This window comes from Streptomyces sp. NPDC054961 (genome assembly GCF_053609145.1).
The window spans coordinates 65,390-119,836 of sequence record NZ_JBSGWY010000001.1 but is presented as its reverse complement, the minus strand read 5'-3'; the positions used below and the strand labels follow the sequence as shown (position 1 = coordinate 119,836).

At 74.0% G+C, this 54,447-nt stretch carries 53 protein-coding genes and 2 pseudogenes (1 of these 55 running past the window's edge); 17 read left to right on the top strand and 38 right to left on the bottom strand.

All coding sequences use genetic code 11. The features are described from left to right. Positions 1 to 1,129: the 5' portion of an MFS transporter gene (locus ACWF9Z_RS00535; RefSeq protein ID WP_453595928.1), read on the bottom strand. 110 nt of this gene lie to the left of the window's left edge; only the first 1,129 of its 1,239 coding nucleotides appear in the window; it begins with the start codon at positions 1,127 to 1,129; the stop codon falls past the left edge of the window. 71 nt (positions 1,130 to 1,200) lie between these two features. Next, positions 1,201 to 2,007 carry an alpha/beta fold hydrolase gene (locus tag ACWF9Z_RS00530; protein WP_453595926.1) on the bottom strand — a complete coding sequence of 269 codons (807 nt, stop codon included), beginning with the start codon at positions 2,005 to 2,007 and terminating at the stop codon, positions 1,201 to 1,203. 140 nt (positions 2,008 to 2,147) lie between these two features. On the opposite strand from ACWF9Z_RS00530, the gene ACWF9Z_RS00525 reads away from it, so the two are divergent. Continuing rightward, the gene (locus tag ACWF9Z_RS00525) at positions 2,148 to 2,834 is read left to right on the top strand and encodes a GNAT family N-acetyltransferase (protein ID WP_453595924.1); all 687 of its coding nucleotides are present in this window, start codon (positions 2,148 to 2,150) and stop codon (positions 2,832 to 2,834) included. A 54-nt stretch (positions 2,835 to 2,888) separates the two neighbouring features. Here ACWF9Z_RS00525 and ACWF9Z_RS00520 read toward each other — a convergent pair whose 3' ends face one another. Genes ACWF9Z_RS00520 through ACWF9Z_RS00510 form a run of 3 tightly spaced genes read right to left on the bottom strand, consistent with a single transcriptional unit; the run spans position 2,889 to position 6,160 of the window. After that, complete coding sequence (locus ACWF9Z_RS00520) at positions 2,889 to 3,917, bottom strand: hypothetical protein (protein ID WP_453595922.1); 1,029 nt, start codon at positions 3,915 to 3,917, stop codon at positions 2,889 to 2,891. A 33-nt stretch (positions 3,918 to 3,950) separates the two neighbouring features. Then, positions 3,951 to 5,276, bottom strand: coding sequence for an MFS transporter (locus ACWF9Z_RS00515; protein WP_453595919.1), 1,326 nt, complete (start codon positions 5,274 to 5,276; stop codon positions 3,951 to 3,953). 2 nt (positions 5,277 to 5,278) lie between these two features. Beyond that, positions 5,279 to 6,160, bottom strand: a complete 882-nt coding sequence (locus ACWF9Z_RS00510; RefSeq protein ID WP_453595916.1) for an alkaline phosphatase family protein — start codon at positions 6,158 to 6,160, stop codon at positions 5,279 to 5,281. 263 nt (positions 6,161 to 6,423) lie between these two features. On the opposite strand from ACWF9Z_RS00510, the gene ACWF9Z_RS00505 reads away from it, so the two are divergent. Beyond that, on the top strand, positions 6,424 to 7,692 hold the full coding sequence (locus ACWF9Z_RS00505; protein ID WP_453595913.1) for an alpha/beta hydrolase-fold protein: 1,269 nt from the start codon (positions 6,424 to 6,426) through the stop codon (positions 7,690 to 7,692). 8 nt (positions 7,693 to 7,700) lie between these two features. Here ACWF9Z_RS00505 and ACWF9Z_RS00500 read toward each other — a convergent pair. Continuing rightward, a pseudogene (locus ACWF9Z_RS00500) lies at positions 7,701 to 8,786 on the bottom strand (carboxylesterase/lipase family protein); the annotation flags it as partial. 168 nt (positions 8,787 to 8,954) lie between these two features. Between ACWF9Z_RS00500 and ACWF9Z_RS00495 the strand changes: the two are divergent. Continuing rightward, positions 8,955 to 9,347 (top strand): hypothetical protein, encoded by a 393-nt coding sequence (locus ACWF9Z_RS00495; RefSeq protein WP_453595910.1) that lies wholly within the window; start codon positions 8,955 to 8,957, stop codon positions 9,345 to 9,347. Positions 9,348 to 9,448: 101 nt separating this feature from the next. Then, positions 9,449 to 9,733 carry a chaplin gene (locus tag ACWF9Z_RS00490; protein WP_453595907.1) on the top strand — a complete coding sequence of 95 codons (285 nt, stop codon included), beginning with the start codon at positions 9,449 to 9,451 and terminating at the stop codon, positions 9,731 to 9,733. A 110-nt stretch (positions 9,734 to 9,843) separates the two neighbouring features. Here the strand turns inward: ACWF9Z_RS00490 and ACWF9Z_RS00485 are convergent, their stop codons facing one another. From ACWF9Z_RS00485 to ACWF9Z_RS00465, 5 genes are all read right to left on the bottom strand, one after another. Further along, complete coding sequence (locus tag ACWF9Z_RS00485) at positions 9,844 to 10,707, bottom strand: tyrosinase family protein (protein WP_453595904.1); 864 nt, start codon at positions 10,705 to 10,707, stop codon at positions 9,844 to 9,846. A 5-nt stretch (positions 10,708 to 10,712) separates the two neighbouring features. Next, positions 10,713 to 11,102, bottom strand: coding sequence for a tyrosinase family oxidase copper chaperone (locus ACWF9Z_RS00480; protein ID WP_453595901.1), 390 nt, complete (start codon positions 11,100 to 11,102; stop codon positions 10,713 to 10,715). Positions 11,103 to 11,245: 143 nt separating this feature from the next. After that, on the bottom strand, positions 11,246 to 12,373 hold the full coding sequence (locus ACWF9Z_RS00475) for an acyl-CoA dehydrogenase family protein (RefSeq protein ID WP_453595898.1): 1,128 nt from the start codon (positions 12,371 to 12,373) through the stop codon (positions 11,246 to 11,248). Beyond that, a complete protein-coding gene (locus tag ACWF9Z_RS00470; protein WP_453595895.1) occupies positions 12,370 to 13,566 on the bottom strand; it encodes an acyl-CoA dehydrogenase family protein in 1,197 nt (398 codons plus the stop codon). Before ACWF9Z_RS00470 ends, ACWF9Z_RS00475 begins: the two co-directional genes overlap by 4 nt. Continuing rightward, positions 13,563 to 14,576 carry an NADPH:quinone oxidoreductase family protein gene (locus ACWF9Z_RS00465; RefSeq protein ID WP_453595892.1) on the bottom strand — a complete coding sequence of 338 codons (1,014 nt, stop codon included), beginning with the start codon at positions 14,574 to 14,576 and terminating at the stop codon, positions 13,563 to 13,565. Before ACWF9Z_RS00465 ends, ACWF9Z_RS00470 begins: the two co-directional genes overlap by 4 nt. 242 nt (positions 14,577 to 14,818) lie before the next feature. Here ACWF9Z_RS00465 and ACWF9Z_RS00460 point away from each other — a divergent pair, with 242 nt between their 5' ends. The 4 genes from ACWF9Z_RS00460 (at position 14,819) to ACWF9Z_RS00445 (ending at position 18,454) form a co-directional block, all read left to right on the top strand. After that, complete coding sequence (locus tag ACWF9Z_RS00460; protein ID WP_453595889.1) at positions 14,819 to 16,003, top strand: hypothetical protein; 1,185 nt, start codon at positions 14,819 to 14,821, stop codon at positions 16,001 to 16,003. A gap of 65 nt (positions 16,004 to 16,068) precedes the next feature. Then, the gene (locus tag ACWF9Z_RS00455) at positions 16,069 to 16,968 is read left to right on the top strand and encodes an SDR family oxidoreductase (RefSeq protein WP_453595886.1); all 900 of its coding nucleotides are present in this window, start codon (positions 16,069 to 16,071) and stop codon (positions 16,966 to 16,968) included. 40 nt (positions 16,969 to 17,008) lie between these two features. Beyond that, positions 17,009 to 17,614 carry a TetR/AcrR family transcriptional regulator gene (locus ACWF9Z_RS00450; RefSeq protein ID WP_453595883.1) on the top strand — a complete coding sequence of 202 codons (606 nt, stop codon included), beginning with the start codon at positions 17,009 to 17,011 and terminating at the stop codon, positions 17,612 to 17,614. Between the two features lie 39 nt (positions 17,615 to 17,653). Continuing rightward, positions 17,654 to 18,454, top strand: a complete 801-nt coding sequence (locus ACWF9Z_RS00445; protein WP_453595880.1) for a hypothetical protein — start codon at positions 17,654 to 17,656, stop codon at positions 18,452 to 18,454. On the opposite strand, the gene ACWF9Z_RS00440 is transcribed toward ACWF9Z_RS00445, so the two are convergent. From ACWF9Z_RS00440 to ACWF9Z_RS00420, 5 genes are all read right to left on the bottom strand, one after another. Further along, positions 18,441 to 19,274 carry an enoyl-CoA hydratase/isomerase family protein gene (locus ACWF9Z_RS00440; protein WP_453595877.1) on the bottom strand — a complete coding sequence of 278 codons (834 nt, stop codon included), beginning with the start codon at positions 19,272 to 19,274 and terminating at the stop codon, positions 18,441 to 18,443. The genes ACWF9Z_RS00445 and ACWF9Z_RS00440 overlap by 14 nt on opposite strands. A 23-nt stretch (positions 19,275 to 19,297) precedes the next feature. Beyond that, positions 19,298 to 20,068 carry a PIG-L deacetylase family protein gene (locus ACWF9Z_RS00435; RefSeq protein ID WP_453595874.1) on the bottom strand — a complete coding sequence of 257 codons (771 nt, stop codon included), beginning with the start codon at positions 20,066 to 20,068 and terminating at the stop codon, positions 19,298 to 19,300. A 132-nt stretch (positions 20,069 to 20,200) separates the two neighbouring features. Further along, on the bottom strand, positions 20,201 to 21,523 hold the full coding sequence (locus ACWF9Z_RS00430; RefSeq protein ID WP_453595871.1) for an alpha/beta fold hydrolase: 1,323 nt from the start codon (positions 21,521 to 21,523) through the stop codon (positions 20,201 to 20,203). A 208-nt stretch (positions 21,524 to 21,731) separates the two neighbouring features. Continuing rightward, on the bottom strand, positions 21,732 to 22,817 hold the full coding sequence (locus ACWF9Z_RS00425) for an S-(hydroxymethyl)mycothiol dehydrogenase (RefSeq protein ID WP_453595868.1): 1,086 nt from the start codon (positions 22,815 to 22,817) through the stop codon (positions 21,732 to 21,734). Between the two features lie 108 nt (positions 22,818 to 22,925). After that, positions 22,926 to 24,050 (bottom strand): LysR substrate-binding domain-containing protein, encoded by a 1,125-nt coding sequence (locus ACWF9Z_RS00420; protein ID WP_453595865.1) that lies wholly within the window; start codon positions 24,048 to 24,050, stop codon positions 22,926 to 22,928. Between the two features lie 70 nt (positions 24,051 to 24,120). On the opposite strand from ACWF9Z_RS00420, the gene ACWF9Z_RS00415 reads away from it, so the two are divergent. The 3 genes from ACWF9Z_RS00415 to ACWF9Z_RS00405 all read left to right on the top strand — a co-directional run bounded on the left by ACWF9Z_RS00415 (position 24,121) and on the right by ACWF9Z_RS00405 (position 27,379). Then, positions 24,121 to 25,017, top strand: a complete 897-nt coding sequence (locus ACWF9Z_RS00415; protein WP_453595863.1) for a dihydrodipicolinate synthase family protein — start codon at positions 24,121 to 24,123, stop codon at positions 25,015 to 25,017. Between the two features lie 168 nt (positions 25,018 to 25,185). Then, positions 25,186 to 26,214, top strand: a complete 1,029-nt coding sequence (locus ACWF9Z_RS00410; RefSeq protein ID WP_453595860.1) for a DUF5954 family protein — start codon at positions 25,186 to 25,188, stop codon at positions 26,212 to 26,214. A 358-nt stretch (positions 26,215 to 26,572) separates the two neighbouring features. After that, a complete protein-coding gene (locus ACWF9Z_RS00405; protein WP_453595857.1) occupies positions 26,573 to 27,379 on the top strand; it encodes a transglycosylase SLT domain-containing protein in 807 nt (268 codons plus the stop codon). Positions 27,380 to 27,397: 18 nt separating this feature from the next. Here the strand turns inward: ACWF9Z_RS00405 and ACWF9Z_RS00400 are convergent, their stop codons facing one another. The 10 genes from ACWF9Z_RS00400 to ACWF9Z_RS00355 form a co-directional block, all read right to left on the bottom strand. Beyond that, positions 27,398 to 27,766 carry a 5-carboxymethyl-2-hydroxymuconate Delta-isomerase gene (locus tag ACWF9Z_RS00400; RefSeq protein WP_453595854.1) on the bottom strand — a complete coding sequence of 123 codons (369 nt, stop codon included), beginning with the start codon at positions 27,764 to 27,766 and terminating at the stop codon, positions 27,398 to 27,400. Between the two features lie 113 nt (positions 27,767 to 27,879). Continuing rightward, positions 27,880 to 28,485 carry a response regulator gene (locus tag ACWF9Z_RS00395; protein WP_453595851.1) on the bottom strand — a complete coding sequence of 202 codons (606 nt, stop codon included), beginning with the start codon at positions 28,483 to 28,485 and terminating at the stop codon, positions 27,880 to 27,882. Further along, positions 28,482 to 29,789 carry a sensor histidine kinase gene (locus tag ACWF9Z_RS00390; RefSeq protein WP_453595848.1) on the bottom strand — a complete coding sequence of 436 codons (1,308 nt, stop codon included), beginning with the start codon at positions 29,787 to 29,789 and terminating at the stop codon, positions 28,482 to 28,484. The genes ACWF9Z_RS00395 and ACWF9Z_RS00390 overlap by 4 nt, the downstream gene beginning before the upstream one ends. A 117-nt stretch (positions 29,790 to 29,906) precedes the next feature. Then, positions 29,907 to 30,629, bottom strand: a complete 723-nt coding sequence (locus ACWF9Z_RS00385; RefSeq protein ID WP_453595845.1) for an ABC transporter permease — start codon at positions 30,627 to 30,629, stop codon at positions 29,907 to 29,909. Next, positions 30,626 to 31,516 carry an ABC transporter ATP-binding protein gene (locus ACWF9Z_RS00380; protein ID WP_453596519.1) on the bottom strand — a complete coding sequence of 297 codons (891 nt, stop codon included), beginning with the start codon at positions 31,514 to 31,516 and terminating at the stop codon, positions 30,626 to 30,628. The genes ACWF9Z_RS00385 and ACWF9Z_RS00380 overlap by 4 nt, the downstream gene beginning before the upstream one ends. A gap of 250 nt (positions 31,517 to 31,766) precedes the next feature. Further along, the gene (locus tag ACWF9Z_RS00375; protein ID WP_453595842.1) at positions 31,767 to 32,681 is read right to left on the bottom strand and encodes a phytoene/squalene synthase family protein; all 915 of its coding nucleotides are present in this window, start codon (positions 32,679 to 32,681) and stop codon (positions 31,767 to 31,769) included. Beyond that, positions 32,681 to 34,369, bottom strand: a complete 1,689-nt coding sequence (locus ACWF9Z_RS00370; protein ID WP_453595839.1) for a serine/threonine-protein kinase — start codon at positions 34,367 to 34,369, stop codon at positions 32,681 to 32,683. The genes ACWF9Z_RS00375 and ACWF9Z_RS00370 overlap by 1 nt, the downstream gene beginning before the upstream one ends. A 231-nt stretch (positions 34,370 to 34,600) precedes the next feature. Continuing rightward, complete coding sequence (locus ACWF9Z_RS00365) at positions 34,601 to 34,867, bottom strand: GlsB/YeaQ/YmgE family stress response membrane protein (protein ID WP_356650817.1); 267 nt, start codon at positions 34,865 to 34,867, stop codon at positions 34,601 to 34,603. A gap of 183 nt (positions 34,868 to 35,050) precedes the next feature. Next, positions 35,051 to 36,043 carry a hypothetical protein gene (locus ACWF9Z_RS00360; protein ID WP_453595836.1) on the bottom strand — a complete coding sequence of 331 codons (993 nt, stop codon included), beginning with the start codon at positions 36,041 to 36,043 and terminating at the stop codon, positions 35,051 to 35,053. Then, a complete protein-coding gene (locus ACWF9Z_RS00355) occupies positions 36,040 to 36,837 on the bottom strand; it encodes a phosphatase PAP2 family protein (protein ID WP_453595833.1) in 798 nt (265 codons plus the stop codon). The genes ACWF9Z_RS00360 and ACWF9Z_RS00355 overlap by 4 nt, the downstream gene beginning before the upstream one ends. A gap of 196 nt (positions 36,838 to 37,033) precedes the next feature. Here ACWF9Z_RS00355 and ACWF9Z_RS00350 point away from each other — a divergent pair, with 196 nt between their 5' ends. Further along, entirely contained in the window at positions 37,034 to 37,699 is a 666-nt protein-coding gene (locus tag ACWF9Z_RS00350; RefSeq protein ID WP_453595830.1) for a TetR/AcrR family transcriptional regulator, read from the top strand. A 269-nt stretch (positions 37,700 to 37,968) separates the two neighbouring features. On the opposite strand, the gene ACWF9Z_RS00345 is transcribed toward ACWF9Z_RS00350, so the two are convergent. Beyond that, positions 37,969 to 38,505 (bottom strand): TerD family protein, encoded by a 537-nt coding sequence (locus ACWF9Z_RS00345; protein WP_453595827.1) that lies wholly within the window; start codon positions 38,503 to 38,505, stop codon positions 37,969 to 37,971. A gap of 626 nt (positions 38,506 to 39,131) precedes the next feature. Between ACWF9Z_RS00345 and ACWF9Z_RS00340 the strand changes: the two genes are divergently transcribed. After that, positions 39,132 to 39,935 carry a glutamate ABC transporter substrate-binding protein gene (locus tag ACWF9Z_RS00340; protein WP_453595824.1) on the top strand — a complete coding sequence of 268 codons (804 nt, stop codon included), beginning with the start codon at positions 39,132 to 39,134 and terminating at the stop codon, positions 39,933 to 39,935. A gap of 400 nt (positions 39,936 to 40,335) precedes the next feature. On the opposite strand, the gene ACWF9Z_RS00335 is transcribed toward ACWF9Z_RS00340, so the two are convergent. Next, positions 40,336 to 41,913: a hypothetical protein gene (locus tag ACWF9Z_RS00335; RefSeq protein ID WP_453595821.1), complete on the bottom strand. Its 1,578-nt coding sequence runs from the start codon at positions 41,911 to 41,913 to the stop codon at positions 40,336 to 40,338. A 453-nt stretch (positions 41,914 to 42,366) separates the two neighbouring features. Here ACWF9Z_RS00335 and ACWF9Z_RS00330 point away from each other — a divergent pair, with 453 nt between their 5' ends. Then, on the top strand, positions 42,367 to 43,254 hold the full coding sequence (locus ACWF9Z_RS00330) for an endonuclease I family protein (protein ID WP_453595818.1): 888 nt from the start codon (positions 42,367 to 42,369) through the stop codon (positions 43,252 to 43,254). A 35-nt stretch (positions 43,255 to 43,289) separates the two neighbouring features. Here ACWF9Z_RS00330 and ACWF9Z_RS00325 read toward each other — a convergent pair whose 3' ends face one another. The 4 genes from ACWF9Z_RS00325 to ACWF9Z_RS00310 form a co-directional block, all read right to left on the bottom strand. Then, entirely contained in the window at positions 43,290 to 43,730 is a 441-nt protein-coding gene (locus ACWF9Z_RS00325; protein ID WP_453595815.1) for a GNAT family N-acetyltransferase, read from the bottom strand. Between the two features lie 65 nt (positions 43,731 to 43,795). Continuing rightward, complete coding sequence (locus ACWF9Z_RS00320) at positions 43,796 to 45,391, bottom strand: beta-N-acetylhexosaminidase (RefSeq protein WP_453595812.1); 1,596 nt, start codon at positions 45,389 to 45,391, stop codon at positions 43,796 to 43,798. Positions 45,392 to 45,579: 188 nt separating this feature from the next. Then, complete coding sequence (locus ACWF9Z_RS00315; protein ID WP_453595809.1) at positions 45,580 to 46,029, bottom strand: GlcG/HbpS family heme-binding protein; 450 nt, start codon at positions 46,027 to 46,029, stop codon at positions 45,580 to 45,582. Positions 46,030 to 46,082: 53 nt separating this feature from the next. Beyond that, a complete protein-coding gene (locus ACWF9Z_RS00310; protein ID WP_453595806.1) occupies positions 46,083 to 47,324 on the bottom strand; it encodes an MFS transporter in 1,242 nt (413 codons plus the stop codon). A 199-nt stretch (positions 47,325 to 47,523) separates the two neighbouring features. On the opposite strand from ACWF9Z_RS00310, the gene ACWF9Z_RS00305 reads away from it, so the two are divergent. Further along, positions 47,524 to 47,982, top strand: a complete 459-nt coding sequence (locus tag ACWF9Z_RS00305) for a MarR family winged helix-turn-helix transcriptional regulator (RefSeq protein WP_453595803.1) — start codon at positions 47,524 to 47,526, stop codon at positions 47,980 to 47,982. Positions 47,983 to 48,034: 52 nt separating this feature from the next. Here the strand turns inward: ACWF9Z_RS00305 and ACWF9Z_RS00300 are convergent, their stop codons facing one another. From ACWF9Z_RS00300 to pdxR, 4 genes are all read right to left on the bottom strand, one after another. Beyond that, complete coding sequence (locus ACWF9Z_RS00300; protein WP_453595800.1) at positions 48,035 to 48,553, bottom strand: hypothetical protein; 519 nt, start codon at positions 48,551 to 48,553, stop codon at positions 48,035 to 48,037. Then, entirely contained in the window at positions 48,550 to 49,260 is a 711-nt protein-coding gene (locus ACWF9Z_RS00295; RefSeq protein WP_453595798.1) for a SigE family RNA polymerase sigma factor, read from the bottom strand. The genes ACWF9Z_RS00300 and ACWF9Z_RS00295 overlap by 4 nt, the downstream gene beginning before the upstream one ends. A gap of 8 nt (positions 49,261 to 49,268) precedes the next feature. Next, the gene (locus ACWF9Z_RS00290; protein WP_453595796.1) at positions 49,269 to 49,706 is read right to left on the bottom strand and encodes an LAETG motif-containing sortase-dependent surface protein; all 438 of its coding nucleotides are present in this window, start codon (positions 49,704 to 49,706) and stop codon (positions 49,269 to 49,271) included. A gap of 201 nt (positions 49,707 to 49,907) precedes the next feature. After that, positions 49,908 to 51,413, bottom strand: coding sequence for a MocR-like pyridoxine biosynthesis transcription factor PdxR (gene pdxR, locus ACWF9Z_RS00285; RefSeq protein ID WP_453595793.1), 1,506 nt, complete (start codon positions 51,411 to 51,413; stop codon positions 49,908 to 49,910). A 29-nt stretch (positions 51,414 to 51,442) separates the two neighbouring features. On the opposite strand from pdxR, the gene ACWF9Z_RS00280 reads away from it, so the two are divergent. Both ACWF9Z_RS00280 and ACWF9Z_RS00275 read left to right on the top strand, forming a co-directional pair. Continuing rightward, entirely contained in the window at positions 51,443 to 52,576 is a 1,134-nt protein-coding gene (locus tag ACWF9Z_RS00280; protein ID WP_453595791.1) for a DMT family transporter, read from the top strand. A 32-nt stretch (positions 52,577 to 52,608) separates the two neighbouring features. Beyond that, positions 52,609 to 52,843, top strand: a pseudogene (locus tag ACWF9Z_RS00275) (AraC family transcriptional regulator); the annotation flags it as partial. A gap of 47 nt (positions 52,844 to 52,890) precedes the next feature. Here the strand turns inward: ACWF9Z_RS00275 and ACWF9Z_RS00270 are convergent. Then, entirely contained in the window at positions 52,891 to 53,265 is a 375-nt protein-coding gene (locus ACWF9Z_RS00270) for a YbjQ family protein (RefSeq protein ID WP_453595788.1), read from the bottom strand. Between the two features lie 47 nt (positions 53,266 to 53,312). Next, on the bottom strand, positions 53,313 to 54,044 hold the full coding sequence (locus ACWF9Z_RS00265; RefSeq protein WP_453595785.1) for a response regulator: 732 nt from the start codon (positions 54,042 to 54,044) through the stop codon (positions 53,313 to 53,315). Positions 54,045 to 54,447 lie beyond the last annotated feature (403 nt).

Sequence of the window (54,447 nt, the reverse complement as noted above, 5' to 3'; positions counted from 1 at the left end):
GCAGCCAGCCGGGGATCCCCCAGAGCAGGATCAGCGAGGTCAGCACGAGCGGCCCCAGGGTCCGGGCGACGGGCACCCCCGTGCCGAAGAAGCCCTGGTACTGGCCGATCCGCTCGGCGGGCGCCAGCGCGAAGCCGATCTGCCAGGAGCCGGCGGACTGCCGCATCTCGGCGTCCACCTGGAGCACGGCGCCCGCCAGGAGCAGCGCCGCCGCCGCCCATCCCGCCCGGGGCAGCGCGGAGAGGGCGAACACCCCGCACGAGGCGGCCACCACCAGCCCCGAGACCCGTACCGCCCGCCCCGCACTCTCCAGGTCGGTCACCGGCCGGGCCGTCCGTACCTGGAACAGCATCACGGCGACGGTGTTGAGCACGAAGAGCGCCGACACCAGCCAGCCGGGGGCGTGCGTGCGCTCCACGATCCACAGCGGGATCGCGAGGCTCAGCAGCGGCATCCGCAGCAGCAGGATCGCGTTGAGGAGCGTGACCAGCGCGTACGGCCGGTCGCGGAGCACGGCCAGGCGCGGCTCCCCCGCCGCCCGGTCCGCCACGGGCGCCACCTCGGGCAGCCGCAGCAGTACGGCGGCGCAGAGCAGGAACGCCACCGCGTCGAGCGCGAAGACGGCCAGGTAGGCGCGTTCGGTGCCGACGCCGAGCGCGAGCCCGCCGAGGGCCGCGCCGACCGCGAGGCCCGCGTTGAGCACCGCCTGCAGGTGGGCCAGTACCCCGGTGCGCTCCTCGGGGGTGACCAGCCCGGCGAGGAGGGCCTGACGGGCGGCGGCGAGTCCGCACTGGGCGGTGGCGTACACGACGACGGCGGCCAGGAAGGCCCAGAAGGAGCGGACGAAGAGGAAGGAGGCGACGGAGGCGGCCGTGGCGACGGCCAGCGCCACGGAGGTGCCGCGCGGCCCCCGCCGGTCGGCGAGCGCCCCCAGCGGGACCCCCGCGACCGAGCCGATCGCCCAGGCGAGGGTGAGGCCGACGCCGATCTGGGCCGGCGAGAGACCGACCACCTGGGTGAAGAAGAGCGCCGAACACACGTAGTAGGCGCCGTCGCCCACGGAGTTGCACAGTTGGGCGGCGGCCAGTCGGCGCGGCGCTCCGGGCGGGGGCAGGATCCGTATCGTCACCGGGCGATTGCATCAGCTGAATGGCCCGTTCCGCCGGTCCATTCACGTCCGCTGTTTCCGGGCCATTCGGGTCAGAGCCCCGCGAGGAACTCCAGCAGGACCCGGTTGAAGGCCTCCGGCTGTTCCACGCCGGGCAGGTGTCCGGCCCGCTCGACGACGGCGAGCACCGAGTGCGCGGCCAGCGCGTGCAGGGACTCGGCCTCGGCGACCGGGGTGTAGACGTCGTCCCGGCCGACCACGATCAGGCAGGGCACGCCGGCCGGCAGCCCGGCGAGCACGGGCCGGTAGTCCGGTCGCTCGGCCCGTCCGCGCAGCGCGGCGGCGGCGCCCCGCGGGTCGGTCGCGTACATCATGGCGGTGACCCCGGCCGCGGCCTCGGGCATGCCCGTCACGTTGTAGGGCGCGAGCATCTTGTCGATGACCTCGTCGGCGTAGGGCTTCATCCCTTCCGCGAGGAGCCGCTCGGCGAGCTCGCGGCGGGCGGTCTTGCCCTCCGGCGTCTCCGGCGAGGCGGAGGTGTCGGAGAGGACGAGGGCCCGTATCCGACCCGGGTGGCGCAGCCTCATCTCCAGGGCGATCTGGCCGCCCATGGACACACCGCCGACGACCGCCTGTTCGATGCCCAGACCATCGAGCAGGGCGGCCAGGTCGTCGGCGAGGCCGGCGAGCGGCGCCGTGCCCGCGATCACTGGACTTCGACCGTATCCGCGCAGGTCAGGGGTAATCACACGGTAACCGGCGGTGGTCAGCGCGGCCGTCTGGGGGGCCCACATCGTGCGGTTGAAGGGATGTCCGTGGACAAGGATCACGGGGGCTCCTCCGCGGGGACCGGAGTCCTCGAAAAAGAGTGCCGCGCCATTGCCGATTAGGGGGTTCATGAGAGGACTTTAAGGGGCTACATTGAGCCACTCGCGTTCACCTGACAGCCCGTTGCCTTTCACCCGTGTTTTGCACGGGGGGCGACGTCAGAGACGCAGACTGTGCAACCACCCCACCGCCCAGAAGGACCGAAGGCTCCGTGCCCGTACCCGTACTCCTCGCCGGCCGCTCCGTGCGGCTCGAGCCCCTCGCCCCCCACCACACCGAGGCCTTGGCCATGGCCGGGGCCGAGGATCGTACGACTTACGCCTTCACTCCCGTACCGCACGGGTTGCAGGCGTCCCACGAGTACATCGACCGTGCCCTCGCCGATCAGGCGGCGGGTCGATCGCTCCCGTTCGCGGTGGTCAGAGCCACCGACGGCCGGGTGGTCGGTTCGACACGGTTCCTGGAACTCGACTACTGGCAGGGTCCCCTGGTGTGGCCCGCCGTGCCGGGGGTCCCGTTCGGCGATCCGGCGACGGCGATCCCCGATGCCGCCGAGATCGGCAACACCTGGCTGTCCCCGGCGGCCCAGGGCACCGGCATCAACACCGAGGCGAAGCTGCTGCTGCTCCGCCACGCCTTCGAGACGTGGGGGGTCCGGCGCATCTCGTTGCGCGCGGACGCCCGCAACGGCCGCTCGCGCGCCGCGATGGAACGGCTCGGCTTCACCAGCGAGGGGGTCCGCCGGGCCCATTCGCGGGGCCTCGACGGCGCGGTCCGCAGTACGGCGTTCTATTCGGTCCTCGACGAGGAGTGGCCGACCGTGCGCTCGGTCATCGAGCTGCGGATGTCGGCGGCCGCCCAGCGCAAGCGGCGCCGCAAGACGCTCATCCCGGCGTAGCGGCCCTCCGGCGCGTGGCCGGCCGCCCCGGCCCTCGTTCCCCCCTTCCCGGTGTCAGCCGAGGAAGGCGGGGGCGAGGGCCGAGGTCATGAGCCGCGCCGGGGCGCCGGTACCGTCGGCGGGCAGGGTGTAGAGGTCCGCGCCGAAGTCGCCGGGCAGCGAGTAGACGACGGTCTTGTCGTCGGTCCACACCACCTGGTCGTCGACGCTGCGCTCCTCGGCGAGCGGGGTCTCCGCCATCGAGGCCAGGTCCAGGACGTACAGCCGCCACGGCGCGTCCGGCGACAGGCCGGGCACCCGCTTCTTGAACACCAGCCGCGTCCCGTCGGGCGACAGCGACGGGCATTCCAGGTTCTCGCGCAGGGTGGTCACCGTGCGTGCCACGAGGTCGCCGCGGACCAGGTGGGTCTGGCCGCCGGTCGCCAGCGTCGCGTAGAAGGTCCGCTCGTCGGCGGCGAAGGTGACCCCCCAGAAGTTGACGTCCGCGGCGCGGTAGTCCTTGCCGTCCTTGTGGATGGCGAAGTCCTCCAGCGAGGCGTCGAACTTCCCCGTCCGCAGGTCCAGCAGCGAAGTCCGGGTCGAGAAGTTCGTACCGGCGTACGAGTCCCCGCCCACGAAGACCGTCCACGCCACCAGGTGGCCGCCGGGCGAGACCCGGGCCCGGGTGGGGATCCCGGCCAGCGGGCGGACGGCGACCTCCTTGAGGCGGGCGTCGAGGACCACGGCCTTGTAGCTGTCCTGCACCCCGCCCTTGTCGGCCCGCAGGCAGATGCCGGTGCCGCCGGCGGAGTGGAAGCGCAGGCAGCTGATCCCGGACGCGGTACGGGGACCTTCGGGCGCGGTGGCCGGCGCGGTGGCGAGCTCGTCGCGGTGCGGCCCCCACGCCATGTTCCGGAACACGATCCGCCGGCCGCCCTCGCCCGGGGTGAGGGAGACCTCGCCCCGGGTGACCGGCGGCCCGCCGGCCTGGGCCTGGTTCTTCTCCTCGGCCCGCGAGGAGGCCCGTACGACGGCGAGCGCGCCGATGGCGGCGAGCAGGACGACGGCGGAGACGAGGATCAGGAGCCGGCGCTGGAGGGGCATGGGTGGGGGCCTTTCGCGAACTATGGGGAGGGTTCAGAGGGCCGGGGCGGCCGGGGTGTCCGCCGGACCGCCCCGGGGGCGGGCGGGGCCGTCCGCCGGGGTGTCCCCCGGCCGGAGCCACAGGCAGAGTGCGACGGCGGCCGCCAGCAGCACGGCGGCGACGGCCAGCGCGGGGCGGGCGCCCCAGAAGGTCCAGGCGGCGCCGAAGCCCAGCGACGCGGCGAACCGGGCGAGGGCCTGGCCGGTCTGGACGAGGGCGAGCCCCCCGCCGCGGTGCTCCTCGGGGACGGCGCCGGCGGCCGCGGCCATGAGCACCCCGTCGGTCGCGGCGTAGAAGCCGCCGTGCAGCAGGAGCACGGCGTACGGCAGCGCCGGATGGTGTCCGCCGGCGAGGAGGATCCCGTACGCGGCGAGCAGCGCGAGGTGGCCGCCGAGGAAGACCCGGCCGCGGCCGATCCGGTCGGCGAGCCGGCCGAGCGGCAGCGCGAGCAGGAAGAACGCGGCCGCGGTCCCCAGCGGCAGCAGCGCGAACCAGCGGTCGGCGATGCCGGTGGCGTGCTGGAGCAGCAGGAAGACGAAGGCGTCGCTGACGGTGCACAGGCCCAGGAGCACCGCGCACAGGCTGATCCGGCGCAGGTCCCGGCGGCCCAGCAGCCCGACGGAGGAGCGCAGCGAGACGGGAGCGCGGGTGCCGGCGGGCTCGGTGCGGCGGCCGGGTACGAACAGGACGAGCACCAGGACGCCGAGCGCGGCCACGCAGGCGCTGACGGTGAAGACGGCGTCGTACCCTTCGGCGGCTCCGCGCAGGATCAGGAACGCCAGGATCGGCCCGATCAGCGCGCCGGCGGTGTCCATGGCGCGGTGGACGCCGAAGGCCCGGCCGCGTTCCTCGGGGGCCGCCGACAGCGAGATCAGCGCGTCGCGCGGAGCGGTGCGCAGCCCCTTGCCGGTGCGGTCGAGGGCGAGGACGGCGCCGATCGCGGGCAGGGTGTGGGCGATCAGCAGCAGCGGCTTGCACAGGGCGGAGAGCCCGTAGCCGATGCCCGCCAGCGCCTTGTGACGGCCGAGGCGGTCGCCGAGGTGGCCTCCGGTCAGCCGGACCAGGGCGCTGACGCCGTTGTAGAGGCCGTCGAGCAGGCCGAAGCCCAGCGGCGTGAGCCCGAGTGTGGCGACGAGGTAGAGCGGGAGCACGGCCGTGACCATCTCGGAGGAGACGTCGGTGATGAGGCTGACCGTGCCGAGGGCGAGCACCGTGGGGGCGAGCGCGGCGCGCCGCCCCGGGCGGGTGCCCGGGGCGACGGCCTGCGGCTCGGGGGTCACGGCGGACGCGGGGGTGCCGCGACTGTCCGCAACGTACATGGTCAGGAAGCCCAGATCCCCGTGATGTCCTGGGCGGTGGCCGCGTTCCCCGCGTGGGTGGTCAGGCCGGAGAGGCCCTCGAGGGTCCGCAGCATGTCGTAGTGGTTGTAGGTGGTGGAGCCGGTGGAGCCCGGGGTCACGGGCTGGCCGTAGAGCACCGTGGGGATCTTGTTTCCGGCGAGCCGGTTGTCCTCGTCGAAGGTGACGACGAGCAGGCTGTTGTGGGTCTTGGCCCAGTCCGCGTAGGCCTTGAGGTTGTTCTTCAGCCAGGTGTCGCCGGTCCCGACGGAGCAGTCGTGCATGTCGTTGCAGAGGTTCGGGACGACGAACGAGGTCTTGGGGAGGGTGGTGAAGTCCGTCGGGAACTGGGTCATCGTCTTCGCGGTGCTGGTGGGCACGTTGGAGAAGGCGAACCAGGGGTTGTGCTTGCGGGCGTACTTGCCGCTGGAGCAGGTGGTGGAGCCCTCGCTGGGCAGGGTCTCGTTGTAGCTGGCCCAGGTCTTTCCGGCGGCGATGAGCTCGGACGCCAGGTTGGGCGCGGAACTGAAGCCGGGGGTGTAGCAGCTGTCGCCGGTCACACCCTGGTGGGAGCCCGAGAAGAGCTGCAGGTAGTTGGGCTGGCTCGGGTGCGTGATGCCGTACGAGTTGGTGAGGTTGGCTCCCCCGGCCTTGAGGGAGTTGATGTACGGGGCGCTGGAGCTGCCGATGACCTGGTTGTAGGCGTGGTTCTCGAAGACCACGACGACTATGTGGTCGGGTGCGGGCAGGCCGGCCGCGTGTGCGGGCTGTGCGGTGCCGAGGCCGGTCCACAGCGCTGCGCCGACGGCGGTGACGCCGAAGGCGGTGGCGAGGGCGGTCTTGCGACGGGACCGGAAAAGTGGCATGCCGAACACGGGAATACCTCCGAGCGGGGGCGGTTGGGGGGCGGCGCGGACGTACCGTACCGACCGGCATGTGCAGGGGCCAGAGATGTTCGGCGAACAGAACGGGAACGGCGCGGGCCGATTGGGGGTCGGGCAACGTCCTTCCCTGCGGAAGCCCAAAAGAGATCAAAATCCGGAACCTCCGAGCCCGTACGCTCATCCTTCGATCGAAAGCAGTTCCACCCCGCCCCCACGGGGCAGCACCAGCCGGAGAGCACCCGCACATGTCGCACTCACCCGACGACGGACAGCACCAGCCGTACCGGTCGGAAGGGCCGTACCAGCAGCAGCCCTACCCGCCCCGGGGGCAGCAGCCGTACCCTCCGCAGGGCCCCGGTTACGGCCAGCAGCCTCCCTACGGACACCAGCAGTCCTCGGACGGTGACACGCAGCGGTGGTACGGCGTGCCGTACGAGCCCGAGGAGGCGCGCCGACGGCCGTCGCGGGTGCGGCGCTGGGTGATCGCCGGCGCCTCCGTCCTCGCCCTCGCGGGTGTGGCGGCCCTCGTGATGGCCCACTACGAGATACCGCCCTTCACCGACAAGGGCCAGGCCGTCTCCTTCGGCACGCCTCCCGCCGGCTCCACCGGGGGCGGCGGTACGGGTGCCAAGCCGCCGGCGAACTCGAAGATGTCGATGCCGACCGGCCCGACGGCCGACTTCAAGAACACGATGACCCTGCCCGACGGCACCCACGTGGCCGTGACCACGCTCGACGGCAAGAAGTCGGGCTTCAAGGGCAAGGTCTGGGTCTGGGCTCCCAAGGAGTACAACGACCCGAAGTTCGCCAAGAGCGGCTTCCCCGTCATGATCGCCCTGCCGGGCGGCGCCGGTTACCCGAGCAACTACTGGATGGGCACCGACCTCGGTCTCCAGACCAGCATCAGCAAGTGGTACACCGAGGGGAAGAGCAAGCCCTTCATCCTGGCCATGCCCGTGCTGAACCCGGGCCCGGACGACAAGGGCGTCTACTGGGACGGATCCGACATCCCGGGCCAGCCCAAGATGGGCACCTGGCTGACCGACGACGTCCCGGACCTGATGCGGGAGAACTTCCGCACCGTCAAGTCCCGTGACGGCTGGGCCTACATGGGCTCCTCCACCGGCGGCTTCGCCGGCCTGAAGGCCGTGCTGAAGCACCCGGAGAAGTTCAAGGCCGCGATCTGCTCCGGCCCGGACATCGTCCCCGACTCCTCGCTGTGGAAGGGCCACGACAAGGAGAAGGCGGAGAACAACCCGGAGCTGCTCGCCAAGGAACTGATCGACAAGAAGGGCCCGGACGTCTACCTGGCCTTCCAGGTGGGCACCAACGAGAGCAACAAGAACACCTTGCCGAACGTGCAGAAGTTCATCGCGACCTACGGCAAGGGACCCGTGCACACCGAACTGAGGGTCATCCAGGGCGGCCAGCACAACGCCAAGACCTACGTGCCCAACATGGGCGAGGGCCCGATCCAGTTCATCAGCAAGGTCATGGAAGGACCCGTGGAGTAGCCGCGGTGGCGCTCGGCGCGCAGGGCCCGTACGGCGGCCTGGTCCTTGCCGCCGCGGATGCGTCCCAGGGTCACGGACAGCGGGCCCAGCCGGTCCAGCAGCCGCATGCCGCCGGTCGGGGCCAGCCAGAGCCGGTACTCCTCGGCGGTCCAGCCCATCAGCAGCGGCACCTCGGTGGCGGCCGCCGCTTCGAGGGGGTCGAGCGGCAGCGTGTCCGGGTCGGTGACCAGGCCGAAGGCGGGGCCGCCGATCAGCGGCGAGGAGCGGCGCAGTACGGCAGCCTGGGCTGCGAGCAGGCCGGGCAGGGCGGCGGCGGTGAAGGCCTCGGCGGTGGCGGGCACCTTGAGCAGCCCGGCCATCTTCCGGACCATGGCGCGGACCCGGTCGCGCGGCAGCGCCTCCGGGGCGCCGCTCTGCAGGACGGCCCGGTGGAAGAGTCCGGCGGCCCGGGGCGACGCGAGGAGCGCGCCGACGCTGATGGCCCCGGCGGACTCGCCGAAGACGGTGACCCGGGCGGGGTCGCCGCCGAAGGCCGCGATGTTCTCCCTGACCCAGGTGAGGGCGGCGATCTGGTCGAGCAGGCCGCGGTTGACGGGGGCGTCCGGGAAGAGCCCGTAGCCGAGAACGCCGAGGCGGTAGTTCAGGGAGACGAGCACGACGCCGTCGCGGGCGAAGGCGGAGCCGTCGTAGACGGAGACGGCCGAGGAGCCCCGGGTGAGGGCGCCGCCGTGGATCCACACCATGACGGGCAGCCGCGCCCCGGGCTCCTCCCCGGCCACGGGTGCCGGGGTCCACACGTTGAGGTTGAGGCAGTCGTCCCCGGGGATCTCCGGGTCGGGCAGCAGCGCGGCGAAGGCCTCGGAGTAGGGCACCTTGGGCGCGGTGGGGCCGTACGCACCGGCGTCGCGCACGCCGTCCCACGCCTCGGGGGGCGCGGGCTCGGCGAAGCGGCGGGCACCGACGGGCGGGGCGGCGTAGGGGATGCCCCGGAAGACGGCGATGCCGCCGGGGCCGGTCCGGCCCTCGACGACTCCGTACGCGGTCCGGGCCCGGGGCCGGGCGCGGTGCTGGGCTTCTCCCGCCGCTTCGGTCATCGATTCCTCCTGAGTGGATCCGGCGTTCCGCGTGCCGTGGTCCGTGGTCCGTAGGGCCTGTCACGACTGCCCGTCGCGTGCTCCCCGCGCCGCCGGCCGCACCGTCGCACGGGCGTGCTGCGGGTGACAAGCCGTGACCCCGCGCCGGTCGCGCCGGGTTGGTCGGGCATGCGATCCCCTTCACTTCACCACGCCGTGCGGTGCCTCGTCCGGTCCGGCGCGGTCCCGGTCCTGCTGATGGCGGCCACCGCCGGAGCGGTGGCCGTCGGCAGCGCGCACGCGGCCGACGGGCCGACCGCCGCCCTCGGCACGCCGACGGCCGTCGGGCCCGACTTCCAGTATCTGGGCACGGACGACAAGCCGCACGGATTCACCGGCGCCAAGGGCTGCCAGAAGGCCGTGGGCGGAGGCGGACGGGCGGTGACGAACAGGACCCGCGGGTCGGTGGCCCTGTACCGGGAGCCCGGCTGTGCGGGCACCCCGGTGGAGGTGCTGCGGCCGGGCGCGGTGATGCCGGTGCGTCCTTACTTCGCCTCGGCGCGCTTCGGGATCACCGGGTAGGCCTAGCGGCCGTGACCCTTGGGCGCCCCCCGCGTTGTATGCCATGTCGAACGCCGCAGCCTCAGTTTCTGCGGCACCCCCATTCTCACGAGGAGATCTTGATGTCGCGTATCGCGAAGGCATTCGTCATCACCGCTGCCGCCGGCAGCGCCCTGGCCGCCGGTGCGGGTCTGGCTGCTGCCGATGCCGGAGCGCACGGTGCGGCTGTCGGCTCCCCCGGTGTCCTGTCGGGCAACCTGCTCCAGGTTCCGGTGCACGTCCCGGTCAACGTCTGCGGCAACACCGTCAACGTGATCGGCCTGCTGAACCCCGCGTTCGGCAACACCTGCGTCAACGCGTCGGGCCACGACGGCGGCCACCACACCGAGGGCAGCTACGGCGGCTGATCCGTCCGGTGAACCGAAGGGCCCCCGCCGTACGGCGGGGGCCCTTTCCCGTGTCCTGCTGTCCCGGGTCCTGCTGTCCCGGGTACCCGGGCGGCTGCCGGACACCGCGCTCACTCGTAGCGGTAGATCCCCTGATGGCCGAGCATCTCGCGCGGGGTGACGTTCCAGGGCGGCATCGGCTCGTCGGCGGCGATCACCCGGCCGCGCTGGAGGTCACCGGCCGTGAGGGGGGCGGCGGGCAGGTAGCCGGCGCCCGGATGCTTCTGCTGCCAGCGGTCCCAGAGCAGGTCGACGAAGGCGTGGTGGAGCCAGAACACCGGGTCGTTGGGCGCCGTGCCGCCGGTCATGTGGCCGCCGATCCACTGGTGGACCTTGTTGTGGTTGCGCCACTTCTCGCTCTTCGGGGCGGCCCAGCCCTCGAGCTTGTTGCGGAAACCCCCGCCCGCGGCCGTGGAGTCCCAGGGCGAGGTGTCGTACGTCGGGTCGTCGATCGCCCACTGGAGCTCGGCCGCGGTCGGCAGGCTGATCGGGTTCTGCGGCCGGCCCAGGTTGCGGGTGAGGAAGGCGGACTCCGTGATACCCACGGTGACCGTCCAGTTCCCCTTCGCGTAGGCGAAGGGCCCGGTCATCACCTGGCGGTCGCTCGCGCGTCCGGTCCCGCCGAGGAAGTCCTCGGCCCACAGGGACGAGGCCGGGCTGTTGTCGGTGGTCCAGTCCCAGTACGGAATCGCGACGCCGGGGTCGACGCTCTGCAACTGCCGCTCGAACTCCAGCAGATAGCGCCGGTGCCAGGGGAAGAACGACGGGGACATGTGCCCGACGCGCAGTTTGCGGTCGCGGTCCGGGACGAAGTACTTGTCGTGGGTGCGCACGAACGCGTCGTAGGTGCCGTTGCGCTTGAGCTCGAGGACCGCCGCCGTGAAGCGCTTCTTCTGGACGCCGGTCAGGTTCCTCTGGTTCTGCCGGACGTACACGCCCACTACTCCCCTCCGCCGTGGTGCGGGGCCGCGAACGCCAGTTGGTTGCTGCCCAGCTCGTCGACGGCGGCGCGGGCCAGCTCCAGCGGGGTGTCGTAGGACTGGAAGTGGTTGACCCCGCTGAGGTAGCTGCCGTCGGCCCGGCGCATGACGTGCAGGGGGCGTCCGTCGATCCGCACGACGGCGGCCGCCGCGTCGACGGCGATGTGGCGGCCCCGGTAGGTCTCCTCGGCGAGCCGCGGAAGCGGGGCCGGTGTGAGGGTCTGCCGGGGGCCGCGGGCGCGCAGTACGGGGGCCAGGGCCGCGGCCGTGCCGGCGAACACGGCCGCGGTGAAGGCCGTACGCAGGACAGCGCGGCGGGTGAGTGGTGCGGCGGCGGGTGCTGCGTACATACGGTCTCCCTCGCTCGGTGCCCGGTGCCTACGGGTCTAACGCCGTGTGGCGGGCGAGGTCACCGCACGGGCCCCTGCTGCTGGATGCGCCGGGTGCCGGTGCGGGTGCGGGTGCCCACACCGGCACCCGCACCCGCAGAGCCCTACGGCGCCGGGAGTTCCGCGAAGTCCGCCACCAGGCCGCGGTGGTGGCCGGCCGTGCCGAGGGCCAGGGAATCGGCCTTGGCCCGCTTGAGGTAGAGGTGGGCCGGGTGTTCCCAGGTCATGCCGATGCCACCGTGCAGCTGGACGCACTCCTCGGCCGCGCGGACCGCGACGCCCGAGCAGTACGCCTGGGCCACGGCGATGGTGAGCGGCGCGTCGGGGGCGCCGGTCGCCAGGGCGTCGGCTGCGGCCCGGGCCGCAGCGCGGGCGGAGGCCACGTCGAGCCAGAGCCGGGCGAGGCGGTGCTTGAGGGCCTGGAAGGAGCCGAGGGGCCGGTTGAACTGGTGCCGGGTGCGCAGGTGGGCCACCGTCTCGGTCAGGCACCACTCGGCGAGCCCGAGCTGTTCCGAGGCCAGCAGCCCGGCCCCCGAGAGCAGTGCTCCGGCGACGGCCGCACGGGCGGTGGCCGGGTCGGCGAGCAGGGTTCCGGCGGCGCCCTCGAGGGTGACGGTGGCCAGGGGCCGGGTCAGGTCCAGGGCGACGAGCGGGGTCAGCCGGGCCTCCGCGGCCACCACGGCGTACAGCCCGGTGTCCGCGAGGACGAGCAGCACGTCGGCCGCCACCGCGTCCGCGACCGAGGTGACGGTGCCGCTCAGCAGCCCGTCCGACGCGGTGCCGGTGTCCCGGACCGGCGGCGGCAGCGGCGCGCCGGGGGCCAGGGTCAGCGGCAGCGCGGGGACGCAGGTCCGCCTGCCCGCCGCCAGCTCCCGCAGGAGTTCCGCGGAGCGCGCGCCGTCGCAGCCGAGCAGGATCTCCGTCGCCAGGACGGAGCTCGTGAGGTAGGCGGCGGGCGCCGCGGCCCGGCCGAGCTCCTCCAGGACCACGGCCGCCTCGCGGTGGCTCGCGCCCTGGCCGCCCAGCTTCTCGGGCACGAGGAGTCCGGCCGTGCCGATGTCGGCGGCGAGGATCCGCCACACGTCGGGGTCGTGCGGGCGGCCGCCCTCGATCCGGGCCAGGATGCTCGCCGGATCGCAGCGAGCCGCCAGCAAGGACCGTACGGCCGTGCGCAGTTCCTCCTCGGTCTCGGAGTAGAGCAGGTCCAGGGGGGCGGCGCTCGGGAGGTTCATCGAGCCAGGTCCTTCCACGCGAGGTCCTTGTCGTCGCGCGGTTCGGCGGGCAGGCCGAGGACGCGTTCGGCGACGATGTTGAGGAGGATTTCGCTGGTGCCGCCCTCGATGCTGTTGCCCTTGGCGCGCAGGTAGCGGTAGCCGGCGTCGCGGCCGGTGAAGTCGACGATCTCGGGACGGCGCAGGGTCCAGTCCTCGTACAAGAGGCCCTCCTCGCCGCGCAGTTCCACTTCCAGGCCGCTGATCTCCTGGTTGAGGCGGGCGAAGGTGAGCTTCATTCCCGATCCCTCGGGGCCGGGCTGGCCGACGGCGAGCTGCTGGCGCAGCCGCTCCCCGGTGAGCCGGGCGACCTCCGCCTCGACCCACAGCTCGAGCATCCGCTGGTGGAGGGCGTGGGTGCGCAGCTCCGGGCGCTCGCGCCAGGCGGCGGCGACCGGGGCGATCATGCCGCCCTCGCGCGGGATCCGCATGCCTCCGATGGAGACGCGCTCGTTCATCAGGGTGGTGCGGGCGACGGCCCAGCCCTGGCCGACGGCTCCGAGGCGGTGGGCGTCGGGGATGCGGACGCCGGTGAGGAAGACCTCGTTGAACTCGGCCTCGCCGGTGATCTGGCGCAGTGGGCGCACCTCGACCCCGGGGGCGCGCATGTCGCACAGGAAGTAGGTGACGCCCTGGTGCTTGGGCAGCGTGGGGTCGGTGCGGGCGATCAGGATGGCCCAGCGGGCGGTGTGGGCGCTGGAGGTCCACACCTTCTGGCCGTCGACCATCCAGTCGTCTCCGTCCCGTACCGCGCGGGTGCCGAGGGCAGCCAGGTCGGAGCCGGCGCCCGGCTCGCTGAAGAGCTGGCACCAGACCTCGTCGCCGACCCACAGGGGGCGCAGGAAGCGCTCCTTCTGTTCCTCGGTGCCGTACGCGAGGATCGTGGGCGCGGCCATGCCGAGCCCGATGCCGATCCGGCGCGGGTCGTTGTCGGGGGCTCCGGCGGCCTCCAGCTCGGCGTCCACGAGGGCCTGGAGGGTGCGGGGCGCCCCGAGTCCGCCGAGGCCTTCGGGGTAGTGGACCCAGGCGAGTCCGGCGTCGAAGCGGGCGCGCAGGAAGTCTTCGCGGGCGGTGGTGGCGGGCGGATGCGCGGCGAGCAGTTCCCGTACGCGGACCAGCAGCCGGTCGGCGGTGACCTCAGCGGCGGGCGTCATCGGGAGCCCCCGTCCGGGGCCGTCGCGGCCGGGGCGGCCGCGCCCGTCGACGGTACGACGACCAGGCGGCCGGTGGTGGTCCCGTCGGCGAGGCGCTGTACGGCGTCGGCGGCGTCCGCGAGCGGGACGCGCTCGCTGACCAGGGGCGCGATGGCGCCTTCGGCGGCGAGGCGGGTGAGCTCGGCGTGGCAGGCGGCGATCGAGGCCGGGTCCTTGGTGGCGTAGAGGCCCCAGTGGAGGCCGAGCACGGCGTAGTTCTTCACGAGGGCGTGGTTGAGCGCGGGCGCCGGGATGGTGCCGCTCGCGAATCCGACGACGACGATGCGGCCCTCGAAGGCCACGCATTTGGCCGAGGCGGTGTAGGCGTCTCCGCCGACCGGGTCGTAGACGACGTCGGCGCCGCGTCCGGCGGTGAACTCCTTGACCTGGGCCACCAGGTTCTCGAGGCCCCCCTCGGTGCGGTCGATGACGAAGTCGCAGCCGAGCTCCTCGGCGGTGCGGACCTTGGCCTTGCCGCCGACGACCCCGATGACGGTGGCCCCGGCGGCCTTGCCGAGCTGGACGGCGGCGCTGCCGACCCCGCCGGCGGCGGCGTGCACGAGGAGGGTCTCGCCGGCCTGGATCCGGGCCCGGCGGTGCAGGCCGAACCAGCCCGTCTGGTAGCCGATGTGCAGGGCCGCGGCCTCGGCGTCGTCGAGGGTCCCGGGGGCCGGGAGCAGGCCGCGCGCGGCGGCGGTGACGTACTCGGCGAACCCTCCGTGGGGCAGGCTCGGGGTGGCGATGACGCGGCGGCCGTCCTCGGTCTCGCCACAGATCTCGACGCCGGGGGTGAAGGGCAGGGGCGGGCGGATCTGGTACTGGCCGCGCACGAGCAGCGCGTCGGGGAAGTTGACGTTGGCGGCGAGCACCTTGAGCTTCACCTCGCCCTCGCCGGGCACCGGTTCGGGGACCTCCTCGAGGCGCATGGCCTCGCGGGGCTCGCCGGGGGTGTGTACTCGCCATGCCTGCATCCGGGGCCTCCAGCCGCCGACGGGAATCACGCCTCGCGCGCATACTAAGCGGTCGCTTGCGTCTCTGGGAACCAGCGGAGCCCATAGGAACGGGAGGCTCCGCAACGACACGCGCCGATCCGGTCACATGACGTCCCCATTCGGGCAACATATGACACGCGCACGTCACGAACAGTCCTGGCGGGCGACGGGGACCCTGCCGTCCGGGCGGGGCGTTTCGCACATCCTGGGGGAAGCACCACATGACCAGAAGCATGTCCGCGGCCGGAGCCGCCCTCGTCCTGGCGGGCCTCATCACGACCGCGGGTCCGGCGGCGGCCGCGCCCGCCACGGCCCCGGCCGCCGCTCCGGCCCCGGCCGCGTGCGCGCCGGACGTCATCAGCCTGCCGGCCCTGCCCGCCGGCCCCTGGACCACCGGGGCCGTGAACGACCTCGGGGCGGACGGCCTCGCCGTCGGCGACAGCCTCGGCCTTCCCGCGTACTGGACCGCGGACCACGCGGTCCACGCCGTCCCGCTGCCGGCCGGCTTCGAGAACGGCAAGGTCAGCGCCGTCAACGCCAAGGGCCTGATGGTCGGCAGCCTCGAACGCTCCTCCGACCACGCCCGGGCCGCCTTCACCTACCGCCAGGGTGACGCGGCGGTCCGGCTCCTGGCCGGCGCCACCAGCACGGGCTCCTCCGCCGACGACGTCAACGACGCGGGCCACGTCGTCGGCATGGACTCCGGGACGGCGAAGGAGTGGGCGAACGGCGCCGTCGTCCGCGAACTCCCGGTCCCCGCGGACGCGCACCCCAGCACCAAGATCGTCTCGCTGGACGGCATCAACAAGCGCGGAGACGTGCTCGGAACCGCCCACACGGAGTACGTGGACGTAGAGAACGACGCGGTCGTCAGCAAGACCTTCCCGGTGGTCTGGCCGGCCGGCGGCGGCTACCCGCCGTACAGCCTCCCCGTCTGGAACGAGACCTACTGGACGACGGGCACCCAGGCGAGCGGCATCGACGACAAGGGCCGCGTCGTCGGTTACGAGGCGGAGAACTACCGGGAGCTGCGGCGCCGGACCCCGGCCGTCTGGAAGAAGCCGTACGACGCGCTGCCCACCAGCCCCGGGCTGGTCTCCGGCTACGAGCAGCTGACCTTCGACGCCATCACCCCGACCACGAACGTGACGGTCGGCTCGGCCGTCACCTTCGTCGAGGGCTACGCCCGCTACGTCCAGGCCGCCTACTGGCCGGGCACGGGCACCCCGCTCGTCCTCCCGAACCCGGCGGGCGCGAGCACCGACGTCAACACCGAGGCCCGTACCGCCTCGGACGACGACCGGGTGGGCGGCTCCTTCCGCGATCTGGCCACCGGGGTGAACAGCGCGGTGATCTGGACGTGCGCGAGCAAGCAGGCCTACGCACCGGCGCAGCGGGCGAGGTAGCGCGGCGCAACTGCCCCCGGCACGGGCATGGTGATCTCGGCGTCCGCACGCTATCGATGGGGCGCATGGAGAACCCCACGCGCGGCCTGCCCGCGCCGCCGCCGCTCGGTTCGGCCGCCCTGCCGCCCGGCACGTACGCGGGTCAGGTGGTGCTCGTGACCGGGGGCGGCACCGGTCTGGGCAAGGCGATCGCCGCCGAGTTCGCGCGGCTCGGGGCGGACCTGGTGATCGCCGGCCGCCGGGCCGAGCAGCTCGAGGCGGCCCAGGCGGAGTTGGCGGCCACACCCGGCGCGGCCCGGGTGACGGCCGCGGTCTGCGACATCCGGGACCCGGAGCGGGTGGCCGGGGTGTTCGACGCCGCCGAAGCGGCCTTCGGCCGGCTGCCGGACGTGCTGGTCAACAACGCGGCCGCCAACTTCCCGTGCCCGGCGGAAGACCTGTCCCCCAACGCCTGGCGCGCGGTGGTCGACATCACCCTCACCGGCACCTGGTTCATGACCCGGGAGTTCGGCCGCCGCCACCTCGGCGCGGGCAGCCCCGGGTCGATCGTGAACATCGGGGCCTCGTACGCCTGGACGGGAGGCCCGGGCTTCGCCCACAGCGCCGCCGCCAAGGCCGGGGTGAAGAACCTGGTGGAGACCCTCGCCGTCGAGTGGGGCCCGTACGGCATCCAGATCAACGGACTGGTGCCGGGGCTGTTCCCGCACGCGGACATGAGCGAGGACATCCGGGGCGGCCTGGACAGGGCCGCCCCGGGCGCCAGGGACGCCCGGCAGCCCGCGCTACGGGTCGGCGCGCCGCGCGAACTCGGCTGGGCCGCCACCTTCCTGGCCTCGCCCTACGCCCGTTTCATCACCGGCCACACCCTGGTGGTCGACGGCGCGAACTGGCAGCGCCGCTCCCTCGTCAACCCCGAAGTGGTCACGGTGCGCGAGCAGTTGGGCCGCGCCCCGTTCACCCGGTGAAGCGGTTACGGTTCCTGTCGATCCCCCTGGAGGTGCCGCGATGATGACGTCGGTGAGTACGGGCCGCCCGTCCTTGACGGAGCGGCGCAGGGAGGCCACGCGCTACGAGATCGCGGAGGCCGCGGCCGCGCTGTTCTCCGAGCAGGGGTACGAGACCACGACCGTCGAGGACATCGCCCGGGCGGCCGGCATCTCCCTGCGCACCTTCTACCGCTACTGCCCGGCCAAGGAGGACGCGCTGACCCCGGTACTGACGGCCGGGGTCGCCACGCTGGTGGAGGAGATGGCCCTGCGCCCCGCGGCGGAGGCGCTCACGGAGGCCGCCCAGGCCGCCTTCACCCTCGCGACGGCGGGCGCGCGCTACGAGGGGCCGGGCCAGACGGTCCGGCTGATCCAGGTGATGAGCGGGGTCCCGGCGATCCGCCTGCGCTGGCTCGCGGCCGCCCGCGCGATGCAGGACCGCCTGATCCCGGTCCTCGCCGCCCGCACGGGCCGCCCCGAATCCGCGCTGGAGACCCGCCTCCTGGCGGCCCTGCTCATCGACGCGGTCACGGTCGCCCTCGAACACTGGGCCGCCGAGGGCGGACGGGAACCCCTCCCCTCGGTCTCGGCCCGCGCCCTGTCCCTGCTGCGCCTGGAGGAGTAGCGGGGACGGGATGTCAGTGGCCCGGGGCAGTATGGCCCCATGCCTCTCGTTGATCTGACCTTCGAACAGTGGCGCTCGGCCGACCTGCCGACCGTCCGCCGGACCGTCCGGGAAGCCGCGGACCGGGTGGGCGGCCGGGTGGCCCGCGTCGACGTGGTCGAACACCTCGGCGGCCCCCTGCACCGTGCGCTCGTCGAACGGGACGGACGGGAGTTCGCCCTCGTACCCGGCGGGACGCTCCGGCTCGGCTTCGATCCGCAGGGCTGGGAACCGACGCCGGAGGAGGCCGCCGACTACGCGGAGAGCCTGGCCGAGGGATACGGCTACGGGCTCGGCCTCAAGGAGTACCTCGCGGCCACGCTGAGTCCGCCCCGGACCGTCACGCTGGAGACGGTGCTCATGGCGGTGGAGAACGAGACCCTCGACGAGCTTCCCGCCGACGTCCCGGCCGTCCTCGCGGCGCGCGGGCTGCGGATGCCCTCGGCGGACGAGTGGGAGCACGCCTGCGGGGCCGGGGCGCGGACCCTCTTCCGGTGGGGCGACAGCTGCCCCCTGGAGGAGCCTTCCTGGGGCGGCGCGGACGGCCCCCGGTCGCAGCCCAACGCCTTCGGGCTGCGCATCGCCTACGACGCGTACGCCGCGGAGCTCAGCGCGGACCCGGGCGCCGTGCACGGCGGGGACGGCGGCGAGGCGGTGTGCGGCGGTTACGGGAACCTGCTGGGCTGGCTGCCACTGGCCACCGCGAACCGCAACCCCTCGATGGCCGAGTTCGCGTACGGACCCGACGGCGCGGACGTCGTCGAGGCGTTCTCCACCCGTCCGGTGCTCAGCCTCCGGTGAACCGCGGGGGGCGGCGGGCCGCCTGCGCCGTGTAGCCCTCGCGGCAGTCCTCCGAGGTGAGGGTGAGGGCCGCCGTCATCGCCACCCGGTCGAGGGCCGCGGGCAGGGCCGCGTCCGCGTAGGAGTCGATCGCCCGCTTGATGCCCTGGACGGCGAGCGGGGCGTTGGCCGCGATCTCCACCGCGAGGGCGCGGGCCACCGGCTCCAACTCGTCCGGCGGGACCACCTCTTGGACCAGATGCAGCCGCAACGCCGTCCGCGCGTCGATGCGGCGGCCCGTCAGCGCGAGGAACTTGGCCCAGCCGGCGCCCGCCTCGCGGGCGATGCGCAGATCACCGCCCGCGTCCACCGCGACCCCCAACCGGGCTTCGGGCAGGGCGAAGACGGCGTCGTCGGCCGCCACCCGGATGTCGGCCATCAGCGCCAGCTCGAAGCCGAAGCCCAGGCAGTAGCCCTGCACGGCGGCCACCACCGGCTGCGGCAGCCGGGCCAGGACCGCGAAACGTTCGTGGACCCAGCGGATGCCCTCGTAGTAGTCGCGGTTGCGCGCGGCCGCCGTGGCGCCGGTGATCGCCCCGCCCGGGGCGGTCACGTCGATGCCCGCGCAGAAGGCCCGCCCCTCGGCCCGCAGCAGGACCACCCGTACCGCCGGGTCGAAGCGGATCCGGTCCGCCAGCAGGCCCAGCTGGCGCGTGGACTCCCAGCTCCAGCCGTTGAGTTTGTCCGGCCGGCAGAGGGTGAGTTCCGCGATCCCGTCCGCGACGTCCAGCCGGATCCGTTCCTCACCCTCCGCGATCTCCGTGCTGATGGTGTCGATCACGCGGACACCTTAGGGCGCGCCCCTCACCGCGGGAAGACCTCGAACGCCACCGCCGGGCGGCCGCCGAACCGGGCCGCCGCCTGCTGGGCGTTGCCCGTCAGGAAGGCGCGTGCGTACGTCTGCGGATCCTCGTCCGTCAGGACCTCGATGTACGCCTTGTGCTCCATCAGGGACTTCACCGCACGCTCCAGGCCGGGACCGGCGTCCGCCGCGTGCGTGGGCGTCGTGGTGCCCGACACCGCGACCCAGCGCACCCCGTTCCACGGCTCGAGGCCCTGCTCCGTGAGGAGTTCGGGGAAGATCCAGCGGTTGCCCGCGTCACCGGCCGCGTCCAGGGCGGCCCGGCCGACCGCCTTGTGGTCGGGGGTGTTCCACCAGCCGCCGCCCTCGGCCCCGCCCCAGGTGTCGCGGTGGTTCATGGTGATGACCAGCTCGGGCCGGTGCCGGCGGATGGCCGCCGCGATGTCCCGGCGCAGGTCGAGGCCGTACTCGACCACGCCGTCGTGGTAGTCGAGGAACTCGACGGTGCGTACCCCTACCACGGCCGCGCTCGCGCGCTGCTCCGCCTCGCGCAGCGGGGCGCACTCGGCGGGGGCGAGCGTGTCGATGCCGGCCTCCCCGCGCGTGGCGAGCACGTAGACGACCTCCCGGCCGCCGTCCGTCCAGTCGGCGACGGCTGCCGAGCAGCCGTATTCCAGGTCGTCGGGGTGCGCCACGACCGCCAGGGCGCGCTGCCAGTCGGTGGGCATGGGTTCCAAGGGCGCGGGCCCGGGACCGTCCTGTCGTTGTGTCATACGCCGCACACTATGCAGAGGGACGGCCGCACGCGCGTCGTCACCCCGCTCGACGCTCCCCGGGACCTCCTCCGACCCGCCCGCGGCCCCGGTCAGCCGGTCCGCGCGCCGGTCAGCCGGTCCGCGCGCCGGTCAGAGCTCGTCCCGGACGAGCGCCAGCAGCCGGTCCAGGACGCGCGGGCCGCCGGAGCGCACGCCGTCGTGCTCGAACTCGTCGGTCACCCAGGTCCGCAGTCCGCGGACGGTCCGGGCCGTGGCCAGGGACTCCTCGGTCCCCACGTACAGGTCGTCGTGGTAGACGGCCGCGGCCACCGGCACCTCGTTGGCGGCGAGCCGCGCGGGATCGTACAGGGGCGTCCAGCCGGTACGGGCGGCCAGCAGCTCGGCGGTCTCCCGCAGCGGTGCGAGCGCCGGATCGCAGTCGAAGTGCCAGGGGTGGATGGTCTCGCCCGTGAAGTACAGCGGCCCGTCGCCCTTGAGGGTGGCGGCGGCGTCGAACCGCGGGTGGCCCGCGCGGGCCCCCTCGGCGGCCCAGCCGGTGGGCGCGAGCGGGTCCTGGGCGTAGATCGCCTCGTGGACCAGCGCGTAGAGGGGGTGCCCGGCGAAGGAGAGCTGCGCGTGCACGGCCTCCAGGAAGCCGTCGGAGAGCGCCGGACCGGTGGGGGTGGGGACGAAGGCGTTCTCCAGCAGGTAGTGGAGCTGGTGGCTGCCGTCCTCGACCCCGAGGAGGATGCCGAGGGACTGGAAGGCCTCGACCGTGAGCCGGTAGCCGCCGGGGAGTACGGCCGGCTGCTCGGCGAGGTGCGCCGCGACGGCGCGGGCGCGCTCCACGTCCATGGGGTAGCGCGCGTAGTGCGCCCGGTTCTTGCGCTCCATGCGGGGGTACGCCGCCTCGTACACCTCGGTGGCGGTCGCCTCGAGGGGCGGCAGCCCGCCGGTGATCAGGGCAGCGGTGAGGCCCTCGGGGGCGGCGCAGAGGTAGTGGGTGGCGCAGAAGCCGCCGAAGCTCTGGCCGAGGACCGTCCAGGGCGCGCCGCCGGTGAGGAGGGGGCGGACGGTCTCGGCGTCGCGCACGATGGAGTCGGCGCGGAAGTGGGCGAGGTAGTCGGCTTGCTCTGCGGGCGTGCCGCGCAGCGGCAGGGTCTGCCGGTTGACCGGGGTCGAACGGCCGGTGCCGCGCTGGTCCAGGAGGAGAACCCGGTACTCCTCGAGGGCCCGCCCCAGCCAGGCCTGGCGCCCGATGAACCGGCGGGCGCCGAAGCCGGGACCGCCCTCCAGGTAGAGCAGCCACGGCAGGGGCCGCGGGTCCTTGCCCGCGGCCACCACCTCGCGCGCGTACAGGTCGATCCGTTCGCCGTCCGGGCGTGCGTGGTCGAGCGGGACGGTGAAGTGGTGGTCGGTGAGTACGACACCGGGCTGGCGGTAACTTCCGCCGGCGGTGGGCGCGGGGGTCACGGGGCTCCCTGGAATAGGCGCGGTGCGGTGGGTTGCGCGCACGTCGCCCCGGAGCCGGTGGGGTGGCGGCCAGAGGGGGCGGCGAGCCCGGCCGAGTGTACGTGAGGTGATCGAAAAGGACGGGCTTGCCCCGGCGCTGTCCACCGGGGCGAGCCCGCTCACTCGGCCCGACCGCCCGGTCCGCGCCGCGGACCGGACCCGCCGGCCGTCAGAACTCGACGACCGAGCGGAGCACCTCGCCCCGCTCCATCCGTGCGAAGGCCGCCTCCACGTCGTCCAGCGCGATCCGCTCGGAGACGAAGGCGTCGAGGTCGAGCCGCCCCTGCAGGTAGAGGTCGACGAGCAGCGGGAAGTCCCGCTCGGGCAGGCAGTCCCCGTACCAGGAGGACTTCAGGGCGCCTCCGCGCCCGAAGACGTCCAGCAGCGGGAGTTCGAGCCGCATCTCCGGCGTCGGCACTCCGACCAGGACCACCGTCCCGGCCAGGTCGCGCGCGTAGAAGGCCTGCCGGTAGGTCTCGGGGCGGCCGACGGCCTCGATGACCACGTCGGCCCCGTGGCCGCCGGTCAGCTCCTGGACGGCCTTGACGACGTCCTGCGTACCGCCGTTGACGGTGTGCGTGGCGCCGAGGCCGCGCGCCCATTCCAGCTTCCGGTCGTCGAGGTCCACGGCGATGATCCGCGAGGCCCCGGCGAGCCGGGCCCCGGCCACGGCGGCGTTGCCCACTCCCCCGCAGCCGATGACGGCGACGGAGTCGCCGCGTTCGACGTTGCCGGTGTTCAGGGCCGCGCCGAGGCCCGCCATCACCCCGCAGCCCAGCAGTCCCGCGGCCGCGGGCGAGGCCGCCGGGTCCACCTTGGTGCACTGGCCGGCGGCGACCAGGGTCTTCTCGGCGAAGGCGCCGATGCCGAGCGCCGGGGACAGGGGGGTGCCGTCCTCCAGGGTCATCGGCTGGGTGGCGTTGTGCGTGGCGAAGCAGTACCAGGGGCGGCCGCGCTTGCAGGCCCGGCAGGTCCCGCACACCGCCCGCCAGTTGAGGACGACGAAGTCGCCCGGCGCCACGGACGTGACGTCCGGGCCGACCGATTCGACGATCCCGGCCGCCTCGTGACCGAGCAGGAAGGGGAACTCGTCGTTGATGCCGCCCTCGCGGTAGTGCAGGTCGGTGTGGCAGACCCCGCAGGCCTGGACCCGTACGAGGGCCTCGCCCGGCCCCGGATCGGGGACGAGGATCGTCGTCGTCTCCACCGGAGCGCCCTTGCTCCGGGCGATGACCCCTCGTACGCGATGCGTCACGTGCTACCCCGATCTGATCACGGTTCCGTCTGATGGGCCGGAGCCCCCGAGGGGGATTTCCGCCGGCCCCGTCAACGTACACGCGCGCTCCCGTGGAGGGGAGTTGCCTCACGTCCCGGCGCGCTGGGAGGTGGCCAGTTCCGGCGGTACCGCCGCCCGCAGGGCCGTGCCGAAGGCGGCCACGGCGGGGTGGGCGCCGGCCCCGCAGCGGAAGGCCAGTTTGGTGCGCCGCTCCATCAGGAGCCGGGTGAGGGAGACGGCCGGGTCCACGTGCCCGGCGATCCCGAGCTGCGGCACGACGGCCACGCCCTGGCCGGCCGCGACCAGCGCGAGGACGGTGGCGAACTCGTCGACCTGGTGGCGGATCCTCGGCGTGAATCCGGCGGCCTGGCAGGCCCGTACGGTCATCGCGCGGCACAGGGTGCCGGGCGTGGCGGTGATCCAGGGCTCGTCGGCGTGGGTACGGAGCCTCGCGCCCTGCTCGGCTCCGGCGTGCGCGGCCCGGTCCGCGGCGGGCGGCTGCGGCTGCGCGTGCGGGGCCGGGCCGGCCAGGCCGTCGCGGGCGGCAGACCCGGACGGGCCGGACGGGCTGGACGGGCCGCTCGGATCGGCCTCGCCGGCCCCGTCGGCGGTCGTCGCGGCGAGGCCGGTCCGAGCGGCCCGGTCCGCGCGGTCCGGCCGGCCCGTCGGCTCGGCCCGGTCCGCCGGTACCGCCAGGTACATCGCCTCCCGGTACAGCGGCTCCGTCGCCAGCCCCGGCTCCTGCCGCGCGGGGACGAAGTCGTACTCGTGGATCAGGGCCACGTCCAGGTCCCCGGCCCGCAGCGCGTGCGCGACGGCCGCCGGGTCGGTCTCGGACACCATCGGCTCCAGCCCCGGGTGGCGGCGGGCCAGCGTGGTCAGGGCCGCCGGGACGATGGCCCGGGTGGCGGTGGGGAAGGACCCGATCCGCAGGGCCCCGGCCAGGCCGCTGCGCGCTTCGGCGAGATCGGCGTCGGCCTGTTCCAGGAGTTCCAGCACGGCCTCGGCGTGCACGACCAGGTTCTGCCCGGCCGGGGTGAGCCGGACCCGGCGCCCGGTGCGCTCCAGCAGCGGCAGGCCGGCTTCGCGTTCGAGGACGCCGAGCTGCTGGGACACGGCCGAAGGGCTGAAGGACAGCGCTTCGGCCACCGCGGCGATGGTGCCCCGGCGGGCCAGTTCGCGCAGCAGGCGCAGGCGTCGTACGTCGAGCATCGGATCAGCTTACGGTTTGCGTAAGGAACGCGAACTGGATTCGACGCTCGGAGCGCGCGAGCCTCGACCCATGACACCGAACAGCACGCCGCAGAGCCCGCACGGGATCCACGTACCGCTCATCACCCCCTTCACCGCGGCCGGGGAGGTCGCCGCCGAGGCCCTGGAGGCGCTCGCCCACGAGGTCCTCGACGCGGGCGCCGTCGGCATCGTGGCCCTCGGCACCACCGCGGAGACGGCCGCCCTCGACGAGACGGAGCGCGACCTCGTCACCGACGTCTGCGCGCGGGTCTGCCGCGAGCGGGGCGCGCTGCTGAGCGTCGGCGCCGGGGCGAGCGGAACCCGGGCCGCCGAGGAATCGCTCGCGCAGCTCAAGCGGTGGCCCGAGGCGACGGCGGCGCTGGTGACCGTGCCCCCGTTCCTGCGGCCCTCGGCCGCGGGGGTGCTCGCGCATTTCACGCGGCTGGCGGAGGTGAGCCCGCTGCCGCTGATCATCTATCACATCCCGTACCGGACCGGGCAGCCGCTCGACGCGGCGACACTGCGGGCGATCGGGGCGCTGCCCGGGGTGGCGGGGGTCAAGTACGCCGTCGGCTCCGTGGACCAGGACGCGGTGGCCCTGCTCGGTGACCTGCCGGACGGCTTCGAGGTGCTGGCGGGCGACGACACGTACCTCTCCCCCATGCTCGCCCTGGGCGCGGCGGGCGGGATCCTCGCCTCGGCCCATCTGGCGACGGCCCGGTTCGTCGAGCTCGCGGAGGCCTGGCGGGCGGGCGACGTGGAGCGGGCGCGCCCGCTGGGCCACGCGCTGGCCCGCCTCTCCGCGGCGGCCTTCGCGGAGCCCAACCCGGCCGTCGTCAAGGGGGTGTTGTACGCCCAGGGCCGGATCCCGACCCCGGACGTCCGCCTCCCCCTGCTGCCGGCGAGCGAGGAATCGGTGGCGGCGGTACAGCGGGAACTGGCCTAGCCCGACGGATCAGGGGCGGAGCCCCGGCCGCGGCCCATCAGACCACCCCCTGGGGGTGATCCGGGCCAGGCACCCCGGCCCGGAGACGGGCTAGCACAACCTCAGCCATTCGGGGCCGAGTTGCGCATGCTCCCGGCGGCAGGCCGGGAGCTGTGCCCAGAATGCGGCATGAGCAGTGAGGTACCCCCCGGGAGCGAGCACCTCTACATGAACGTCGTGCACGCGGAGCACCCGGTGGCCGCGGCTCAGGAGGCCGACGCCACCGACGCCGCGCAGCGGTACGACCACTACATCGTCCGGGGGCCGCTCTTCGGCATCGCCTGCCAGGAGCAGGGCGACGGGCACCGGTGGCGGGTCCTGAAGCCGGTCGTCGAAGGCTTCCCGCAGGACGCCCGCGACAGCCTGAACTCCTTCCTGTGGTTCCGGGCCAAGGACGACACCGACGACCGGGCGGTCCGCCGGGAGCTGCTGGCGGCCGTCACACGGCTGGAGACGGAGCCGGTCAACGAGGTCACGGCGGCCGGCACCCGCTACCGGGTGGTGCGGTGCGACGAGATCGTCTACGGCAACAGCGAGGGGCCGGAGCCGCCCCGGCCCACCGATCCGGAGCCCGCCGACCCCAGCTGGGACCCGGACGCCGAGGATCCCGGGCTCGACGTGGGCTTCGTGATCGACCACATCGCGGCGACCGGCGTCATGGAGGCCACCGAGCGCCTCGCGCTCATGGGCCTGCACTACCGCAGCCCCCGCTACCCGGCGGACGTACGGGCCGACTCGCGGCGGGCCCTGCGCACCCATGCCGGGATCGTGCTGCTGCCGACCGCGTTCCGGGTGCTGGAGCGCACCGGCGCGGGCTGGGAGCCGGCGACGACGACGCTCGCGAGCCCGCACGCCGCGCGCCGGGCGCTGCTCCAGCTGCTGACCTGGCCCTGGCCGGCCCCGTACGAGCGCGCGGAGGGCCCGGAGCGGGCCGGGTACGCCCGGGTGGCGGAGGAGTTCCGGGCCGCCGGTGACGCGGACCGCGTACGGCTCGACGACGGCCGGGAACTGCTGGTCGTGCGGATGCGGCGGGTGGTCCGGATCGGGCCCGACGGGCCGGAGACGGCCCGGCCCTCGGACGAGGAGGAGGGCGGTTGCGGCCCCTCCAGGATGCACCCGCGGATGGACGAGGACGGCACGGTCACCCAGGAGACCTGATTGACCCGTGATGGGCGATTCGCCACCAACGGGCGGCTCGCCCGAATCACGCCCGGCGAAGGGCGACTTGCCCGTAATGGGATTCCACCCGCCGACCCGTGATGTGAGTCACGCCCGCCCCGCCACCGCCACACATCCGGAAGGAGCGATTCCCTTTTCCCGGGCGGAAAGTTGGGAATTCCCGAACTCCTTTTCAAGGTCATCCATCGAACCGTCGGCGGAGAGTTGATCTCTCCGCCTCATTCGTGTCTTGTTCCGTCCCCGCGGATTCGCTTACGGTCGCCTCGTTCCCGGTGGTCAGCTACTTAAACCCGCCGCCGCCAGGGCTCTCCCGCACTTCCACGTGAGGAATTCCGCCATGCCCGCAAAGGGAAAGCACCGTCGGCCGAAGCACCACCCCATCACGCGCAAGCTGGCCCTGGCCGGCACCGGGAGCGCGGCCCTGGCCCTTCCACTGATCAGCGCGACCACGGCCGGCGCGGCCGAGGTGAAGGCCGCCCCCCTCGTGGTGAAGGCCGCCCCCGTCGTGGTGAAGGCCGCGCCGACCGTGGTGAAGGCCGCCCCCGTGGCCGTGAAGGCCCTCCCCCTGACGTACTCCGTGGTCAGCGGCGACAACCTGAGCAAGATCGCGGAGGAGCACTCCGTCGGCGGCGGCTGGCAGGAGCTCTACGCGGCCAACCGGAGCACCGTCGGCGCCAACCCCTCGATCATCCGGCCCGGCCTGAAGCTGAGCCTCACCGCCGCCGCTCCGGCCGCCCAGGCCGCTCCGGCCGCCCAGACCGTCCCGGCCGTCCAGACCGCCGCGGCCGTCCAGACCGCCGCGGTCAAAGCCCCGGCCGGCTACGCGGACAACCTCGACGGCTGGATCCGCGAGTCGCTCGACGTGATGGCACAGCACGGAATTCCCGGCAGCTACGAAGGAATTCACCGCAACATCATGCGTGAATCCTCGGGGAATCCGAGAGCCATCAACAACTGGGACTCCAACGCCGCGGCCGGCATACCCTCCAAGGGCCTGCTCCAGGTCATCGACCCGACCTTCCTCGCCTATCACGTGGCCGGTACGTCCATGGACTCCTACGACCCGGTCGCCAACATCACGGCCGCCTGCAACTACGCGGCCGCCCGCTACGGTTCGATCGACAACGTCAACGGCGCCTACTGACCCGGCCGGGGGCCCGGTTCAGCCCTCGATGTACTTGCGGTACGACGCTCCCAGGTCGTTGACGTCCACCGAGACGTGAACGACGGCACCGGGGCCGGACGCCCCGGTGGACGCGTACGTGCGCAGCAGGGCGAGCACGGCATCGGCCAACTCGGCCTTCACGGCCTCGGTCCGGCCCGCCAGCAGGCCCACCTGCACGTGGATGAGCGCGTGTTCGGGCGAGCCGTCGCCCACGTACACCTCTTCGAGGCAGCGGAAGCGGGTCTTGCAGTGCTCGACGGTGGTCTCGACGAGTTCGGCCGTCACCGGGTGCAGCGCGAGCGCGAAGCCGCGCCGGTCGAAGGCGTCGGACAGACGGGCCGAGTAGTCGACGGTGATCTGCGGCATCGGAGGCTCCGGCTTCGTGGGGATGCGGTCGCGAGCTGTACCCGCTGTGCGGGACGTGCGTGGCATGCGGGACGTACGTGGTGTGCGTGCTGCCCCGCCGTTCTTCCCGAAGCCTAGAGCCAGCCCTGGCGGCGGGCCGCGCGGACGGCCTCCATGCGGTTGCGGGTGCCGGTCTTGCCGATGGCCGAGGACAGGTAGTTCCGCACGGTCGACTCGGACAGGTGGAACTTCGCGGCGATATCGGCGACGGTGGCTCCGTCGACCGCCGCGTTCAGGACGTCCGCCTCGCGCGGGGTCAGCGGATTCGGGCCGGCGCTGAGGGCCGCGGCCGCGAGCGCGGGGTCGATCACGGTCTCCCCCGCGAGCACCCGCCGTACCGCCACGGCCAGTTCCTCCACCGGGCCGTCCTTCACCAGGAACCCGGCCGCCCCCGCGTCCATGGCCCGGCGCAGATAGCCGGGCCGGCCGAAGGTGGTGAGGATCAGCACCCGGCAGCCGGGGCACTGGCGGCGCAGGTCCGCCGCCGCGTCGAGCCCGCTGCGGCCGGGGAGTTCGATGTCGAGCAGGGCCACGTCGGGCCGGGTCTCCAGGGCGGCGGGCACGATCTCGTCCCCGGCCGCGACCTGCGCCACGACCTCGATGTCCTCCTCCAGCCCGAGGAGCAGGGCCAGGGCGCCGCGCATCATGCCCTGGTCCTCGGCCAGCAGGAGCCTGATCATCGGCGTTCCCCTTCCGTCGGTACGGTGTCCTCGTCCACCGGGAGCTCGGCGGTGACCCGGAAGCCACGGCCGCCCGGGGCCGGACCGCTGACGAGGGTGCCGCCGGCCGCCGCCAGCCGTTCGGCCAGACCGGTCAGTCCACTGCCCGCCAGGCTCCCGACCGCGAGGCCGCCGCCGGCCGTGAGATCACCGCCCGTCGGACCGCCGCCCGGTGGCGCCGAGCCTACGCCGCCGCTCCCGTCGTCCGTGATCACCAGCCGGACCCGCTCCGCGGAGCCGCGGACCTCGATCTCGCAGCCGGTCGCACCACTGTGCCGGATCACGTTGGTGACGGACTCGCGCACCACCCAGCCCAGCAGCGCCGCCGCCTGCGGGGGCAGCGGCGGCCCGGACTGGCGGACGACGGGCCCGATCCCGGCAGCGGTCAGGGCGCCGCGGGCCCGGTCCAGCTCGCCGGCCAGACTCGCCTCGCGGTAGCCGGTGACGGCCTCGCGGATCTCCACGAGGGCCTGGCGGCCGACGGACTCGATGTCGGCGACCTGGGCGAGCGCCGCGTCCATGTCCCGGGGCGCGAGCCGGCGGGCCGCCTCCGACTTCACGACGATCACCGACAGCGTGTGGCCGAGCAGATCGTGCAGGTCCCGCGAGAAGCGCAGCCGCTCCTGCTCCACGGCGGCCCGCGCCAGCTCCTGCCGGGTGTCGCGCAGCTCCCGCACCGTCTCCGACAGCGCGAGGATGGCCGCCGTGACCATCCCGGACAGGAAGGTCCCGTAGACGACCCCCGCGGCCCCCCATCCGTCGTGGTACGCGGCGATCGCCCCGCCGAGGGCACTGAGGCCGAGCACCGTCACGCCGAGGACGCGGCCCCGGAGCACGGCCCCGGTGGCCAGGCCCAGCAGGGGGAAGAAGGTCAGCCAGCTGCCGCCGTAGGCGAGGGCCAGTCCGCAGGTGACCAGAGCCATCGCGACCAGGCTCCAGCGGGTGCTCGCGGCCTCCCGCGCCTGCCGGTGGAACGCGCGGAACACCACGCTGATGTAGAGGGAGTTGAAGATCAGCAGGCCGACGATCCCGACGGCCGGGTTGGGGGTCTTGCCCTGGAGGATGTTGGAGAAGGCGCCCATGCCCATCAGCAGCCAGGGCAGCAGGGTGAGCCCGCCGTTCACACCGACCGGGCCGCGCTCCCCTTCCCCGCCGCGGCCCGGCGTGTCCTCGCCGGGCTTCCCCGCGCGCCCCTTGCCCGGACGCCGCCCGCCCGCGCTCCGCTTGCCGCCCGAGGCCGCACCCACGCCCATGTCCGTGCCCATGTCCGTGCCCCGCTCCGCGTCGTGTGCCGTTCCGTTTCGTCCGTAATCGGTTCCGTGTCGTCCGTACTCGGTTCCGCGTGCCGGGCCCTGCGCCGGTCCGTGTGCCGTGCCCATCGCCTACACCGTCCTCGCGGACCGACGGTACGAGAGGACCGCGTACGCGCCGAACACCAGGGCCCACCCCGCGATCACGCCCGTCGCCGCGAGACCGGGAGCCGCACCCCCGGCCAGGGACTGCCCGATCTCCGCGAAACGGTGGGTCGGGGTGAGGCCGGAGACGGTGCGCAGCCAGCGCGGGAACAGCTCGACGGGGAACCAGAGGCCACCGACGATGGACAGCACCAGGTTGCAGGCGACGTTGACGAGGCCGGTCGTCTGCGCGGACAGCCGGTAGCCGTTGCCCATCCCGAGCAGCGTGAAGGGGAGCGCCCCCAGCCAGAGCGTGAGGATGACGGCCGCCCACTGCCAGGCCTCGAGCCGGACCCCGTTGACGAGCGCGCCCGCCGCCAGCACGGCGGCGAGGGCGGGCAGGACCACGACCGATCCGGTCAGCGCCCGTCCGGCCACCACCTGGCGCGGGGTCATCGGAGTGACCCTCAGTTGGCGCAGCCAGCCGGTGCCCTTGTCCTCGGCGACGCCCGTACCGGTGGACAGGGCCGCGCCCAGGGCCCCGTAGGCCGCCATGGCGACCATCGAGGCGGTCCGCCACGCGGGGTCGGGGGCGGCGAGGTTGGTGAAGAGGAGGTACATCACCACCGGCATGCCCATGCCGAGGAAGACGAACCCGGGGTCGCGCAGGGCGCGGCGGACTTCGAGGCGGACGTACGCGCTGACGATCATCGTGCCGTCTCCATCGGGGTCCCGGAACCGGTCAGGGCGAGGAAGGCCTCGTCGAGGGAGGCGGCCGTGACCTCCAGGCCGCGGATCGCGTCGAGGCGGGCGAGCGCGACGACGGTGGCGTCCGGATCGGTCGTGCGCAGCCGCGCGCGGTCCGCCCGCACCTCTACGGAGACCACTCCGGGCAGCCCGGCCAGGTCCCCGGTGGGCCGCCCGGCCAGGTCGAAGGCGACGAGGGAGCCCCCGGCGGCGCGCCGGAGCCCGGCGCCGGTGTCGTCGGCGACGATCCTGCCCCGGTCGATGACGAGGATGCGGTCGGCGTGGGCGTCGGCCTCGTCCAGGTAGTGCGTGGAGAACAGGACGGTGTTGCCGCGCCGGGCGTAGACCCGCATGGACTCCCAGAAGGCCCGCCGGGCCTCCACGTCGAGAGCGGCGGTCGGCTCGTCGAGGACGATCAGCTCGGGGTTCCCGGCGAGGGCGACGGCGAAGCGGACGCGCTGGGCCTGGCCGCCGGACAGCCGGTCGACGCGGCGGCCGGCGAAGTCCGTGAGCCCGGCCAGACTCAGGGCCTCGGCGACGGGCAGGGGCGCCGGGTAGGTCCGGGCGACGAAGGCGACGAGCTCCCGCACGGTGATCCGCGGCACGGCGCGCCCCTCCTGGAGCATCGCGCCGACCCGGCCGGAGCGCACCGCCCGCCCGGGGCTCTCGCCGAAGAGCCGCACACGGCCCGCGTCCGGCTCGTCCAGCCCGAGCAGCAGGCTGATGGCGGTGGACTTCCCGGCGCCGTTGCGGCCCAGCAGGGCCACCGTCTCGCCGCGCCGGATGTCGAGGTCGAGGCCGGTCACGGCGCGGACGGAGCCGAAGGACTTGGCGGCGTGCCGGAAGCTCACCGCCGGGGGTGGGGTCGGGGGCGGGGTCGGCGTCGGCGTCCGCGCCCCGGCGTGCCCGTGTGTCCCGGTCTGTGCCTCGGCCTGCGCCTCGGCCTGTAAGTCGGTCTGCGCCTCGGTCTGTCCCTCGGTCTGTCCCTCGGTCTGCGCCTGGAGCTGGGCCTGCGCCCGGGTCTGCGTCATGCACATCACGCTACGGACGGGCGCGGCTCCCCCGGCAGATCCGCATGTACGGACTCCGGCCGTACATATGTCACCTCGGGGTACGGGGCCTGCGCGCCCTGGCCCGGACCAGGGTGCGCAGCGGCGCGGCCAGGCCGTAGCCGACGTCCTTGCGCAGGGCGCCGACACCGGCCTTCTCCACCGCCGTGAGCTGGTGCTCCATGAGCTCCGTCATCGTCACGGCGACCGGCCGCAGACCCGGTTCGGTGAGGTCGAGGATCCCGCCTGCGGCGGCGAGGGCGCTGCGGGCTCGCCCGCATTCGGCGGCCAGGAGTTCCCGTACGCCCGGGGTGTCACGGGCCTGTTCGAGGTCGGCCCGGGTCACGGAGTGCTCGTCCAGGCGGGTGCGCGGGATGCAGAGCCTGCCGTCCGCGAGGTCTCCGGCGAAGTCGGCCAGGAAGTCGACCCGCTGGGCGGCGTCCACGAACCGCCGCCAGCCGGCGGCCTGTTCGGCGTCGGGACCGCCCTGATACTGGAGACCGGTGAAGACGAGCACGCCGGGCCACGCGTAGGCGTCGAGGTAGGCCTGGAAGTCCTCTTCGGTGGCGAAGCCGTCGAAGACCGCCTCCTCGGTGGCCGCGCCGTCGAGGAAGCGGAAGATCCATTCGGCGGGCAGGCCGCGGGAGCCGACGGCGTGGGCGTAGGCGCGGAGCAGCGGATCGGGACTGTCCCCGGTCTCCAGGGCGCGGTGCACCTCGGCGCCCAGTTCCTTGAGGCCGGCGGCCCGCTCGTCCGGGGTTCCGGTCTCGGCGACGTCGTCGACCCGGTTCATGAAGGCGAGCCCGGCCGCCAGCCAGGGCACGAGCGGGGGTGCGGCCAGCAGGCGCAGGGTGAGGTAGGGCGCGGGTTCGCGGCGCAGGACCCGGCGGGCCGCGTAGGTGTAGTCGGCGCGGAGCCGGGAGCCCGAGATCCCGGCCGAGGTGAGCGTGGAGCGCCAGCTGGTCATCAACTCTTGTACACCTTCTTGATCGTGAAGTCGGTCCCCGCGAGGACGTAACCGCCCTGACCGTACGGGTCGCTGAGGTACGGGCGGACCGCGGGGGCGCCGAGCCACGGGGAGACGTTGAGGTAGCGCGAGCTGGGGATCTCGACGCCGAGCTCCTTCTTCGACTGGTCCATCAGGGCGGGAAGGAGGTCCCAGTTCATCGCGGCCATGTCCATGAGCGGCTCGCCCTCCTTCACGGTGCCGGACGGGCCGGTGCGCTTGGCCGCGCCGTTGCGGTACTGCCAGGAGTCGACGGTCTTGGCTCCGGGGGCGGTCGGGATGGAGGCGAGCACGTACTCGTCGTAGACCTTCATGTCGACGAAGGTGGTGGTGCCCGCCTGCTGCTTGAACGCTTCGACGGCGGTGCGGATGCCGGCCGGGTTGATCAGGCTGCCGGCGGACGGGGTGGCGTTCTTCGCCGTGCTCGCCTTCGGGCTCGGACTCGGGCTCGGGGTCGTCTCGGAGCTCCCCGGGTTCGGGGTGGCCGGCGCGGACGCCGCGCTCGACCCCTTCGCGTCGGCGCCGGTCCCGGACCCGGTGTCCTTGCCGGTGTCACCGCCGGGGAGCCATTTCACGAGGCCGATCACCCCGGCGATCAGGACCACCGCGAGGGCCACGGCCAGGGGCGCCGGGCGGCGGCGCGGGCGGGCGGCCGGCTCGGGGACGGGCGCGGTCGGCGCGTACGGATTCCCCGCGCCCGGGACGAACAGCGTGGTCGGCCGGTCCGTCGTCGTCGCCGCCGCCGCCGCCGGCCCGAACTCGCCGAGGGCGACCGGGGGTACGGACGGGGTGCCGCTCTCGAGAGCACTGCTCGCGCTGCGGAGCAGCGCTTCCAGCTCCTCGGCGTCGGGCCGCAGGGCCAGGTCCCGCACCAGCAGCCGTTCCAGTACGGGTCCCAGCGGGCCGGACCGTACCGGCGCAGGGATCGGCTCGTCGAGCACCGCGACCACGGTGGCGAGGCTGGTGGCCCGGCGCAGCGGGTGCACCCCCTCCGAGGCCACGTAGAGCAGCATGCCGAGCGACCACAGGTCGGAGGCGGGCAGCCCCTCAGCGCCACGCGCGCGCTCGGGCGCGATGTACTCCGGCGAGCCGATCAGCACACCGGTCGACGTCAGCGCCGTCGCGCCGTGCAGCGCGGCGATGCCGAAGTCGGTGAGCACGGCGGAGCCGTCGGAGCGCAGCAGCACGTTGGCCGGTTTCACGTCCCGGTGCAGCACCCCTTCGGCGTGCGCGGCCCGCAGCGCGGAGAGGACGTCGCGCCCGAGCCGCAGCACCTCGGCCACGGGCATCGGCCCGTCGGCCAGCCGGTCGTGCAGGGAGCCGCCCCTGACCAGCTCCATCACGATCCACGGATGGCCTTCGACCCCGTCCGGGGGCTCCACGATGTGATGGATGGTGACCACGTTGGGGTGGGCGAGACGGGCGAGCGCGCGGGCCTCGCGGACGGCCCGCTCGCGCAGTTGGACGGCCAGGCCGGGCTGTGCGGCGGCGGTCGCCGGATCCGGCGGCCGCACCTCCTTGAGCGCGACGTCCCGGTGCAGGGCGATGTCGCGGGCGCGCCACACCGTCCCCATTCCGCCACTGCCCAGGGGTTCCGCGAGCTCGAATCGCCCGTCGATCAACTGTCTGCCGGCCTCACTGCTGTCCATGGCCGGTCATCGTAGGGGCCGCCGCCGACGAGGGTGCGGCCGGTGCCGGTACACGGGCCCGCGCGGAGTGCCCGGTACGCGGGCCCGCGCGGATTTCGGGGAGCTGCCGCCGGGCACCGCGGGCGTGGGCAGAGCGGCGCGCGCTACCCGCCGCCCGGTGACGGCCGGCCGCCCGGTGGCGACCCCCGGCCGGTCAGTTGGCCACCGGCCGGTCAGCTGGCCACCGGCCGGTCAGTTGCGGGAGTTTCCGAACAGCAGCCGGTAGGCGATGAGGAGGACCAGCGAGCCGCCGATGGCGGAGCCCCAGGTCGCGAGGTCGAAGAACTCGTCCTGGATCGGGCGGTCCAGGAACTTCGCCGAGAGCCAGCCGCCGACGAACGCGCCGGCGACGCCGATGAGGGTGGTGCCGATCAGGCCGCCGGGGTCACGGCCGGGCAGCAGGACCTTGGCGATCCCGCCCGCGAGCAGTCCGAGGATGATCCAGCTGATGATGCCCATGCCCATTCACTCCGCTTCGGTGTGCGCGCGCCGTGCGTGCGGGCGCGCTTCGTATCCGTCGTCGTGTCGTCCTGCTCGACCTGACTCACCGAGGAGGACGCCCGAAGCGGTGAAACGGTTCTCCGGCCGCCGGGTCCGGGCTTGCGGACCTGCGGGCTTGGGGCTACGTCGCCGGGCCCGGGGTCATACCGGCACCCTGGACCGCGTCCCGGCCTGGGCCGCGACCCCGGCCGCGCCCCCCGCCGGGACCACCGCCGCGGCCGCCGCCTCGACCATCGCCGGAACGCCCGCCGAAGCGACGGCCGCGGCCTGGACGACGGCCCCGCGGGCAGCCGTCCGGGACGGACCGGGTCCCGCCTGTGCCGGTGTCCGCGTGAGCAGCAGCACGCCCCGCGCCGCGGCGAGCGCGCCGGCCGCCGCCAGCAGGACCCCGAGGGCCCCGCCCTGGATGCGTTCGCCGAGGAGGACCATGCCGATCGCGGCGGCGGCCAGCGGATTGGCGAGGTTGACCACCGCGAGGGGGGCGCCGAGGCCGCCGCGGTAGGCCCGTTGGGACAGCAGCATCCCGCCGACCGCGAAGACCACCACGAGCAGGGCCACCGAGACGACCCGGACGCTGAGCAGCGCCCCGCCGCGGCCGCCCGCCACGGCGACGGTCTGGGTCAGGGCGGAGGCGGCCGCGGAGGCCAGCCCCGACGCGGTCGCGTGGCGCAGCCCCGAGCGGGTGTCCCTCCGTGCGGTCAGCAGCACGATCACCACGGCGGTCGCGCCGGAGACCGCGAGGGCCTCGGCCAGGGTGAGGGTGTCGTCGGGGGCCGGGCCGGACGCGGGGAGGAGGAGCAGGCCGAGGCCGACGACGGTGGCCAGGGTGCCGCGCCATTCGGTGGTGGCGACGCGGCGCCCGGCGCCGTGCGCGCCCAGCGGTACGGCGGCGACGAGAGTGAGCGCGCCGAGCGGCTGGACCAGGGTGAGCGGCCCGTACCGCAGGGCGGCGGCGTGCAGGAGCGCGGCGGCGGCGTTCAGTCCGGCCGACCACCACCATGCGCCGTTGCCGAGCAGCGCGGTGGTGCTGCGGGCGGTGGCCCGGCGGGCGAGGCGTTCCTGGGCGACGGCCGCGGCCGCGTAGGTTGCGGCCGCCGCGAGGCAGAGCAGGACGGCTACGAGGGTGGCGTTCACCGGATCACTCCTACGGCGACCGGCTCGGGTTTCGCCGGGCGCGGACTCGGCATGCTCCGGAGAACGACCCGGGAGCGGGCGGCCGGGCGCGGGACCAGCAGCAGGGCGCCGCCGAGCAGGAGGGCCGCGACGACGGCGTCGAGCCAGTAGTGGTTGGCCGTGCCGACGACGACGAGAAGGGTCACCAGGGGGTGCAGCAGCCACAGGGCGCGCCACCGCGAGGAGGTGGCGGCGATCATGCCGAGGGCCAGCATCAGGGCCCAGCCGAAGTGCAGGGAGGGCATCGCCGCGAACTGGTTGGCCATCGTGTCGGCGGCGGGCGCGGCTCCGTAGACCGTCGGCCCGTAGACCCGGCCCGTGTCGATCAGGTGCGCGGCCGCGAGCAGCCGCGGGGGCGCGAGGGGGAAGGCCAGGTGGATGGCGAGGGCGGCGCCGGTCAGCAGGGCGAGGACGCGTCGGGTCCAGAGGTAGTGCGCGGGGCGGCGTACGTAGAGCCAGATCAGGAAGGCCACCGTGGCGGGAAAGTGCACGGCCGCGTAATAGGTGTTCGCGGTGTGCACGAGGGCGTCCCCGTGCAGGAGCAGGCCCTGGATCAGGCCCTCGCCGGGCAGGTGCAGGGTGCGCTCGGCGTCCCAGACGCGGGCGGCGTTGCGGAGGGCCTCGTCCGTGCGGCCGGTGGCCAGCATCCGGCCGCACTTGTAGACGGCGAACAGGCCCGCGACGAGCAGCAACTCGCGTATGAGGCGGCGGCGCTGCCCCGCGCCGGCCCCGGCAGGTGTGGTGTGGGAGGTCATCCCCCGGTCTCGCTTCCTGTACGCGTGCACACATCGACACGCCAGTGTATCGATACATTAGCGTATCGATACGCACGTGTACCGATACGCGACCGTTCTTGTACACTGGGGCCCAGACCGACCGCCGAGATCAGGCCTACGCCGGCCGCCCGGCCGGCCGGGGCCCCGCCCGAGCGTCACCGAGGAGAGCCGCCCCATGACGTCGCCGACGCCGGACACCGCATCGGCCCCCGCACGCCGCTCCAAGATCACCCCGGAGCGGGAGCGGCAGTTCTACGACGCCGTCCTGGAGCTGCTGCGCGAGGACGGCTACGAGGCCCTGACCATGGAGGGCATCGCCGCCCGGGCCAGCTGCGGAAAGTCCACCCTCTACCGGCAGTGGAAGACCAAGCCGCAGCTCGTCGCCGCCGCCCTGCGGGCGGACCGGCGCGGCACGCTGGCGGCGGTGGACACGGGGACGCTGGCGGGCGACCTGCGCGAGGCGGCCCTGATCGCGGCCTGCACCTCCGGGCGCGACACCCGGCTCACCCAGGCCCTCGGGCACGCGGTGCTGAGCGACGAGGAGCTGAAGGCGGCACTGCGCGAGGCGTTGGTGGAACCGGAGCTCGCGGCCTTCGACACGATCGTGGAACGGGCCGTGGCGCGGGGCGAGATCGCCGCCGGCCACCCGGCCGTGGAGTTCCTGCCCGCGCAGCTGATGGGCGTGCTGCGGATCCGGCCGGTGCTGGAGGGGCGGTACGCCGACGCCGAGTACCTCGTGCGGTTCGTCGACGCCTGTCTGCTGCCGGCGCTGGGCGTCGACCCGGGGCCCACATCGGAGCCCGGCCCCGGCCCCGGCCCGCAAGCGGCCCGGACCCCCTGAACCGGCCGGCCGCCGTTCCCGATGACCGGACGGCGGCCTGCCCGCGCTGCCTCGTGGGGACGGTGGCAGCGCACCACCCGGACCGGGCGGCGGGCACTCCTTCGCGGAGTGGCCGCCGACCGGTCCGTGCGGATCGACTCCGCGGGACCCGGCTCCGCGCGACCCTGCTCCGCGTGACCCTGCTCCGCGTGACCCGGCTCCGCGTGACCCGGCTCCGCGTGACCCGGCTCCGTGCGGATCGACTCTGTACGGGCGCCGGCCCCGGCTGATCAGATCCGGGCGAAGCCCATGACCCGGGCGAACTCCTCCGGGTCGGCGTCGAAGCCCCGTACCGCCGGATCCAGGGACCAGCTGCCCGAGGCATCGCGGGTGAACTCCGCGACCGTGGCGGCGGAGGCCGCGGCGACGGCCGTGAAGTCGTGCACGGAGAGCTCGGTGTAGCCCTCGCGGATCCGCAGTCCGGCGCCCGCGACGGCGGCGAAGGTCAGGGCCGGGCCGGTGCCCGCCGGCTGGATCACCACTCCCACCACCACCCGGGTCAGCTCCGGCGCGATCCGGTGCAGTTCGAGCGTCATGACCTCGTCGAAGCCGAGGCCCTGCCCGGTCCGGCTGTCGCGGTCCAGCGTGATGGTGCCGTCGGGGGAACGGCTCCCGAAGTGCACCAGGTGCACGGGCTGCCCGTGCGGGTCGCCGGCCGCGTACACCGCGGCGAGTATGTCGAGATCGTGTACGGGCGCCCCCGTCGGGCTGGGATCCCACCGCAGCGCGATCTCCACCTTGGCCAGCCCCTTGCGTACTCCGCTCACCGAACTCCCCCTCCACTTACGGTGCGTTGCCCTCCCATGCTGTCACGAGGCCGTCCGCCCGGTCCGAACGACCGTACGTTCCCGGCCAGGCCGAGCCGGGGGGGGGGGGGCGGGGGCCCCCCCCCCGCGGGGGGGGGGGGCGGCCCCCCCCCGCCCCCCCCCCCCCCCCACCCCCCGCCCCCCCCCCCCCCTCTCCCGGGGGCGGGGCGGGGGCGGGGGGGGGGGGGGGGGGGGGGCGCGGGCCCCCCCCCGCGGCGCCCCCCCCCCCCCCACCACCGGATCCCCCACCCGATACCCCACCGGATCCCCCGCCCGGACGGGACCCGCGCCCCTCCCCCCTCCCTTCCCTGACCAGCTCCCCTTCCCCTCCGTGACCGGCCGCTCCCCCTCCGCGACCGGCCGCTCTCCCGCCCCGGGCGGGATCCGCCGCAGGATCTGCCGCCTAACCGGATCGTGACCCTCAAGTTTTGCTCAGATCTCGTGACATCGAGCCCGGCGACTTCCTAGCTTCCTCATATACGCGCCCACCCGGCCCCGCGGCACCCCGCGTCCCGGCCCGTCCCGGCGTGCCCGGCGCGACCCCGCGCGCCGCGCGCGACCCCGCGTATCCAAGGAAAGAGTGCAGCATGAGGGTTCCCAAGGCCGGCGCGGTCGCCGCAATGATCGGTCTCGTACTGACCGCGTCCGGGTGCGGTGCCGAGGACAAGGGGAACATCGCGATCGGCATCAAGTTCGACCAGCCGGGCGTCGGCATGCGCGAGCCCGACGGCACCTTCACCGGCTTCGACGTGGACGTGGCGACGTACGTGGCGAAGGAGCTCGGCTACAAGGCCGACCACATCACCTTCAAGCGGGTCCTCAGCAACGACCGCGAGCTGCTGCTGGAGTACAACGAGATCCAGTTCGTCGCGGCCAGCTACTCGATCAACGACAAGCGCAAGGAGAAGGTCGACTTCGCCGGCCCGTACTTCCTCGCCCACCAGGACCTGCTGGTCCGCGCCTCCGACACCTCGATCACCAAGGCCGAGGACCTCAACACCAAGCGGCTGTGCTCGGTGACCGGCTCGACCTCGGCGGAGAACCTCAGGAAGAACCTGGCCCCCAAGGCCAGCCTCCTCGAGCTCGGCGGCTACTCCGAGTGCCTCGTCGCACTCCAGGACGGCCTGGTCGACGCCATGACCACGGACAACTCCATCCTCGCCGGGTACAGCGCCCGCAAGGGCAACGAGGGCAAGTTCAGGATGCTCGGGCTGAACCTGAGCAACGAGAACTACGGCATCGGCATGAAGAAGGGCAGCCCCGAGCTCCAGGGCAAGATCAACGCCGCGATCCGCAAGATGATCGACGACGGCTCCTGGGAAGCGGCGGTCAAGAAGAACTTCGGCGCGGACTACAAGTACGAACCCGCCCCCGCCGCAGCGGGCAGCTGACGACCGTCGCGCCGCGAGCTGCGGCCCCCGGGCCGGCTCCGCGCTGGCCCGGGGGCCGTTTTGCCGGGGTCCGCGGGTCGGGGTCAGTGGCGCGGCGCCGTCCGGCCGCGGTAGGAGCGCGCGGCGAGGAGCGGGCCGGTTCCCCCGACCAGGAATGCCGTGAGCCCGCGAAGGACAACGCTCCAGTGGCTGAAAACAGCAGGGTCGTTCGGTCCACTGGACGACCGTCAGGACGGCGGCCCCGGCGGTGTGCGGCAGCGGGAAGACCGCGCGCGAAGGCCGTGGCGATCAGCGCTCGTGGCGGGACCCCGCGTCCCGCCCCGCGTGATCAGCGCAGCGGTACCGGTGCCACCACCGGTACGGGCACCCGTACCGGTACCGGTGGTGGATCAGAGCCCGGCTACGGGGCGTCCAGTTGCGCCTGGCTGTGGGCGTAGAGGACGCGCTCGCAGACCAGGCCCAGGCACCTTCCCGACCCGCCGTCCTCGAGGGCTTCGGCGTTCACCGCCGGACCGTAGTGCTCGGAGACCGACCACAGACGCTGCGCGCCGCGTTCGTAGTAGAGGTCTTCGGCGCCCGTGGCGGTCTTGATCGCGCTGCCGCTGGACACCAGCTCGCCGTTGCTCCACCGGTAACGCCAGAGGTTGCCCGGGTCGTTGTGACCGGCGCTCTGGTTGACGTACAGCGTCCCGCCCGTCGCCAGCGCGCCCTGGGCACCGCCGTTCGGCATCGGCAGGTAGTTGGCCCAGCCTTCGGCCGCCACCTCGCCGGAGCGGTTCTCCAGGGCCTTGACGGGGAACGACGCGATCCGGCCGGGCGACGGGTGGCCGCTCTCCGGACGGCAGTACTCACCCATGATCAGCCGGTCCGGGGTCGTGCTGCGGTCGAGCGACAGGTAGGACGCCTTCGGAGCGCCCGTGCTCACGCACGTGAACGAACCCGCGGGATTGGACTGCGCGGCCTTGAACTTCCAGGCCGCCACCTGCGGCATCACGTAGCGGTAGCCGAAGCTGTACCAGACGTTGTTCTGGCGGCCGATCTTGGTCTTGTCCTCGACGTTGGACGTGGTCTTCACCCCGTCGGTGTCCGCGCCCATCGCGTCACCGGCCTTGCCGTCCCCGTTGGGGTCCAGGTCCATGATCTTCTCCATGTCGAAGATCCGGATGCCGCTCCGGGTGTCGGCGACATAGAGGTAGTGGCCGTACCAGACCATGCCGCCCGCGTGCAGGCCGTTCTGCATGTCCACGTTCGGGTCCGGAACCGTCGAGCCCTCGGCGGAGTGCACTCCGTCGAAGGAGACGTGGTCCGAATCGTTCATGTACGTCCAGCCCAGCAGCACGTGCCGGTACGTGACCGTGCCGTCGGCGCGGCGCTGCACGAAGGAGATCCGCACCCCCTTCTGGTTGCAGGCGTCGTTCGCCTTCAGCTCGTCGGGGTTGCAGTCGCCGACCTCGTTCCCGTTGCTGTCGCGGCCCGGGTCCCAGTTGTCGTAGGACGCGTAGAGCTGGATGTTCTTGTCGTTGCCGACGCCGTACTGCTCGTTGTCCGCGGCGTCCGAGACGCCCGTCATGGCCTGCGGGATCCACTCGCGCGAGGTCGAGTCGTCGTTCTCCAGACACCACTTGAGGGCCGGGGCGGGCGCCGTGCCGAACGGATCGCGGGCGCACGACGTGGTGTTGACCGTGCGGTTGGCATCGGCGAGGAGCTTCGACACGCCCGCCTTGGGCAGTACGCCGTCGAGGCGGGCGACGCGTTCGGCGGTCGTCCCGTTCAACGCGCCGGCCTGCAGGGTGAAGTCCGAAGGGTCGGCCTTGCCGCCGGGGGCGGTCCATGCCGTGGTGCCCACGGGTGCCGCGCCGCTCGCCGTCGTCTGCGGGTCCTGGTGCCAGGCTTCGGGCAGCGGTGCGGGGGTCTCCTCCGCGCGGGCCGGGGCCGACAGGCAGGTCAGCGCCACCGTGGCCGCGGTCGCGGCCGTCAACCACGCCCGGCGTATTCGGATGTGAGACGTGCGGGGGGCCATGCGTGGGGACATGCGTCCTGCCTCCGTTGTAGCCGCTGTCGCTGATGCCGCGACAGCTGATCAACGAAGACTTTCAGGACGCTTGCACGGAAATCAAGGACGACCGGGGGTCAACCGCCCCTGCCCGAACGGGATGTGCGGTGTTGCCCCGGAATCTCCAATTCCGGGGCCACACCGTCCACCCCACGGGGTGACGGCCGGCCGGCCGCAACCTCCGCGGCGACCACGGAGATCCGGGTGGACCGGGCTCGGACGGCGGGTGCGAAGACGGGTGCGAAGACGGGCTCGAGGTGCCTCCGTGCAGGAGCCTCGCGCCGCTCCCACCTGGCGGCGGACGCCAAAGTCCCGGCTGCCGACACTTGGTTTTCATCTGTTGGGCACATGACAATGTGAGCCTCGATCCGCCACCTGATGCCCCGCCAATTCCCCGGGCGGGAGCGGTGCTGTGAAGAGGTACCCCACGTGAAGAGAATCGCGCATCTGACTCCCTGGGCGGCGGGCCTCGCCGCGGCCGCCCTCGTACTGGTCCCGGCCTCCGCCACGGCCGGACCGAGGACCGCGACCGCCGCGGCCTCCTCGGCGGCCCCGGCTTCCTCGGCGGCCCCGGCCTCCGCCATCGACACGTACTACGCCTCCGCCGAGGGCAAGACCGGCGCCGCGCTGAAGACCGCGCTGCACAACATCATCAAGACCCAGTCCAAGGTGACGTACGACGGCGTGTGGAACGCCCTGAAGGTCACCGACCAGGACCCGGCGAACCCCAACAACGTGATCCTGGTCTACTCGGGCCGCTCCCAGTCCAAGTCCACCAACGGCGGCGGGGTCAACGACTGGAACCGCGAGCACGTCTGGGCCAAGAGCCACGGCGACTTCGGCACGGCCACCGGCCCGGGAACCGATCTGCACCACCTCAGGCCCGAGGACGTCACCGTCAACAGCACTCGCGGGAACAAGGACTTCGACAACGGAGGCAGCCCGGTCGCCGAGGCGCCCGGCAGCTTCACCGACGCGGACTCCTTCGAGCCGCGCGACGCCGTCAAGGGTGACGTCGCCCGCATGCTGCTCTACATGGCCGTGCGCTACGACGGCGGCGACGGCTTCGCCGACCTCGAGGTCAACGACCAGGTCAACAACGGCAGCGCGCCGGCGATCGGCCGCATCAGCGTCCTGAAGCAGTGGAGCCTGCAGGATCCGCCGGACGCCTTCGAGCAGCGCCGCAACCAGGTCATATACGACACCTACCAGCACAACCGGAACCCGTTCATCGACCACCCGGAGTGGGTCAGCTCCATCTGGTAGCCGCCGGCGCCGCGTCTCCCGCGCCCTGCCGGGCGCTACTGCGCGCCGAGGACCATCCAGTTCTCGGGGGCGTCGAGCGGTCCGAAGCCGACCTTCTCGTACACCCCGTGGGCATCCGCGGTCGCCAGCAGGATCCGCCGGATCCCGTACGGGGCGAGGTGGTCGCGCACCGCTCCCGCGAGGGCGGTGCCGAGCCCCTTGCCCCGCGCGCCCGGGTCCACGTACACGTCGCAGAGCCACGCGAAGGTGACCCGGTCGGTGATCATGCGGGCGTAGGCGACCTGGACGCCCGAAGCGGCGTCGTAGACACCCAGGTTGACCGAGCCGTCGATCGCGGCGTCCTGCTTCTCCCGGCTCCGGCCCCGGGCCCAGTAGGAGTCCTCGGAGAGCCAGCGGTGGACCCGCTCGCGGTCGATCCGGGCGGGGTCGGCGGAGATCTCGTAACCGTCGGGCGACGGCAGCAGCTCATTGTCCATTCCCGCATCCAACACCGCGACCGGGCCCTGCGACCAGCCAATAAGCCGGGGTCGGGGCCGGTCGGTCAGAGCCGGTCGGCCAGGGCCTTGAACTCCGGCCAGGTGAGGGCCGGCGGGCGGGGGTCCCAGAGCTTCTGCGCGACGGCCGCCAGGGGCAGCCGGATGCCCTCCGCCACCTGGGCCTGGGTCTGGGCGCCCGCCAGGTCGGCCCAGACGGCGAAGCGCCCGCCCAGTATCTGGCTGTCGAAGCTCTGCGGGACCGCCGTGGTGCCGCGCAGCACCCGCGGGGTCCACTCCTCGTAGATCCGCCGGCCGGTGGGGTAGGTGAAGTCGTTCGGCTCGCCCAGCACGTAGTAGAGGTACTCGTCGTTGAGGTTCACGACCTTGCGGCCCTCGCGCAGGTACTCCAGCGGCGGCCGGGCGCCGCCTTCCTTGCCGGTCCAGTACTCCACCTCGATGTCCTTGGCCGGCTGGACGACTCCGCCCGTGAAGAAGCCGTCGTTCCACGCCGCGGGCCGGCGGCCCGCCGAACGGACCACGTCCGCACGGGCGTTCAGCCAGCCCGTCGCCAGGTCCTGGACGCGCCCGGCGGCCCCGTAGCGCTCCCGCGCCGCGGCCGCGAGCTGCGGGAAGGAGGCCTGCGGGTCGCGGTAGACCAGCGCCTGGTACTCGTCGGCGCCCAGGTTCCAGATCCTGCCCGGGAACAACGGCAGGTACTCCCGCAGGAGTTCGTCCACGAGCTTCGCCGCCGCGGGGTTCGCTATGTCCACCGCGCCCTTGACCGCCCGGCCCTGGACGTCGTGCAGTTGCAGTGCGGGGTACGCGCGCAGGACCGCGCCGAGGTGTCCGGGCGAGTCGATCTCGGGGATCACCGCTATGTGCAGGCGGGAGGCGAGCGCGGTGATATCGCGCACCTGCGCCTTCGTGAGGTGCGGGTCGGAGACGATCTCCGGGTGGGTGTCGGACTCGATCCGGAAGGCCTGGTCGTCGGAGAAGTGCAGGCCCAGCTGGTTCAGTTTGAGGTCGGCCATCTCGCGCAGCCGGTCCTTGATCCAGTCGGGGGTGAAGTTCTTGCGCGCGATGTCCAGGTTGAGGCCGCGCTGCGGTTTGGCCGGGGCGTCGCGCACGGTTCCCTCGGGGGCCGAACCTCCGCCGCTGACGGCCTGCTTCAGGGTGCGGGTGCCGTAGAAGACCCCGGCCTCGTCGGGGCCGTTGATGCGGACCTTCCCGTCCTTGACGGTGAGCGTGTAGGACTCGGGCTTGCCGGAGCCCTTGGCCCCGAGGGCGAGTTCCACGTCCCCGCTGCGCGATGTCGCCGATTCGGCGAACTGCATGCCCAGTTCGCCGGCCAGCAGCTTGCCCTCGTCGGTCAGCTCCGCGCTGTCCGCCGGCGGTACGACGACCCGCGCCTTCGGGCCGGGCTGCCAGCCGGGGCCGCGGGCCGGGACGTGCTCGCGTACGGCGGGGATGGTGTGCGGGGCCGTGGACAGCGCGTACGAGCGCGTCGGCGAGGGGGCGACGGCCGGCGGCTCGGCGGACTCCGGCCGGCCGGGCGGGGCGGAGGACGAGGACGGGGACCGGCTCTCACCCGTGGTGGCGGTTGTCCCGGCCGAACTGGCCGAACCGGTCGCACAGCCGGGTATCGCGACAAGGGAGACCATCGCGGCGACTGTGGCCGTCGCGAGGTGAATCCGTCTGCTCCGCATCGTCGGTTTCGTCATCGTTGGCTCGTGAGTGCGCCCGTGTCCCCCGTACCAAGGTGGCACGGGGGACACGGGCGCGCGACCGGGGCGGCGGACGCCGGGCGGGCGCGCGGGGCGGGCGCCGCCCCACGCGCCGGCCCGGGGTGTCAGACCAGCACCGTGACGGCGGCCGCCGCGAAGTCGTGGTCCTGACCGGGTGCCCCGCCGCCGACGCCGACAGCGCCCACGAGCCGGCCGTCCCGGTGGACGGGCAGGCCGCCCGCGATGAACAGCAGCGGCCGGTCCAGGGCGGTGGGCAGGGTGTGGAAGAGGCCGCCGGGCTGGACGGCGTCGACCAGGTCGGCGGTCGGGGCGTCCAGCTGGAGCGCGGTGTAGGCCTTGCGGGTGCTGGTCTCGCCGGAGATCAGCACGGCCCGGTCGTCCCGCCGGAAGGCGAGCAGGTGGCCGCCCGCGTCGAGGACGGTGACGCTGACGGCGATCCCGGCCGCCTCCGCGGCGACCGTGGCGGCGCGGACGAGCGCCTCGGCGTCCGCGGTGGTCAGCGGGGCGACGGCGGTACGGGCGGTGACGGTGACGGTGGTGGTGGCCGTGGACATGCTGGGAGCTCCTGTGTGCGGTGCGGTACGGGGGGTGGTGGATCGGTGGCGGATCAGTGGTGGCTGAGGACCGGGGCCGCGTCGGCCGGGGATCCGGCCGCGGCGACCCGGCCGCGGCGGCCGTCGCGGCCGTCGTCGCCCGCGCGGCCCGCCGTACGCCGTTCCAGCGCTCCGGAGACGAGGGCGAGGCCCAGGGCGGAGGCGGCGAGAGCGGCGCCGACCCAGTTCGGGGCGGTCCAGCCGAACCCGGCGGCGATGACGACTCCGCCGAGCCAGGCGGCGAGGGCGTTGCCGAGGTTGAAGGCGCCGATGTTGACGGCGGAGGCCAGGGTGGGGGCCCCGGCGGCCTGGTCGAGGACGCGCTTTTGCAGCGGCGGCACGGTGGCGAAGCCGAGGGCTCCGATGAGGACGATGGTGACGGCGGCGCCGGCCTTGGTGTGGGCGGTCAGCGTGAACACCGCGAGGACGGCGGCGAGCGCGCCCAGGGACACGTAGAGCATCGGCATCAGCGCGCGGTCGGCGAACCGGCCGCCGATGAGGTTCCCGGCGACCATGCCGAGGCCGAAGAGGACGAGCAGCCAGGTCACGGAGGTGTCGGCGAAGCCGGCCACGTCGGTCATCATCGGGGTGATGTAGGTGATGGCGGCGAAGACCCCGCCGAAGCCGAGGACGGTCATCGCCATGGCCAGCAGGACCTGGACGTTGCGGAACGCGGCCAGTTCGTGGCGGATCCGCACGCCCTCGGGGCGGGGCAGGTCGGGGACGAGGCGGGCGATGCCGAGCAGGCCGAGGACGCCCAGCGAGGCGACGACCAGGAAGGTGACGCGCCAGCCGAGGTGCTGGCCGACGAGGGTGCCGAGCGGGACGCCGATGACGTTGGCCACGGTGAGGCCGGTGAACATCATGGCGATCGCTCCGGCCTTCTTGGCGGGGGCGACGAGCTCGGCGGCGACGACCGCGCCGATGCCGAAGAACGCGCCGTGCGCGAGGGAGGCGACGACCCGGCCGGCGAGCATCACGCCGAAGACGGGGGCGAGCGCCGAGAGGACGTTGCCGGCGATGAACAGCCCCATGAGCAGCATCAGCATGCGCTTGCGGGGGACGCGGGTGCCGAGGACGGCCATCAGCGGCGCCCCGAGGACCACGCCGAGGGCGTAGCCGGTGACCAGGAAGCCCGCGGTGGGAATCGATACGCCGTAGGTGGCGGCGACCTCGGGGAGCAGGCCCATGATCACGAATTCGGTGGTGCCGATCCCGAAGGCTCCGATGGCGAGGGCGAGGAGTGCGAGAGGCATGAGGGGGTGCCCTCCAAGGGGGGAGATTACCGTGTGAGGCCGCCACGTTCACTGCGACGCGTGGGTGCTGCCACTTTCTCGGCCGTGGCTGATTACCTGCGTCCACATTAATTGCATACGCGGGTTAATTGCAAGCGCGGGCTATTGCGCTCGTCGCCTATCCTGGGGGGACACCACGAAGGACCCGCAGGAGGAGCCCATGACGGCCACGGACAGCGCACTCACCGCCCTCTCCCAGGGCTGGTGCGCCCTCTCCCTCCTGCACGGGCGGATCGAGGCGCACATCGAGCGCGCGCTCCAGGCGGGACACGGACTGAGCGTGCGTGAGTACTCGCTGCTCGATGTCCTCAGCCGCCAGCACAGCGGCCCCGGCGGGCACCTCCGGATGCACCAGGTCGCGGACTCGGTGGTGCTCAGCCAGAGTGCGACGACCCGTCTGGTCAGCCGTCTGGAGGACCGGGGCCTGCTGAACCGGTACCTCTGCGACACCGACCGCCGGGGCATCTACACCGACGTCAGCCCGGCCGGTTTGGCCCTGCTGGCCGAGGCCCGGCCCACCAACGACACCGCCCTGCGCGAGGCGCTGGACGAGGCGGCGCGCAGGCCGGAGCTCGCACCGCTGGTGGCCGCCGTGAAGAACACCCCGGCGGCCGGGTAGCTAGGTCGCGGCGGACGGCCGCCGGGTCGGAGCGGAGCGACCCCTTGACCTGTCAGGGGCGGCTCGGCGAGGCCGACGGTGCCGGCGCGGACGCTCCCGCGGTCGAGGGCGCGGCCGAGGGGGCGGACGGGCGGGACACGGTGGCGCTCGGCTTCGGCGCACCCGGGCCGCCTTCCGTGGCCCGGGCGGTCCCGGGCACGGGCGTGGGAACGGACGAGGACGCCGAACCCGAGGGCGAGGGAGACACCGACGGCCCGGTCACCGAGGACGGCGACGGGACGGTCGGCGACGGCGAGGGCGGCGCGGCCGGCGGCACCGGGTCCGGCCGCACGGGCGCGGAGTCCGGAGCCAGGACGGCGTACCCGACCACCGCGGCGGCCGCCACGGCCAGCCCGGCCAGCTGCAGCGCGAACATCCGCGGCCGCGCCGACGCCCACGGCATCCTGCGCACCTCCTGCCCCGGCGGCCGCGCCGGGCGCAGCGCGCGCACGGTGATGCCGGCGGCGCGGGCGTCGAGGGCCTGCCGCAACCGCAGCTCGACGGGCCCCTCGGGCACCCCGTCACGTGTCATATCCGACCCTCCAGAAGTCGTTCCAGCGCGTCCAGGGCGCGGCTCGCGTTCGACTTGACCGCGCCCCGGCTGATCCCGAGCGTCTCGGCTATCTCCGCCTCGCTCAGATCGGCCCAGTAGCGCAGCACCAGTACCTGACGCCGCCGCGGCGTCAGCCGGCCCAGCGCGGCGAGGACCTCGCGGTGCGCCTCGTCCAGGACCACGGCCGCCTCGGCGGACGGTTCGTCGACGGGCGCCGGCGGGGTCCACGCGCGAACCGTCCGCCTGCGGCGCAGGACCGAACGCGCGGTGTTCACGACGGCGGTGCGCAGGTAGCCCAGCGCGTTGTCCACCTCCGTGATCCGCTCTCCGTGGCGCCGGTACAGCGCCGTGAACGCGTCCTGCACCACGTCCTCGGCGGTGCCCAGGTCGTCCACGAGCAGCACGGCCAGCCGGACCATCCGCAGCCGGTGGGCGTGGTAGAGCTCGGTCACGGTCGGCTGCGGGCCGCCGTTCGGATGGGCGTCGCCGCAGGTGGGGCCGTCCGTATGGCCATAGCTGTGCCCGTAGCCGTGCCCGTACGTGTACCCGTGCCGGTACGCCTCCGACGGCGCGGGCGGGGCCTGCGGGGCGGAGCGGTCGCGGCGCAGCAGGAACGACCACAAGCCCCGCCGCGACCGGAAGGATCCGGCCGCGGCGAGGCCCACGGGTGGTGCGAGGTGGAGCACGGAGATCCTCAGCCGTTGGTGCGGCGCCGCACGGCGTACAGGGTCGCGGCTCCCGCGGTGAGCAGCACGGCGGCCCCGGCGCCGAGCGCGGTGGTGGTGGCGGAGGAGCCAGTATGCGCGAGCTCGGGCTCACCGGTCGAAGCGGCCGACGCGGAGGGCACGGGAGCGCCCGAGGGGGCGGAGGACACGCTGGGGGCGGTGCCCGGAGCCTTGCTGGGGGTCGCGCTCGGGGGAAGGCTCACGACCGGCGACGGGGCGGCGGCCGGGGCGGTCGACGTCGGGGCGGGGGAAACGCTCGGCGAGGCGGGCGACGAGGCGGACGGCGTGGCGGACGCTCCCTGCGCGGCGGAGGCCGGTCCGGCCAGGGCGACGGCCACCCCGGCGGCGGCGACGGCGACGGCCGCCGCCCTGCGGACGGACAGCGGGGCGCGCTTCAGGTTCTTCACGGTGGTTCTCCACGGTCGGCTGGAGAGCGCGGGTTCACGCCCTCACCCCCGCACGACGCGCGACCCTCCGGGAGGTTGCCGCCGTTTCCGGAAAACTTTTCGCGGCCCTCGACACGACCTCGCCGCGACCTCGAGACGGCGGGACCGCACCCTCGGCCCAGGCCCGGATCAGGCCCGGATCAGGCCCGGATCAGGCCCGGATCAGGCCCGGAGCAAGCCCCGCAGCGCCGTGCCGAAGGCGGCCACGCCCTCCTCGATCTCGCCCGCCGTACCCGCCGCGTAGCCGAGGACCAGGCCCGGGGGGCCGGGGGCCATCCGGTGCCAGGACAGCGGATGGGCCTTGACGCCGAGGGGCAGGGCCGCCGACGCCAGGGCGGTGTCGTCGAAGCCGGCTCCGTCGAAGGTGACCATCAGGTGCAGCCCGGCGGCCGCGCCGTGCACCCGCGCGCCCGGCAGCTCCGCGGCGATCGCCCGCAGCATCGCGTCCCGGCGGGCCCGGTGGCGGCGGCGCACGAAGCGCAGGTGGCGTTCCAGTTCGCCGGACTCCATCAGCCGGGCCAGCACCAGCTGGGCGAGGACCGGGTTGCCGAGGTCGGCGTAGCGCTTGGCCTCGATCACGGCGTCCAGGTGCCGCGGCGGGACCAGCAGCCAGCCCAGGCGGAGGGCGGGGGCGAGGAGTTTGGAGACGCTGCCCGCGTAGCAGACGGCGTCGGGCAGCAGGGCGCGCAGTGCGGGGACGGGGGCCCGGTCGTAGCGGTGTTCGGCGTCGTAGTCGTCCTCGATGACGATGCCGCCGCGGGCCGCCCAGCCGAGGAGTTCGCGGCGCCGTTCCCCGTCGAGCACCGCCCCGGTCGGGAACTGGTGCGCCGGGGTCAGCAGGACGGCCCGGGCCGGGCCGGCCGCCAGGGCCGCGGTGTCGATCCCGCCCGCGTCCACCGGTACCGGCAGGGTCCGCATCCCGCCGTGCTCCAGTTGCCGCCGCGCCCCGAGCGATCCCGGGTCCTCCACCGCGACGCACCGCACGCCGTCCGCGTACAGCACCTGGGCCAGGAGGCCGAGTGCCTGGGCGACGCCCGCGACCACGACCACCTCGCCGGGGTCGGCCCGGATCCCGCGGCCCCGGGCGAGCCAGCCGACGATCGCCTCGCGCAGCGCGGGCGTGCCCTGGGGGTTGCCGTAGCCGAAGTCGCCGGGGGTGAGCCCGGCGAGGACCCGGCGCTCGGCCTGGAGCCATGCCGTGCGCGGGAACGCGGTCAGGTCGGGCACCCCGGGCGAGAGGTCGATCCGGCACGGTACCGCGCGCAGCGCGTCGACCAGCGGCTTCCGGGCCCGCGGCCCGAACGGGTCGGCCCGGGCCGGCGGTTCCGCGGCCGCCGCGGACGGGGACGCGGGCGCGGTCACCGCCGGCGCCGCCACCACGATCGTGCCCCCTCGGCCGCGGCCCGCGACCTGCCCGGTCTCGGCCAGCCGCTGGTACGCCTCGGTGACCAGGCCCCGGGAGACCCGGAGTTCGGCGGCCAGGACGCGGGTGGCCGGCAGCCGGCTGCCCACGGGGAGCGTGCCGTCGGCGATGGCGGCGCGCAGCCGGTCGGCGAGCCATTCGGTGCGGCCGCCCGCCGGGGCCCGGCCGATGTCGAGCTGGAGGAAGTCCGATCCGGATCCACCGGTTCTGGACCCCTCGGAAGCGTTCTCATTGGACCTGCCCATGGGTCCATTGTGACGTCAGGCTCGAGGACATGAAGAAGACGTCCACAGCGCCCACCGCCACCGCTCCGTCCCCTGCCTCCGCTCCGTCCACTCCGTCCACTCCGTCCACGCCGCCCCCTCCGACCCCTGCGACCCCTCCGGCCCCTCCATCGGCTCCGCCGCTGCGCGATCTGGTCCCCGGCATCGTCGGCATGGCGCTCGTCGGCAGCAGCGTCACCGTCTCCCGTTCGCTCGTCGACGCCCCCCTCTTCGGCGTCCAGGCCGTGCGTTACGGGGCGGCCGCGGTGCTCCTGTTCGCCCTGGCCCGCGTGGCCCGGGTGCGGATCGTGGCGCCCCGCGGCCGGGAGTGGCTGTGGCTGGCGGGGATCGCCGCGACCGGGCTGGTGCTGTTCAACCTGGCCGTCGTACGGGGCGTCGCGCATGCCGAGCCCGCCGTGATCGCTGTCGCCGTGGCCTCGGTGCCGGTCCTGCTCGGGGTGCTCGGCCCGCTGTTGGAGGGCCGCAGGCCCAGCCGCCGGGTGCTGCTGGCCGCGCCGCTGGTCGTCGCCGGCGCCGTACTGGTGGAGGGGACGGGCCGGACCGACGCGGCCGGGGTGGGCTGGGCCGCGCTCGCGCTGGGCTGCGAGGCGGGCTTCACCCTGCTCGCGGTGCCGGTGCTGCGGCGCCACGGCGCCTGGGGGGTGTCGCTGCACGCGGTGTGGATGGGCGCGGTGATGCTGGCGGTGCTCGCGCTGTGCGTCGAGGGGCCTGCGGAGCTGGCGTCGGTGACCGCGCACCAGTGGGCGGCTTGCGGGTACCTCGCCGTCATGGTGACGGCGGTGGCCTTCCTCCTCTGGTACCGCACGGTGGCCGCCGTGGGCTCCGGCCGGGCCGGGCTGCTGAGCGGGATCGCGCCGCTGGCCGCGGCCGGGGCGGGCGCTGCCTGCGGCAGCGGGGTACCGGGACCGGCGGTGTGGCTGGGCCTGGCCGTGGTCGTCGCCGGGCTGGCGGCGGGACTCCGCCCGGAAGGGGCCCGTTCCGGCCCGGCAGGCACCCCGGCAGGCACCCCCGCCGCCCTCGCCGCCCTCGCCGCCGCCACCATCGCCCCCGCCGCCCCCGCCCCTGCCGCGGCTCCGCCGGCCGCGCGCACGCCCCGTAACGCCCGGGAGTCGGCCTCCCCTTGAGCCCGCCGGGGCTCGTGGATCACCATCCGCAGATGGCAACGCCCCCGTACAGCAGCTGGCTGCGGTACTTCTCGCCCACCGCCAATCACCGCAGACTCGGCCTGGTGTGTCCCGGCGTGGGCGTGCAGCAGGGTGTGCTGCCGGTCGTCGGGCCGCGCGCCCTCGACCATCACGTCGCGGTCGTGGTCTGCGCCGGCCGCGGCTGGTTCAGCCACGGCGGACGGGCCCCCAGCCGTGACGGCTCCGGCCCTGCTGTGGCTGGTGCCGGCTGAGCGCGCCGCGCCCCGGGCCCGGCACGGTCCGCGGGAGACGGCCTACGTGCCCGCGGGCGCCAGCACGACGGCCGTCCCGTAGGCACACACCTCGGTACCGACATCGGCGGCCTCGGTGACGTCGAAGCGCATCATCAGCACCCCGTTCGCGCCGCGCGCCTTCGCCTGGTCGATGAGCCGTTCCATCGCCTGGTTGCGCGTCTCCACCAGGGTTTTGGTGAGGCCCTTCAGTTCACCGCCGATCATCGACTTGAGGCCCGCGCCGATCTGGCTGCCCAGGTGGCGCGAGCGCACGGTGAGGCCGAAGACCTCGCCGATGACGTTCTCGACCCGGTAGCCGGGGACGTCGTTCGTCGTCACGACCATGACGCCGGTCTGCTGTGCGCCGGGGCCACCGCCGTAGTCATCGATACCCATGGGTCCACTGTGGAGGCGCCGGGCGGCGGCCGCATCCGGAGACGGTCTCAGGTCAGCCGTGCGGCGAGTCCGGACTCGTGCGCCACCACGACGGCCTGGGCGCGGCTGGACAGTCCCAGCTTGCTCATGCAGCGGTGGACGTGGGTCTTGACCGTGGCGGGACTGAGGACGAGGCGTACGGCGATGTCGGCGTTGGACAGCCCGGCCCCGACCAGACCGAGCACCTCGTGTTCGCGCGGCGTCAGGGCGGCCAGGCCGGGGTGCGGAGCGCGGACGGCGGCCGGGACGGCGTACGTGTCCACGAGCCCGCGCAGGGCTCCCGGGCTGAACAGCATCTCGCCGGCGTGCACGGTGGCGATGGCCGCGAGCAGCCGGGCGGGCGGGGTGTCCTTGAAGAGGAACCCGCCGGCTCCGACGCGCAGGGCGCGGAAGACGTACTCGTCGGAGTCGAAGGTGGTCAGCATGAGCACCTTGGGCCCCCTGGCGGGCTCCGCGGTGGGGGAAGGGGAGGCGGGGGCGGAAGCGGCGGCGGCGGAAGCGGAAGCGGAAGCGGCCAGGATCCGTTCGGTGGCCGTGATCCCGTCGATCCCGGGCATGCGGATGTCCATGAGGATCACGTCCGGGAGGGTCTCGGCGGCGAGCCGCACCGCCGCTTCCCCGTCCTCGGCCTCGCCGACGACCTCGTAGCCGGGCGCGGCGGTGAGCAGCGCGGTCAGTCCGGACCGGATCAGGAACTGGTCGTCGACGACGAGGACGCGCAGTACGGCCCCTCCCTGCACGGCCCCTCCTTCCCGGTCCTGTTGGTGTTGCTGTTGGTATGGGTGTGGGTGTTGCTGGTCCCGCTCCCGCTCCCGTTCCCGCTCAGCCGGCACGGCCGGTCCTCGGCACGGGGACGCGCAGGCTGACCTCGAAACCGCCCCCGGGGGCAGGCTCGGCGGTCACCGTGCCGTCGTAGACGCGCGCTCGCTCGCGCATGCCGATGAGCCCCTGCCCGGAGGCGCCGGAAGCGACGGCCGCGCCCGCGAGGGCCGTGCCCGCGGCGGCCCCCGCCGGGGCGGGCCCCGTCGCACGCGCGCGCCCGCGCCCGTCCCCGCGGCGGCCCGTACGCCCGGGCCGCCCCCCCCGCCCCCGCCCCGCGCGCCCGACCCCCTCACCCACCCCGGAAGCGCCGCGGAGCCCCCG

Bases quoted from the DNA above. Each gene is read 5' to 3' on its own strand.
- ACWF9Z_RS00530 (WP_453595926.1), bottom strand. From the start codon at position 2,007: ATGAACCCCCTAATCGGCAATGGCGCGGCACTCTTTTTCGAGGACTCC.
- ACWF9Z_RS00520 (WP_453595922.1), bottom strand. From the start codon at position 3,917: ATGCCCCTCCAGCGCCGGCTCCTGATCCTCGTCTCCGCCGTCGTCCTG.
- ACWF9Z_RS00515 (WP_453595919.1), bottom strand. From the start codon at position 5,276: ATGTACGTTGCGGACAGTCGCGGCACCCCCGCGTCCGCCGTGACCCCC.
- ACWF9Z_RS00510 (WP_453595916.1), bottom strand. From the start codon at position 6,160: ATGCCACTTTTCCGGTCCCGTCGCAAGACCGCCCTCGCCACCGCCTTC.
- ACWF9Z_RS00505 (WP_453595913.1), top strand. From the start codon at position 6,424: ATGTCGCACTCACCCGACGACGGACAGCACCAGCCGTACCGGTCGGAA.
- ACWF9Z_RS00495 (WP_453595910.1), top strand. From the start codon at position 8,955: ATGCGATCCCCTTCACTTCACCACGCCGTGCGGTGCCTCGTCCGGTCC.
- ACWF9Z_RS00490 (WP_453595907.1), top strand. From the start codon at position 9,449: ATGTCGCGTATCGCGAAGGCATTCGTCATCACCGCTGCCGCCGGCAGC.
- ACWF9Z_RS00480 (WP_453595901.1), bottom strand. From the start codon at position 11,102: ATGTACGCAGCACCCGCCGCCGCACCACTCACCCGCCGCGCTGTCCTG.
- ACWF9Z_RS00475 (WP_453595898.1), bottom strand. From the start codon at position 12,373: ATGAACCTCCCGAGCGCCGCCCCCCTGGACCTGCTCTACTCCGAGACC.
- ACWF9Z_RS00470 (WP_453595895.1), bottom strand. From the start codon at position 13,566: ATGACGCCCGCCGCTGAGGTCACCGCCGACCGGCTGCTGGTCCGCGTA.
- ACWF9Z_RS00465 (WP_453595892.1), bottom strand. From the start codon at position 14,576: ATGCAGGCATGGCGAGTACACACCCCCGGCGAGCCCCGCGAGGCCATG.
- ACWF9Z_RS00460 (WP_453595889.1), top strand. From the start codon at position 14,819: ATGACCAGAAGCATGTCCGCGGCCGGAGCCGCCCTCGTCCTGGCGGGC.
- ACWF9Z_RS00455 (WP_453595886.1), top strand. From the start codon at position 16,069: ATGGAGAACCCCACGCGCGGCCTGCCCGCGCCGCCGCCGCTCGGTTCG.
- ACWF9Z_RS00450 (WP_453595883.1), top strand. From the start codon at position 17,009: ATGATGACGTCGGTGAGTACGGGCCGCCCGTCCTTGACGGAGCGGCGC.
- ACWF9Z_RS00445 (WP_453595880.1), top strand. From the start codon at position 17,654: ATGCCTCTCGTTGATCTGACCTTCGAACAGTGGCGCTCGGCCGACCTG.
- ACWF9Z_RS00435 (WP_453595874.1), bottom strand. From the start codon at position 20,068: ATGACACAACGACAGGACGGTCCCGGGCCCGCGCCCTTGGAACCCATG.
- ACWF9Z_RS00420 (WP_453595865.1), bottom strand. From the start codon at position 24,050: ATGCTCGACGTACGACGCCTGCGCCTGCTGCGCGAACTGGCCCGCCGG.
- ACWF9Z_RS00415 (WP_453595863.1), top strand. From the start codon at position 24,121: ATGACACCGAACAGCACGCCGCAGAGCCCGCACGGGATCCACGTACCG.
- ACWF9Z_RS00410 (WP_453595860.1), top strand. From the start codon at position 25,186: ATGAGCAGTGAGGTACCCCCCGGGAGCGAGCACCTCTACATGAACGTC.
- ACWF9Z_RS00405 (WP_453595857.1), top strand. From the start codon at position 26,573: ATGCCCGCAAAGGGAAAGCACCGTCGGCCGAAGCACCACCCCATCACG.
- ACWF9Z_RS00400 (WP_453595854.1), bottom strand. From the start codon at position 27,766: ATGCCGCAGATCACCGTCGACTACTCGGCCCGTCTGTCCGACGCCTTC.
- ACWF9Z_RS00395 (WP_453595851.1), bottom strand. From the start codon at position 28,485: ATGATCAGGCTCCTGCTGGCCGAGGACCAGGGCATGATGCGCGGCGCC.
- ACWF9Z_RS00390 (WP_453595848.1), bottom strand. From the start codon at position 29,789: ATGGGCACGGACATGGGCGTGGGTGCGGCCTCGGGCGGCAAGCGGAGC.
- ACWF9Z_RS00385 (WP_453595845.1), bottom strand. From the start codon at position 30,629: ATGATCGTCAGCGCGTACGTCCGCCTCGAAGTCCGCCGCGCCCTGCGC.
- ACWF9Z_RS00375 (WP_453595842.1), bottom strand. From the start codon at position 32,681: ATGACCAGCTGGCGCTCCACGCTCACCTCGGCCGGGATCTCGGGCTCC.
- ACWF9Z_RS00370 (WP_453595839.1), bottom strand. From the start codon at position 34,369: ATGGACAGCAGTGAGGCCGGCAGACAGTTGATCGACGGGCGATTCGAG.
- ACWF9Z_RS00365 (WP_356650817.1), bottom strand. From the start codon at position 34,867: ATGGGCATCATCAGCTGGATCATCCTCGGACTGCTCGCGGGCGGGATC.
- ACWF9Z_RS00355 (WP_453595833.1), bottom strand. From the start codon at position 36,837: ATGACCTCCCACACCACACCTGCCGGGGCCGGCGCGGGGCAGCGCCGC.
- ACWF9Z_RS00350 (WP_453595830.1), top strand. From the start codon at position 37,034: ATGACGTCGCCGACGCCGGACACCGCATCGGCCCCCGCACGCCGCTCC.
- ACWF9Z_RS00340 (WP_453595824.1), top strand. From the start codon at position 39,132: ATGAGGGTTCCCAAGGCCGGCGCGGTCGCCGCAATGATCGGTCTCGTA.
- ACWF9Z_RS00330 (WP_453595818.1), top strand. From the start codon at position 42,367: ATGCCCCGCCAATTCCCCGGGCGGGAGCGGTGCTGTGAAGAGGTACCC.
- ACWF9Z_RS00325 (WP_453595815.1), bottom strand. From the start codon at position 43,730: ATGGACAATGAGCTGCTGCCGTCGCCCGACGGTTACGAGATCTCCGCC.
- ACWF9Z_RS00320 (WP_453595812.1), bottom strand. From the start codon at position 45,391: ATGGTCTCCCTTGTCGCGATACCCGGCTGTGCGACCGGTTCGGCCAGT.
- ACWF9Z_RS00315 (WP_453595809.1), bottom strand. From the start codon at position 46,029: ATGTCCACGGCCACCACCACCGTCACCGTCACCGCCCGTACCGCCGTC.
- ACWF9Z_RS00310 (WP_453595806.1), bottom strand. From the start codon at position 47,324: ATGCCTCTCGCACTCCTCGCCCTCGCCATCGGAGCCTTCGGGATCGGC.
- ACWF9Z_RS00305 (WP_453595803.1), top strand. From the start codon at position 47,524: ATGACGGCCACGGACAGCGCACTCACCGCCCTCTCCCAGGGCTGGTGC.
- ACWF9Z_RS00300 (WP_453595800.1), bottom strand. From the start codon at position 48,553: ATGACACGTGACGGGGTGCCCGAGGGGCCCGTCGAGCTGCGGTTGCGG.
- pdxR (WP_453595793.1), bottom strand. From the start codon at position 51,413: ATGGGCAGGTCCAATGAGAACGCTTCCGAGGGGTCCAGAACCGGTGGA.
- ACWF9Z_RS00280 (WP_453595791.1), top strand. From the start codon at position 51,443: ATGAAGAAGACGTCCACAGCGCCCACCGCCACCGCTCCGTCCCCTGCC.
- ACWF9Z_RS00270 (WP_453595788.1), bottom strand. From the start codon at position 53,265: ATGGGTATCGATGACTACGGCGGTGGCCCCGGCGCACAGCAGACCGGC.